Source organism: Pseudomonas cerasi (assembly GCF_900074915.1).
GTDB lineage: Bacteria > Pseudomonadota > Gammaproteobacteria > Pseudomonadales > Pseudomonadaceae > Aquipseudomonas > Aquipseudomonas cerasi.
Genome location: NZ_LT222319.1, coordinates 2,895,531 through 2,953,201 on the forward strand (window position 1 = coordinate 2,895,531; position 57,671 = coordinate 2,953,201).

Below are 57,671 nucleotides of genomic sequence, written 5' to 3' on the forward strand. Positions count from 1 at the left end.
CCGCCCTCTTCCAGATCGCTGCGCGCCTTTCGGAACAGATCAATCAGGGTGGCTTCAAGTTTGACTTTTTCCAGCCCGGCGAGCACTTCACCACGAGCAAGAGCCTGACGAGCAACTTCGTCGACCAGGTTTTCATTATTCTGCTGTTCGTACAGCGCCACATCCCGGCCACTGCTTTTCAGGTCAGGCACCGGCAGCACGCGAATTCGCTGACCACTGGAGAGAAGGTCTTCAAGCGCTGCCGGATCGGGACACAACAGGCGTACGCCTTTTGCGCTGTCCGGGAGATGCAGGAGACGGTTGCGGGTCGTCAGATCGAGGAGTTTGCGTTGCCACAGCGTCAGTTTGCCGGCAGGACCTTCGCTGTCGGTATTTATTTCGACATCGAACCCCGGGAGTGCCGGCGCCTCCTCCAGTCCTTCAATAGTGGGCGGAGCATCGGCTGTCGCATCAGATCCTTCTGTTACTGATATGAGCGCCATCGGACGAATCTTCTGCATCCGGGCACGGTGCAAATCGATGGCCATGATGAACTGCTCATCATCGAGTTGCCGCTCGGCAGCTGCAATGGCCTGGGAGAACCCCGGCGCAGGTGTCTGGGTAGAAAGGGTGGTTTCGAAGACCACCATTTCCTTCAGATCCAGGCGTTTGCGTACCGCCGACGCCTCATCGGTCAACAATTGGGAAAACTCTTGAGGCTGCAACCATACGCCTGCAAATGCATGTCCCTTGGTCATGATCAGCAGAGCATTCAAGCCCGCCTGCTCCAACGCCGCAGCAAACAGCAATGCAGTGTCCAGACAGGTCGCCACGCCGTTTTCCAGAACCACACTCGGAGGCCTGACTTTTTGGCCCTGCTGCTCAAAACTGGCCGGAGGTAATGCATAGCTCAACTGAAAGCTGCACACTCCTGACCAAATGGCAGAGGCAAGCTCCCAGGTTCGCGTACGCGACTTGCTTTCATAGCCGTCAATGCCATCTTTCTTGCCTGCGCGCCGTAATACCTGTGAAGCTGCCTTGAGTACGCGATCTACCGCGGGATCATTGGGCATGCAGAAAGCTGCAAGCAACTCCGGCATTGCGCTCAAGCCGCCCCATTCTGTTCGCGCCAGGAGTTCTACAGGGAAGCGCTGCTCAACGAGAACGTTGTCGCCCTGGGACAAGCGCATCACCACGTCTGCGCTGAGGCTTTCAGTCAGCCCGGCCAAATAACCCGCATTAAGCTTGATATCGCGCTCGGAGATGTTGAGGCGATCACCTGCATGGATGCGGTCTATATGCCAAGTCCGGCTTTCTACGAAATCGGGGTCGGTGCTTAAACTCAGGGTCAGGTTTTCAAAACCGGTTTCTTCCTGGTTCCAGATGCTTAGTTCACGTACCAGCGGTACGGCGTTCTGGTGAGAGGCGAAACCGATCTTCCGGGCGATCAGCGCCTCAATCTCGATGTTCATTCACGGGCTCCTGAAGCTGCGAGCGCTTGCCTCATAGAGGCAGCCAAAATGCGCATATACTCCATGAGTCATCGACAATAAGGAATGCTTATATGTGAATGGAACGCCTTATTCGCAGCAGCACCTCACGTTGACGCGATCGGCGCCAATCCCGATCACAGTTCCAAGAGGGTGCCGCAGCTCGCTGTACTGGCAGAAAGCCGCAGGTTTTATTGAGCGCCAAGCACTAGAGAACTCTCATCGTCTCTGGTGAATCCAAAGTTCCGCATTGAAGTTCGAGAGCGCCTGACTTGAAGCACATCCCCCTTATTTTCCAGGAACCGCCAACGCCCTGACCGGCCCTTTAGTCTCACTCATTGTCAGCAGCTCTGTTACCTGAGCCAACGGTAAGGGCCGTCCGAACAGGTAACCTTGGGCAAAGTCGCACTCATGAGTGGCCAGCCAGTCAGCCAGTCTCTCGTGCTCAATACCCTCGGCGGTGATTTTCATCCGCAGGCTTTTCCCCAGAGCGAGGATGGCCTTGACCATCTCGTTCTGGTTCTCGAGCGTCGTGTCGAAGAACGATCTGTCGATCTTGATCTTATCGATGGCAAGTTTGGTCAGGTGGTAAAGCCCTGAATAGCCGGTCCCGAAATCGTCCAGGGCGACGCTCACGCCCATCGCGCGCAGACGTTCGAGATTCAGGCGGGCACTGTCAACATTGGCGACGAGAGCGTTTTCCGTCACTTCCACTTCCAGCCGACTCAGCGGGAATTTTCCTTCGCTGGCCAACTGTTCCAGCCAGTCCGGAAAGTCGGGACTTTCGATCATCAGTGAGGTGACATTGATTGCCAGCGTGAAGTCGCTTGGCCAAGCGCGTGCCTGATCGAAGGCCTGAAGCAAAAGGGTCGCGGTGAGTGGCTTGATCAGCCCCAACTGTTCTGCCACGGGTATGAAGTCAAGCGGCAGAATGATTCCGCGCTCCGGATGCAGCCATCGCGCCAACAGTTCGAACCCGGACAGGCGCTGCTCGGGAAGGCTGACAATGGGCTGATAGAACGGTTGAATATCCTTCTCTTCGATAGCCAGGGTGAGTTCCCGCGCGAACTGCTCCTGCAGGCGCTGCTCGCGCTCGAAGCTGACTTCATAGAAATGAAATGTGGCTCGGCCACCGGTCTTGCCGCGGTACATGGCGCTATCAGCACGTTGCAGCAAGAGGTCGGGGTCTGAGCCGTCCATTGGCGCAATGGCAATGCCGAGGGTTGCACTCAGGACCACACGCGGCAGGCCAACGCTGGATGCCGCGATTTTGGCCAGAATGTTTTCAGCGAGCGGCGCCAGTTCGGCATGGCTGAAGTCACCGCTGACCGCCAGGCCAAACTCGTCGCCACCCAGTCGCGCAACGGAAGCCTGCCACCCGACAGTGGCGTCGCGCAGGCTTTCGGCAACGGCGCAGATCGCCGCGTCTCCCGCCGCATGCCCGTGGGTATCGTTGATGAGCTTGAATTTATCCAGGTCGATCAGAAAAACCGCAGTGTGTGTCGCTGGCTGCCGTAAGCGTGCAACCAGTTGCTCGTGAAACACACGCCGATTGAGCAAGCCGGACAAAGGATCGTGGCGGGCCAGAGATTCGCTGAGCGCCTGTGACTCGAGCAAATCGTTGTAGCTGCCATGGAGCCGTTGCATCAGGCGTTTCAGAAGAATGAACGGTATAGCCATCGATAACACTGCAAAGCCTGTCGAGGTCAATACAAAACGCCAACGCTCGGCGTTTTCGAAGTCCTGGTCGTAGGGTAAGCCCATTGCGACCATGGCGACGGATTCAAGTTCGAATTCCCACGCGATGGCCAACAGGAAAATAGAGAACACGTAAAACCACAACAAGGTGTAAAGGTACTTACGAACCATGTGTGGGCTGCGCAGGAAAGTCATAGTAACGATGCTCGAAATGACGGCGGGTGCAACGGTTATAAGCAGGGTATCGGTAGCCGGCTATCAGTCTTGAGGCAGTAGCACAGTGATTCCGATAGTGAGCGCCTTGCGCGAGTGCTGTCCCATCGATTTAATAAAACACACTCATTTAAAACTTTTATACGCAGGTGGCTCTGCACAGATCAGTACACTTCCTTTCCTGTTTAACTGCGCAATGAGTGACTCAGGGCAGCACACCTTTAGTGTCCCCTGAGTCGACCCGACTGTTCACACTTAACTGGAGCGCTGGTCCACAAACCGACTGACTGCCCGCACTACCGTGTTAGCGCCTTGCTGGATTTCCTGGATCACACGGTCTGCGTCGTTGGCCAATACCAGCGCCTCGGAAGCCTGTTCGGTGCTGCGCACAATGACGCCTACTGCGTCTGAAGCCAGGCTTTGGTTGGTCTTCACGACGTTTACGATTTCTTCCGCGGCTTTTGTCGTGCGGGAGGCCAGCTGGCGCACCTCATCGGCTACTACGGCGAACCCCCTGCCCTGTTCGCCAGCCCTGGCGGCTTCAATCGCTGCGTTCAGCGCGAGCAAGTTGGTTTGTTCGGCAATACCGCTGATGGTTTTAATGATTGTCCCAATCACCTGACTTTGCGAATCCAGTGCTTCGATACCTCGTGTAGCCTCTTCCATCGAAATGGTCAGCTGGCCGAGCATATGCAGCGTGTCCTTGATGACTTTTCGGCCTTGCTGCGCGCTGCTGTCAGTATCGATAGATGTTTGATAAGCCATTTCCGATGCTTCGGCGACGGCTTTCTCGCGCTCGACCTGTTCAGTGATGACCGTTGCGAACTTGGCAATTTTATAGAGTTTGCCGTTGGCGTCGGTAATCGGGTTGTAAGACGCCTCCAGCCATACATCACGACCACCTTTGTCAACTCGACGAAAACGATCGACGATAAACTCACCTCGGCGCAGTCTTTCCCAGAACTGGGTATACGCGTCAGAAGCGGATTCTTCAGGCAGGCAGAAAATCTTGTGATGTTTGCCCTTTATCTGATTTAGTTCGTAACCCATCGCCTTCAGAAAGTTGTCATTGGCGCCTATGACAATGCCATCGAGGGTGAAATCGATAACGGCGGTGGAGCGCTGCAGTGCGTTGACCAGGGCCTCGTTCTCACGCGAGGCTTCAATGGTTCGCGTCAGAACACTCGAGTACAGGGTGATCTGCTCGACGCCGCCGGTTTCATTTTTATAAGGAACGACAATGGTTCTCAGCCACACCCTCGATCCGGCCTTGCTGACCAAGCGCAACGTGCCGCTGAAATGCTTGCCGTCGCGAATCGCGGTCAACGCGCGTTTCTGGTGAACGTCACCGCTCAGTTCCGGCGGGCTCAGTTCAGACAGGTTGCGTCCGACAAGCTCTGCTTGGGCGTAGCTCATCTCCGTCTCGAACAACGCGTTGACGGTCTGTACCTTGCCCGTGCCATCCAGAACGACGGCGACTGTCTCCAGATTGAGGATTTGCCCTGCTTGCTCAAGCATGGCGAGGCGGCGCTCCAATGCCTTATTGGTATTTTTCAAATGAGAATTGAACATTGCGGCTATCCGGGACAGTTTGGGTTTGCAATCTGCATCGGTCATCGAACCGCAATCTTGAGCAGTGCCGGCGAACTTAATACGTAAATGGCCTGCCTATTGTCTGATTGTTGATATTAGGATCCAAATATTAAACATATTGTCATTGCCGACTTCTGATTTCCGGCTGCTGCCCCTTAAGTCTGTCGAGCAACTCCGCCCGTCTTTTTCTGTCCGCACTCTCCTTGCCAAGCAACTCGGGTAACAGTTCGTTCGCCTGTTGCGGACTCAGGATAAACACCCCGTCATCATCCCCGACTGCGATATCCCCCGGCTTTACATCCACGCCGCCTACATTGATCAGTCCATTGAGCTCGCCGCTTTCCCCGAGACTGCGCGTCGTCATTGCGCTGACTCCCCGGCTGAACACGGGCAGACGATGTTCGCGCAAGGCGGCGACGTCGGTAACCGTACCCGAGATGATGACGCCGGCAAGCCCCTTGATGAGCGCGGCCAGGGTGCGCAGTTCGCCCCAGCAGGCACAATGCTCGTCGCCGACGCATTCAATCACCAGCACATCCCCGGGCAGGCTGTTCAGCAAAGCGTCGCGCAGGATGCTGCCGTCCGGCAGCTGCAGTTTGATCGTGACAACGTTGCCGACCAGTCTGGCACCCTCGAACAGCGGCCTGATCCCACGCAGGTAACCCACGTCGGTCAGATGGCCAATGGTTGACGCGGCAACATCACGGTATTGCTCTATGACCGCGTCGCTGAGCTGTTGCTGGCGGTGGGCGATCTGCTTGTTCATCGACATTTTTTGGGCCTCAGTAACGGGCAGGTCGAGCAATACTCGACAGGGTTGCTGGCGTCATAATAGAAGCAGCAGGTGCGCCGAAAACGGACGCTTTTGCCTTCGCCTTCGAGCACAATCGGTGGACGGCGGAAGTGTTTGAGCGGGTTGTAGGCCAGGCCGAACAGCGCCGGATCGGCCTGATGCAGCAGCCAGTCGAAATCGGCTTCACAGCGCTGCCGGATCACCGGGTCTTCAACCGTGTCCATGCGCTTGTCGTACAGCGAATAGACACGTACTGCGGTGTTTTCCCACAAAATGCGTCGGGAAATGCCAGTGACACGGTTGAAGGTTTCCCACAGCGGCTGAAGCAGGTCGCGGAACAGGGTGGCGACGAGCACATCACGCCACGCCTCGCGAGCCCCCGGTGCGTAACCCACAGGCGTTGTATCGAGCAAGGGCATTGAAGAGGTCCAAAGGCCGTTATCGTGCGCGTATTCAACCACGCTATTGTCCAGCGACAGGGCCAGGCCCTTGTCGTAGACCGACATCGCGTACAGACAGGCACCGGTGCTGAGGAAGGAAAAGCGCTTGGCCAGCAATGACGCGGTGATTGCCGGGGTAGGAGAACCGATCACCGGCCCCAGCACGCCGAGCAATTGCTCGCAGACGGCGTCGTCCAGCAGCGCTCGGGCCGGGAGTGAGCGCGGATCGTGTTCACCTGCCGGCCTGAGCCGCAGCGCCCCGGACAGCAACGACCATTCGGACTCGCTGAACGCCTGCGCCAGACTCATTGCGGCAGTTCCCGGCCAAAGGGAATGCACAGCGGCGTACCAAAGAATGGATCGGCGATGATCCGGCAGTTGAGGCCGAAGACCTGCTTGACCAGCGCCTCGCTGAGGATGTCCGCCGGACGTCCCTGGGCAAAGGCGCTGCGTTCGTGGACAGCGACCATGTGATCGGCGTAACGGCAGGCCAGATTCAGGTCATGCAGGACCATCACGATGGTCTTGCCCTCTTGCCGATTCAGGTCGCGCAAGAGGTCCAGCACTTCGATCTGATGAGCCAGATCGAGAAAGGTCGTCGGTTCGTCCAGCAATACAATGTCGGTATCCTGCGCCAGGGTCATGGCGATCCATGCGCGCTGACGCTGACCACCTGACAGGGCATCGACAGGTCTGTCGGCCAGTTCCTGCATGCCGGTCTGCGTCAGAGCCCGTGCGACCATGGCTTCATCCTCGGCGGACCATTGCTGCATCCAGTTCTGATAGGGATAACGCCCCAACGCCACCAATTGCCGTACGCTGATGCCTTCCGGTGCGCTGGGCATCTGCGGCAGAATCGCCAGTTCACGCGCGACAGTCGCAGTGGACTTCTGGTGAATGTCTGCACCGTTGAGTACGACGGTGCCTTGCTGGGGTTTGAGCAGGCGCGCCAGGGATTTGAGCAAGGTGCTTTTGCCGCAACCGTTACTGCCGATCAGCACGGTTACCTGGCCTGCGGGTAGCTGCAGATCAAGGCTGTCGATGATCACCTGCCGCTGGTAACTCAGGGTCAGGTCGTGGGTTGCGATTGACGCCATCCGTAATTCCTTAATGCCGCTGGTTGATCAATAGGTACAGAAAAAACGGTGTGCCCAGCACCGCGACAAAAATCCCTGCGGGCAGATCCAGCGGCAGGAACAGCGTGCGTCCGGCCAGATCGGCAAGCATCACCAGATTGGCACCGATCAGCGCCGCCATCAGCGCCTGACCGACGAACCCCGGCGGCATCAGGCGTTTGGCGATATGAGGCGCTATCAGCCCGACAAAGGCAATCGCCCCGCCCCAGGCGACCGCCAGGCCGGCCAGCGCCACGCTCACCAGCAGCAAACCGGCACGCAGCCATTGCACGCGCACGCCGATGCCCTGGGCTAGCGCGTCATCCAGTTGCTGCATGCGCACCTGACGGGCGAGCAGCGCCAGCAGCGGCAACGTCAACAATAGCCAGCCGGCCAGCGCGCGGGGCTCCGGCCAACTGGCACCATACACGCTACCGGTCAGCCAGACATAAGCCGACAAGGTGGTGGTCAACGGGCTGAACACCAGAATGAACGTGGTGACCGCAGCCAGCAAAGCCGACACCCCTACCCCGATCAACACCATACGCAAGGGTGAAGCGCCCTGATTCCAGGCCAGCAGATAAATGACCAGCGCCGCGAGGCCTGCGCCGGAGATCGCCGCCAGGGGCAGAAACTGCGCACCCAGTGCAGCCGAGAAGAATGACAGGTACAACACGGCTGCGGCGCTGGCACCGCTGGTGATGCCTAACAGATCCGGTGAGGCCAGCGGGTTGCGAATGATGCTTTGCAGGATCAGCCCGGACACCGCCAGGGCCGCACCGACCAGTGCGGCCAGGGCGAGCCGGGGCATGCGCAGTTGTTCAACGATGAACACCAGGCTGGCGTCCGCCTGGCCGGTAAAAACACTCAGCAGGGTCGTGGGCGACAGGTTGATCTTGCCCACGGCCAGCGAGATCAAGGCAACCAGCAGCGTCAGCGCCAGACCCGTAAGCAAACGCGTCAACACTGTCAGGCTGAACTGCCGGGAAAAGCTCCGGTAGCGCACGGTGACATGCTTATCCATAGCGCGCCCCCCGCCGAACCAGCGCAATGAAAAACGGCGCACCAAACAGCGCAGTCATTACACCCACCGGCACTTCCTGAGGGACAATCACCACTCGTGCCAGGGTGTCGGCCAGCAACAACAGCGTCGCGCCCAGCAACGCACAGCCGGGCAGCAGCCAGCGATGGTCGATGGACAGCGTCTTGCGCACCATGTGCGGCACCAGCAGACCGATGAAGCCGATACTGCCCGCCAGCGCCACGGCGCTGCCTGCCAGGGCAATGATCACCACGCTCATCATCAGACGAATCAGCCCCGTACGCTGTCCCAAAGCCGTCGCGATGGATTCCCCGGTGTTGAGCACGTTGACCTGCCCCGCCAGCACCAGTGCGCCGACAAGCCCCATGACCACGCAGAAGAGCAGCGGCGCAGCAGTGCTCAGTTCGCGCTCCGACAAGGAGCCAGCCAACCAGAACAGCACGGTATCCAGACCGTCCTGATTGACCACCAGCAAGGCCTGACTGAACGCGGTAAACAAGGCAGTGATCGCTGCGCCAGCCAATACGATGCGCAATGGATTGAGGCTGCCCTGCCCCCGGTTGCCGATGACCCAGACGATCGTGCCCGCCACCGCAGCGCCGATGAACGCGCACCACAGCCATTGGCTCATGGACGACAGTGAAAGCAGCGACGAACAGGCGATGATGGCAAACGTCGCGCCAGCATTGATACCGAACAGGCCAGGCGACGCCAGCGGATTGCGCGTCAGCGCCTGCATCAGCGCCCCGGCAACCGCCAGACTAGAGCCTACTGCGACGGCCATCAGGGTGCGTGTCAGCCGTGTGTCGAGCAGCACGTGCTCGATAGCGCTCAGCGCATCGGGCTGCCAGGCACTTCGCACAATGGCAGCGGGCGATATCCAGGTGGCCCCGGTGGCCAGACTCAACCCCATGCACGCTACCAGTACCAACAGCCCCAGGCCCAGTTTTACCGCAGCCGTCATGAGGCGCTATCCGCCATCGCCACGCGAGCGATTTCATCAAGCATGCGGTTGGCGCCCAGAATGCCGCCGGACAGACTCCAGGCGACGGCATCCACGCGCCATACCTGACCGTCGCGTACTGCCCGCAACTGTTGCCAGAACGGGTTCTGTACCAGCTTGTCGTAAGTGTGTTGCGCGGCGGTGCTGTCCGCGCGCTGAAAGACGAAGAACAGGTCGGCATCGACCACAGGCAAACTCTCTTTACTGCTGAGTTTAAGGGACACGCCCGTGGCTTGGCGGGCCGCGGGCGTCCAGGCAAAGCCCAGTTCACTGAGCACCGAGCCAGCAAAGCTGGCCGGCAGATAGCTACGGATATGGTCTTCGCGAATGTCGAGCACCGACACGGTGATTGGCCAGCGTCCGGTGAACTTCGCCTGCAACTGGCCACGCAGCGCTGCCACACGCTGTTGCCATTGCCCGAGCAGCTCGATGGCCAGTTTTTGACGCTGCAGGGCCGCACCCATCATCGCCAGGGTGCGCTTGAATTCGAACACCTCTTCAAGCATCAGTACCGTACTGATCTGTTCCAGCAACGGCGCAATGCGCTGATGACGAAAGCGTGAGGCGACGATCAGGTCCGGCTTTAGCAGCACGATATCTTCAAGGCTCGGCTGGGTTTCCAGACCCACATGCGGTACCGCCGCCAGCGCCGGGCGCAGGTAGCGATACATCGGTTTTTCGCTCCACGAATCCACCACGCCGCAAGGCGTCACGCCCAGAGCCACGGCAGTATCGGACGCCCCCTGAAACAGGGTGACAACGCGTAGCGGCGCTGCCCGGGCAATGCCAGGCAGTGCCAGTAACCCCAGCGAAAGGCGCAACACTGTGCGCCGCGAAGGATGCAGGGTTCGGTCAGGTTGCACGGCGCAACCTGTGGAACGGGTTGACCACTTCGCCCTTGCCGAACGGCATGCTGCCCGGACCGCCCGCGCGCTCGATCATGGGTGTCAGCAGAAGTTTCTGCGGCCAGTTGGGGGCTTCGAACAGTTGTTGCCTGATCATGCCACGCGCCTCGTCGTCAAATTCGATGGTTGTGATCAGATTATCCAGAACATCACGCAATACGGTCCACAGCGCTGTGACAGGCACGTCATACACCTGCGCCAGCGTATCCATGATTGCCCGCACGTTTACCTGAATACCCAGTGTCTGCAGCCAGAACAGCAAGTCCTCGGGACGGTCATGATAAAGCGTATTGGCATGACCTTTCTTGATGCGATACTCCGGATCGTGCATGCCGTTGCGCTCCAGCCAGGGCACGAAAATACGCAACGAGTCGTGGTCACGCAACAACAGCCCTTGCGCCTGTCCGTCTTTCCAGACCATGACCGCGTTCTGGCCATGCACTTCGCCGAGCATCCCCAGGCGGAACATGCGCAGGTTGATGTCGAAGAAACTGTGGCTCAACTCGCGAAACAGTGTCAGTACCGAAGCCTGATTGCGCGGCAGGTCGCGATAGTCCATCCACTCGTCGAAGAAATGCCGATTGCTCCCCGGTAGCGGTGTGCCCAGTGCCGCCATGGGCAACAGGCGGCACTCCGGATCATCGAGCAAGGCGGCCGGATAGCCGCGCACCATCGCCGAAAGATGCCGAGGCCCTTCGTCGAACAACGTGGCTTGCGGCGGCATGAATGCCCACCATTTGCGCTCGTCGCACAAGTGCAGCGAACGGCCCAGGTTTTGATCCTTGTCGACCACCTGGCGCAGCAGTTTTTCGCTCAGCCCGCCGTTGATCATTTTGACCGCTGGCAGGTAACGCGAAGCGCCGAGCGAATAAATCGCCATGGGCAGCTTCAGGTAGTCAGCGCTGTTGAAGCACGGTGTCATCGAACGCAGCGACGAAGTGGCGTGGACCTGCGCCTGATTGAAGTCAAGCCGCTGGCAATCGCCCTTGGCGAACGCATCGCCCAGCTGGGCCTGCAGAACATGCTCGAACTGCCACGGGTGAACCGGCAGCGCAACATGGCTGCCGGCAATGCCACGCGCCTGCATCTCCTGGTCAAGCTCCGCTTGCAGGTGCTCGGGCAGCAGATAGCGGGCCGGAAACGATGCGTTCAAGTCCTTTACGCCGTCGCCGCATTGCAGCAAGGTCTTGTCGACCGCCACCCAGTTCAGCGCTACCGGCCGGGCGAACTCGGCCTGGTAGTGTAAGTATTCCTGTTCATTCAAGCCTTGTTTGGCCTTGGCCAGCGGGTGATACGGGCGATCACGCAGCGACGCCCACTGCTCCATGGTCCTGAAGAAGGTTGCGCCGTCCTGAGCCATCAGGTTTTGCTCGTCGACCTTGTGGTCCAGCGACAGCGCGGTCTGCCAGACACTGATACGCAATACCTCGAGAAACAGCGCGATACCCTTTTCGTTGTCCTGGCGCTCGCTGTCCTGAAGCAGCGTTGCCTTGCCGGCGAACACCCACTTCATGAAGTCTTCCGGCGACAACTGCGTCCAGCGCTCGTCCTGTCGCCCCAGTACCGGCGTACCGGGTACTTTTTCCCATTGCTGGGTAATACCGGCGCGCAACGCGATGCTGATAAAGCGCTGCTCCGAATCATTGCAGCACCATTCCCAGATTTGCTGCGCACTGCCCTGCTCCACCAGTTGCGGAGCCTGTGGATGGCGCAGTTGCCATTGGCTGCTGTCCTGCAAACGCAATGGCTCGCGACCAAAGAAATCTTCAGCCAGCAGGCAATCGACCAAATCCTGCATGACCAGGTCAGCGGCGAGTGAAGTGAAGTTCATGGTTTATTTTCCTTCTGCTGAATGTTGAGCCAGGCGGGCCTGAAGCGCGCGAAAGGCAATGCCGCGCTCATCCCCGAGGACAAAGGTGTTGACCCCGCGAGCCTGCCAGCGGGCAGCGTCACCGGGTTGACGAGGGATCGCGCAATAGGCGACGCCTGCCGCGCGGGTGGCTTGCCAGGTCGCAAGCAACGCGTTTTGTACGTCCGGTTGATCGATCTGCCAGGGCATGCCCAGTGACTGCGACAGGTCTGCCGCGCCTTCAAGAATCATGTCCAGCCCCGGCACGCTGGCGATCTCGGCGGCACGTCGCACGCCTTCGGCGCTTTCGATCATCGCCACCACCATGATCTGTTGATTGGCGGCCTCCACGTACTGCGCCAGGCTGTGCTTGCCGAAAGAGCCGGGACGTCCGGCATTGAGGCTGCGACGACCCAGCGGGTAGTACTTGCAGGCGGCAATCGCATCTGCCAACTGCTCAGGGCTCTCGATCATCGGCAGGACGATGCCCTGCGCGCCGCCATCGAGCAGGCGCAGCAGGGTTTTCGGGTTGAGATCGGCGACCCGCACCAATGGTGTAAGGCCGTAGCTCTCTGCCACACGGATCATGTTTTCCACGGTTTCCGGGTTGATCAGGACGTGCTCCATGTCGATGATCACGAAGTCGAACCCGGCTTCAGCGATCAACTCGATGGCGGCCGGGGCCGGGATCGAACTGATCACCCCGTGTGCCGGCTGTCCGTCCGCAACTCTGCTTTTGAGCGCATTGGTCCTCAGCATCATTGCGGCCTGTAGGTATGCAGTGGGTTAGGTACCGAGCGGAAGCGGCGCTCACCATCTCCCAACAGGCGGCGCTTGGTCAGCTCTTCGACTTCGTACGAGGGCGCAAACACGTCAAACAGCCCGAAACGGTCGCGGTGCTGCGGGTGAGCCTGCTGATAGTCAAGAATGACGTCGGCGGTCATCTGCCAGAACAGTGCTTCGTCCAGCTGGTATTGCTGGCGCAGGAAAATCGCCATTTCGGCCAGGCAGATGAAGAAGAAACAATCGCAGGAAAAGTCGCGCACCGCGTTGACGTCGTCGGTAATGATGAACGAGTTGCGGTTGAGCTTTGCGTGGCTGGCGGGCAGCGGCACCAGCTCCGGGCACAGCTCGGGACGTCCGAGGTGCGCGGGTGAATAACGCACGCCGTCATGGAAGTCCTTGAGGGCGATGCGCTGCGGCCAGCCCTGCTTGAGGATCAGCACGATGTTCTGGCCGTGGGACTCCATACCGATGCCTTCGGCATAGAGCATGTGAATGATCGGCGGCACCGTGACCTGCAGCAGTTGCCGGGTCCACTCCTTGAGCCCGTACTGGCTGACCCATGCGTCTATGAAAGGCGTCTGCTGGCCATCACCGTAACGATTTTCCACATGGCTGAGGCCGTTGAATGGCACCGCCTGCTCGTCGTCCCGGAGGTATTGATGCAGGCTTTCCCGCCAAATCGCACCTAGCGTGCCGTAGGTCTGCGCCGAACGTGATTCCGGCAGATGGCGGTAATCGAAACTCACCCCCGCCACCTCACCGAGAATCACGAAATCCAGCGCGCGAGCGGTGCTGTCGGTTGCGATCAACTGGTGCAGCCAATCGGTGATGATCGGGCCGTTCAACACCGTGTGACGCGCCAGAATCCGCATGCTGGAGGTATTGGTCATGCTCATCGCCAGCTTGACGTATGGGCGCTGTGGCTGACTGGCGTTGGCCAGCGTGCGAATCGACTGCTGAGCCTTGTAGCGATCGGTCGAGGTGCCCAGATAAATCAGCTCGCCGCTGGCCAGTTCCGGGTAGAAAGTCGACACCGTGACGTTGTCCCACTGCCACGGATGCACCGGCATCAGTTGATAGTCGTCGATGGACTTGCCCTGCGCGGCCAGTTCTCGAGTTATTTCCTGCCAGCGCTGTGTACCCAGCTCCTGACGGATGAACGCCTGAAAATCCATGCTCCGCGAGTGGCCGACCGAGGCGCTGGACTTCGCCACGGCCAGCCAGACCACCGCGAAAGGTGTGGCAAATTCTGGCCCGTAGTGGCGGTTGTCCGTCAGGGAAAAGCCGATCCGCGACTTGTAGCACGGGTGATAGCTGTGGGCGTCCATGAAGTGCTGCTCCAGCGCATCGACATCCAGCTGATGCGCTGGCCTGGCGGGCTGATACCCCTGATTACGGGCCTGCAGGTCCTTGAGCTGGGTCTGTTCGATTTCCTGGATGAAGCGCGTCAGGTGCGGGCTGTCCTTGAACGGGCTGAGCAGCTCGGTCAACGCCAGATGCAGATCCGGCACGCTGCGTTCGCCGGTACTGTCCACCCGCTCAAGCGTGGCGTGATCGAGGCGGATCAGCTCAAAGCTGGTGCTTAGCAGGCCCTCGCAGTGGTATTCCACACCGCCACTGACGGCCACGGCAAAACGATGCCGATGATCATCCAGCGGCTCACAGCGGTAAGGCAGCGCCGCCTCGTACAGCAGGGTTTGCAGCAACTGGCCGATCACGCGGCGTTGCACTTGCTGATAGCGCTCGGCGCTGACGTGGGCCAGCCAGGCACCCGTACCCGTTGTTGTATTTGTCGTTGTCGAAGCGGCGTTACGTTGCAGCGGTAAAGGGGTAGCCATGTTCATACCTCGAACGAAAAATTATCGGGGTTCGACCGCGTCGGGCTGGGCCTCGGCGCGCTCGTCGTTAAGGGGGAAACGCCAGGCACAGGGCAGTGCCAGCAGGATCAGCAGGCCGGTGGCGATGAACACTTCGCTGATGGCCGAAGGCGTGGCGGCCGGTCCCGCAGTGTTCAGGCGAAATTCCAGCCACAGCGAGGCGATGACAATTGCCAGCGACGCCACAAGACGGCGGGAAATGTTGTTCATCGCGGCGCCCTGAGTGACCATCGGCTCGGGCAAGGCATTGAGCCCAGCCGTGGTCACCGGCATGTAGGAGAGCCCGAGACCAGCGCCACGAATCATCATCAGCACGAACACCACGCCGATTGCGGCATCGGCCTTGAGCATGCCCAGCGCCAGGGTCGAAACGCCGGTCAACAGCAGGCCGACGGCGACGACGGTGCGCGGGCCATGGCGGTCCAGTGCCTTGCCGCCCCACTGCCCGAACAGGCTCGCGAAGCTGGCGGTACACAGCAGCGCCAGGCCGGTCCAAATCGGGTTGTAGCCCAGCACGCTCTGCACCAGCAGCGGCAACAGCACCAGACACTCGAACATGCCGACCGATTGCACCACGGCGATGATCACGCTCAGACGATAACCGCGCAGGTTGAACAGGCGCAGATTCAGCAGCGGTGCCTGGCGACTCAACTCGACGCGGACGAACGCCAGCAGACAAGCCACCGCGACCAGCACCATGGCCTGATTGACTGGGTCGAGCAGAGCCTGAGCATGGTGCATGCGGCTGATGGCGATCATCAGCAAGCCAATGCCCGACGCCACCAGCAGGTAGCCGATCAGGTCGAACGGCTTGCGCTCGGCAGGCTCGGAGTCCGGCAGCACGCCGACGCCCAGCAACAGTGCCAGCAGACCAATGGGCACATTCATCAGGAACAGTGAGCGCCAGCTGAACCACTCCAGCATCAGGCTGCCACACAGCGGACCAAGCGCCGGTGCGAGCATTACTGCTGCGCTCCAGAGCCCGGTTACCCTGCCCCGTTCGTGCTTTTCATACACCGAGAAGATGATCGCCAGCGACAACGGGATCATCAGCCCGCTGGCAATGCCCTGTACCACCCGTGCGGTGATCACCAGTGCGATGGAGTCGGCCAGCGCGCCCAACAGCGAACCGCCGATGAACAGCGCCACACCCCACAGATACAGGCGTTTGCGTCCGATGCGCTGACTGAGGAAGCTGGTCAGCGGCATGGTCATGCCCATGCTGGTCATGAACCCGGCGACAATCCAGGTGGCCAGCAGCGGGCCGATCCTGAACGCATCCATAAAGGTCGGCAGCGCCGGGTTAAGCGAACTGTTGCTCAGGCTGACCGTCAGCGTACCGAGCAGCACGTTGAACACCACCCAGCGGCGTGGGACGTTGAAACTCATTGGCGAACCCGTTCACCGTTGCGCACGAAGTGCTGTGACGGTCGTGGATGGCAGAGAAAGTCGGCATGGGAGATGTTGTAGCCATAGGCTCCCGCCAGCGGCAGGACCAACAGGTCACCAATGTTCACACCTTTGAGTGGCTGGCGACGGCTCAGCACATCCTTGGGCGTGCACAGCTGCCCGACAATGGTGTAAGCCTGCTCTGACGACTCAGTGCTCTGCGGTGCATTCGGCAGGTGGATCACCGGATGGTCATGGCTTTGCGCGACCGGCAGGCGAAACTGGTGAGTACCGCCTCGACAGACCAGAAAATGCTCGCCGTGGCTGGTTTTGCTGTCCAGCACCTCGATGGCGTAATAGCCGCAATAGGCACTGATGAAGCGTCCCGGCTCGAAGCGCAGGATCGGCGCGTCGTGCTGCTCGCCCAGGCGTTTTTCCAGATAACGGCACAGCCGCTGCCAGTCGAACTGCTGACTGTTGAGGTAATCGACGCCAATACCGCCGCCGACGTTGAAATGGGTGAGTTGGCTCGGATCGCGGGCCAGAGCCTTCCATTCCTGCCAGCGCTGCAGGTAGAAATCGAGCAGTTGCTCATGACGTTCAACCGACATCTGATGCGACATGGCGTGTACGTGGAAGCCCTTGAGCGTCAGGTGACTGGCGTTGTCCACGCGTCTGACCGCCTCGGCCAGATCGGCTTCGTCAATCCCGAACGGTGTCGCGGTACCGGCCATCGCCAGCCTGCTCGATTGCGCAGCGGGCAGTTGCGGGTTGATGCGCAGGAACACCGGCTGCACGCGCCCCGCTTGTTCTGCCAACTGTTGCAGACGCGCGATTTCGTTGAGGCTCTCCAGGTGGATGGCTTCAACCTTGTTCAGCAACGCCGAACGCAGATCGGAATCAAGTTTGCCCGGGCCCGAGAACACGTAGGGCTTGCGTGTCGGACAGGCAATCACCCGCTCGATCTCGCCCCCAGAGGAAATTTCAAAGCCACTGACCAGCGGGGCCAGGGTTTCCAGCATCAGCGCTTCGCTGTTGGCCTTGATCGCGTAATACAGCTCGACACCGGCGGGCAGCGCCGCCATGACTTCACTGACATGCTGCTGCAACGCGTCCAGATCGTAGACAAAGGCCGCCAGTGGGTCGGTTTCCAGCGCCCGAACCTCCTTGATGGCCGCCAGTACGGTTTCCGGCACCTTATGCATAACGTGCCTCCGTGGCCCACGGCGACGCAAGACGCACATAGTTGGCTTCGCGGTCGGCCTTGGCGGCGAGCCGGACCTTGAGGTTGGTTTTGCAGGCAATCGACTGGCCTGCGATCAGCGCGTCCAGCTCGGGCGCAGGCAGCACCAGTTCATCACGGATACGCTGCAATTGCCGCTCGACGCGCTGCCACATCAGTGGTGCCAGGTGCGGGCGCTCCCAGCTCAAGGCCAGCACGGCTTCGGACAGGTTGTTGATCAGCAGGCAATAGGTAATGCGGTTCCAGCCCTGTTCGCGGCTGTAGAGCAGCGACTGGCGAATTCTCGGGTGCAACCCCACCTGAATCGCCTTGATACCCAGCTCTTCGGTCAGCTTGACGCCTTCAAAGTCGCGCAACAGCAGCTGTTGCGGGCGTCCGTTGTCGTGAATCAGCACCGCATTCTGCAAGTGCGGCTCCATCACGATGCCGTGATTGAAGAACAACGCCATGACTGGGTTCAGCAGCAAGGCCTGGTACTCATCGAACCAGTCCAGCAGATGCTGGTCCTCAAGCTCCCCGCCATTGAAACGCTGGAGGAAGTCGTGCACCAGTGGGCGTGAACGCAGATCACGAGCGAACAGTGTGCCCGCCATCACGCTGCTGTCGGCGCCGGAGCGGCGGCAGAAGTTTTCCCGCAGAATGGCGCCGGTCTGCTCGCGGAACCAGTGACCGTCAGCCTCGCTCGCACCTTTGGGCGCCCAGCTCATCGAACCGGGTTCGGCGACTGTGGACAGCCCACCGAGGGTTTCCGGACGAGTCTGCTGCAGGCGCTGAAACAGTTCGTCGATGATCAGCGTGCTCTCCAGTTCATACCATGCGTTTTTCCTCACGCAGTTGGTGATGCGCACATTCAGCGAACCCTTGATGAAGTAGTCGTGCCCCTCGATGTACCAGGTGCGCATCGACGCCGTCGGGCTGGCCAGCAGCCCACTGGCACCCAGGTCCGAGATATCCCCCAGCTCAAGTAGCCTTTGCACGCGGCGGTCCTGCATGAACAGTTGCGCCTGTACCGGATGCATGCAGATCAGCGCATGCCCGGGCCGGGCCCGCGATTGGTCCGCGAAGCCTGACATCACCTCGGCTTCGCTCAAGCCATTGGAGGTGATTCGCAGCCCTTCCAGCGGCACTTCGAACAGATGCAGCGCGGTCTGCGCCTGAAACTCCGGGGCGTAGGTCTCCTGCGCCAGATGCTCAGGCCACAGGCGCGCCTTGGGCGCCGGATGGTTGGGGTGGCCGAACCACAAACCCTGCTCACTGGCCAGATAGCCGCTGAGCGGTGCCGGATGCTGACCGGTCATGTTGTGCGCAACGATGGCAGCAGTCAGGTGCTGGCTTTGCAGGACCTGATCCAGCAGTTCGTCATTGCTGGCACGGGTCATGTGCTCACAGGCGGTCAGCAGTTGCCGGGCGAATTCGGCGAACGCCAGACAGCGCCAGGTGCCCTGCCCCTGACGAGCGTAGACATCGGAAAGGTAGCGATGGCTGCCCAGGTGGTCGCGGCGGTCCACCAGAACAAAGAACTGCTGCTGATTGGGCAGGCTGATGGTGAGCGGAATGCCCTTCCATTGCCCGCCATCGACGAAACTGCCAGGCGCTATGCCTTGCATGCCTTCAGGCCAGGTGTAATGCAGGCACTCTTCCGGCAGTGCGAATTCCTTGATCAGGCAATTGAGTAACGCGCGAGTGGTTGCCAACTCGCTCACCATGTTTGATAAGACGGTGCGATCGGTATTAGTCATGTCTGCTCCACAGTCGCCTTTACGCTGACCGTTCAAATGACGTCGCAACAAACGTTGATTTATCGCTTGCGGCACAACAATCGAGCTGTCGAGGGGCGATAAGTTCGCCCAGCCAAACGTTGTGTGCGGTGTTGTTTCAATCGTGATATCAGTGTCACGATGATGGGCTGTTTATGCCTTGCTTATTACGAACTTTTATTTACGTAGCTGGGACAGTGCCGCCTTGAGCGCTTGTTCAAAACGCTGGATCACCAAGTGGCATTGCTCTTCGGTAATAATCAACGGCGGCAATAAGCGAATGACGTTGCCATTGCGACCACCGCGTTCAAGTAACAACCCCTGTTTGAAACAATGCTGCTGAATGGCGACAGCCAGGTCCGGGTCCATCGGCAGGCTGCCGAGGCGGTCAGCCGCTTTGCGCTCATCGACAATCTCGATGCCCAGCATCAGGCCGCGGCCGCGCACATTGCCGATCGCCCGATAGCGTTGTTGCAACAGACCGAGCTGTTCCTTGAGCCAGTCGCCACGTTTTGCGGCCTGGCCAGCGAGGTTCTGTCGCTGCAGCACTTCAAGGGTCGCCAGGCCGGTGGCCATGGCCATCTGGTTGCCACGAAAGGTGCCGGCATGATTGCCCGGAGACCAGGCGTCGAACTCGCGTTTGAAACCCAGCACTGCCAACGGCAGACCGCCGCCGACCGCCTTGGACATGACGATGACGTCGGGTTCGATCCCGGCGTGTTCGAAGGCAAACATCTTGCCGGTACGGCCAAAACCGGCCTGCACTTCATCCAGAATCAGCAGAATGCCGTGCTTGCGGGTGACTTCGCGAATCTGGCGCAGCCATGCCGCAGGTGCCGGATTGACACCGCCCTCGCCCTGCACCGCTTCCAGAATTACCGCGGCCGGGAGCGACACACCACTTTCCACGTCTTCGATGAACTGGGTGAAGTAATAACTCAGTGCTTCAGTGCCGGCCTCGCCGCCAATGCCCAGCGGGCAACGGTATTCGTGGGGATACGGCAGGAACTGCACACCGGGCATCAGGTTAGCGACAGCGTTTTTTGGCGCCGTGTTGCCGGTCAGCGCCAGGGCGCCGTGGGTCATGCCGTGGTAGGCGCCGGAAAAGCTGATGATGTTATGACGGCCGGTGGCGGTCTTGGCCAGTTTGATCGCGGCTTCGACGGCGTCGGCCCCGGACGGACCACAGAATTGCAGGCAGTAATCACGCCCCTGTCCTGGCAGCAGACTCAGCAGCGTTTCGCTGAAGGCGTCCTTGACCGCAGTGGTCAGGTCAAGGGTGTGCATCGGCATGCCCGAGGTCAGGAAGCTGTCGAGACTGGCCATGATAGCTTCGTGATTGTGTCCCAGTGCCAGTGTTCCGGCGCCGGCCAGGCAGTCCAGATACGTGGTGCCTTCGACATCCGTGACCCATACGCCATGTGCCTTGGCTATCGCCAATGGCAACTTGCGCGGGTAACTCCTTACATTCGATTCAAACTTGCTCTGCCTGTCCAGATAGTTGGCATTGGTTTTCTGCGACGTCGTAGAGTGCAATAAGCCATTATTCAACATCTGTAAGTCCTCGCTGGATTTCCGGATGCAAATTATTATCATTTACTCAAAAGTGCAACCCATTATTTCGAAAACAAAGATGAAATTTAAATGAACGCTTCTGCGCGCCTGACAATGAATAAGGCACACAGTTATACCGACAGAATTAATCGGTATCACTCAATGTGCCACTATTGAAAGTGGCCATTTGTTATTCTGGCATATGACAAAGCAGTCTATTTAAATAACAGACTGTGGTGTCGCCGTGTTGAGGTTGATTATTTAATGCTGCACACAGGTTATCCCTCGATGAGGACTGCCGGTCGTTCGCTATACACGTGAGCCCTTCCCTGGGCGTCGCGTATCCACTCAGAAACCGATGGTGGCCGACAACAGATAGGTGCGCGGTGTCGACAGGGTCAGCCCCGGCTCGCTGTCATCCGACGCGCCGGCCGAGCTCCAGTAGTACTTGTTCATCACGTTCTCGACGTTGGCCCGCAGTGTGATGTCCTTCTGATCGACCTTGAAAGCATACCGCGCACCGACGTCGAAACGCTCCGATGAGTCGATGCTTTTGCTGTTGGCCTGATCCAGATACTGCGAACCGGTGTAGATGCCCCGTCCGGTCAGGGTCAGACCGTTTACGCCCGGAACGTCCCACTCGGCCCCCAGATTGACGTTGTATTTGGGGGTAGCCGGTGCGCGATTGCCGTCGAATGTGCCATTGACGGTGTTGGTCAGTTCGCTGTCGATGTACATCACCCCGCCCAGCAGACGGAAGCCCTTCATCGGCTCACCGAACATGGTCAGCTCGACACCGTCGTTACGGCGCTTGCCGTTCGGGCCGAACACACGGGAGGTGGTATTGGTCTCGTAGGCCGGTTGTTTGATACGGAATACACTGGCGGTGAAGGCGAATGACCCCAGGTCATATTTGGCGCCGACCTCGACCTGACGACTGACGAACGGCGGGAAGATCTGGTCTTCGTTCACCGAGGTCGACGGAGCGATCTTGCCCTGGCTCAGGCCTTCCATGTAATTGGCGTACACCGAAAAGTCGTCGGTCACCTTGTACAGGATGCCGCCTGATGGTGAGACCTTTTCCTCATCGTAGGCGGTGTCGCCTTTCACGCCATCGGTCCAGTCATCAACCTTGACACGCTGCCAGCGGGCGCCGAGTGTCAGCAGCAGACGGTCCTCGAAAAAACCTAGCGTGTCAGTCAGCGCCACACCGCTGAAGCGGTTCTCGGTGTAAACCTTAGAGTCGGCCCGCGTGGGATTCGAGGGGGTCGGCGTGTCGACCGGGTTGTAAAGATTGCTCGGCGCTGCCGCGTAGCGTGCACCACCGTTTTCAAAGTCCATATAGAAATAGCTGGCAGCCAGATTGACCTCGTGGCTGACCGGCCCGGTAGTGAACCAGCTGCGCGCGCCGGCAGTGGCTGTGCGCACATTTTCGTCACGGGTGAAATCGCGTGGTTGAACGCTGAAGTCGCCTGCATCGTTGGTGACCGATACCGCATGGCGCAGGAAGTCATGGTTACTTTTGCGCGCGCCGACACCGCCGTAGAGCATCACCGAGTCGCTGAGGTCATATTCGGCATTCACTGCGCCGAACGTGTCCTTGGTGCGCGCCTTGCTCCAGGACTGCGCATAGTTGTCACGCACATCGTTGGCGTTGGGCACCTTCGCGTTGGCACCGACCTGCACGCGTTCCTGCGGAGCATCGGTGTCGCGTTCAGTGTGCCCGATGTCCGTCGACAGACGCAGGCGATCACCACGGAAATCCAGGCCCAAAACGGCCATGTCGCGATCAACGCTCTGGTGATCCCATTCAGTGTCGCCGGACTGCTTCACGCCGTTGAAACGAATCCCGAACTTGTCGTCTTCGCCAAACCGACGGGCTACATCGACTGCAGCACCCACCTGCCCCTTGGAGGCATAGCTGGTGGTGAGCTCGGTGATCGGTTTATCCGTCGCGCGCTTGGGGACCACGTTGATCCCGCCGCCGACACTGCCTCGCGGCGAAATGCCGTTGATCAACTGGCTCGGCCCCTTGAGGATATCCACCCGTTCGGCCATTTCCATGTCGATCGTGTAAGTGGGCAGAATGCCGTACAGGCCGTTGTAGGAAACGTCGCTGTTGAACAGGCTGAAGCCGCGAATCGTGAACTGCTCGTAACGCCCGCCTGCGGGGTTGGTGGCACGCACTGACGGGTCACTGGCGATCAGGTCGCCCAAGGTTCGGGCCTGCTGGTTTTTCACCGCGTCCTTGGTGTAGGTGGTCATGCTGAACGGCGTTTCCATGAAGTCGCGCGAACCCAGCATGCCTTGCGAGCCTTTGCGTGCCACTTGGCCGCCTGCGTATTCCTGGCCATCGGTAGAGCCGCTGTCACCGACAATCGAGGTGGGTGCAAGTTGCAGGCCTGCGCTGGCGCTGTCAGGTGCCGGGATCAGCGTGTAGGCCTGCTCCCCGACGGGCATCAGCTGCAGGCCGGAGCCTTGCAGCAGGCGCGCAAAGCCTTCCTCGACCGCGAACTCGCCGGACAACCCCGAACTGTTCCGCCCATTCACCAGCGCAGGGTCTACCGACAGGTTGACCCCGGCCTGCCCGGCGAAACGGGTGAGCGCAGCGCTCAGGCTGCCGGCCGGCACCTCATAGGCGCGTCTGCCCGATGTGTCGGCCCAACTGGTCGAGACGAATAACGGACTGGAACTCAACGTCAGCAACAGGCTGAAATGCAAAAGTGGACGCAAACGGTAGGAAGACACTGCGGACATAGAGGGAAGCTCTCGTATTTTTTGTGCACTTACCTGGAATGACCAGCGAGACAAAAAAAAGGGACAGCATTACGCACTATTTTTTGTCGAAATGTTTTTTCGAGGCACCAGGGTCACCCAATAACGCGTGCGCATCTGCACGTCCACCGGCAGACTGGCCGCCAGCAAGGACAGCACGCGGTCGGTATTGTCGAGCCTGAAACTGCCGGTCACTCGCAGGCTTTCCAGCTCAGGTTCCCAGCGCAGCAGGCCCGGACGGTAACGACTCAGCTCGCGAAGGAAATCGCCCAGTGACTGGTTCTGCGCGCTCAGCACATCGTCGCGCCAGCCAGGCAGCAAGGCGTCGAAGGCACTGACAGGACCTATGCCGCTCTGCTTCAGCGTGACCTGCTGCTGCGCATTCAAGGCCAGCACCGGCCCGCGCAGGGGATAAAGCTGCACCGTGCCGCTGACGACCGAGACCCTGCAATCGCTGGCGTTGAGACGCACACAGACTTCACTCCGGCCAACCGCGATGCGCCCGTAAGGACCGTTGATGGTCAGCGGCGCGCTGCCAGGCACCTTGAGGGCTATTTCGCCCCGTACAAGGGTGATTGCCCGGGCGCCCATATCCACGTTCACCGCACTGTCGGTATTCAGTTGCAACATGCTGCCATCGGCCAGCGACAGGCGCTTGTGCTCGCCGACTGCGGTTTGCAGGTCGGCACGCCAGACATCCAGCGGCAATTGACGCCCCAGCAGCCAGACTGCAGGGACCAGTGTCACGGCGCCCAACGCTCTTTTTAGCGTCGCACGCCTGGCCTTGTCAGGACGATCCAGCGTCGCCATGGCGAGGTTGGCAGGCAGACCGAAAAAACGCTGACGCAGCTGTTGGGCCTTTTGCCAGGCGCGTTCGTGACTGGCGGAGCTGTCACACCAGTGTTGCAGCATGGCGTGATCTTCATCGCTGGCACCACCGGATTCCAGAAGCGCCAGCCACTGCGCCGCTTTGCGTACTACCTCGCGTTCTTCGGTAGAAGGTGCCGGGCGAATCACCAGTCCACCAGCAAACAGTGCTCGTAGGCTTGTGCCATATAGCGTTTGACGGTGCGTTCGGAAACACTCAGGCGTTCAGCGATTTCCCGATAGCCCAGCCCCTCGAGCTGACTCCAGAGAAACGCCCGCCGCACCACTGCCGACAGGCCATCGAGCAGCTCGTCCAGCGCCTGCAGGGTTTCCAGAAGCAACCAGCGCTGCTCCGGCGACGGCACGCTTTCTTCTGGCAACTGCGCCAGCGCTTCCAGATACGCCTGTTCAAGGCTGCGACGCGTGTAGAAATTACTCAGCAGCCGCTTGCCCACGGTCAGCAGGTAGGCACGCGGCTCCTGCATATCGGCGATCTGCTGGGAGCTGGAGAGCACGCGCAGGAACGTATCCTGACTCAGGTCAGCCGCATCCCAGGCATTGCCCATGCGTCTGCGCAGCCAGCTTTCCAGCCAGCCATGATGATCGCGGTACAGGGAATGCAAGGTCTGCTGTGATAGCGTCGCTGCTTGAGTCATGTCAAACGCCTTGAGCGATGGGATGCGCCAAATGAGACTGATTCTAATTAGTGTTATATCCCGAGTCCACGCTCTTTTTTTCAAAAAGCCCATCGCCACTGCGTGAAATCGGGGCTGTCAGCCCGCAACACGTTGATCCGCGCTGCATCCGGGCGATTCACCTGCACGACAAATGAGCGCTGAAAAAGCGCCCTTCGTGTCCTGTTTGTATCCTTTTCGACGTAAAGTCGGACTGTGGCCGATGACCAGGCAGCTTGCCGCGGCTCATTCAACAGAGCGTGACCAGGATGTGGTTCCGCATGTTGGTAGCAGAGGACCTCTTAGGACCTTGGCCAAACAATGCGATCGAGCGCAACTCGCTCATGAATGAGCGCCGCAATCACAGCAACGAGCCCCCTGGCTCTTTTCATGCTGCTTCGAATTTGATGTAAGGTGTGATGGGTAATGAATATTGAGAAGGCCAGTCATTTGGAAGTTTGAGGTTAGGCGTAATCATTGCGCATAAACAGGACGACTATTAAAAACGGACGAACGCTGTGCACACCCTTCCCTGCTCAAACAAAAAGATACTGTACATATTTGCTTCGGTGGGCGTGCTGATTGCGCTCTCCGAAGCGGTATACGACTTGGCATTTGCCAACTTGACGTACACGTTGACGGGCTCAACCCTGTCCGTCATGACGACGTATGCAATAGGTTACAGCGCTGAAATACTGGTCACCCTGCTAGGGGCGGGGTTTATTGATCGATTTGATAAATGGAAGCTGTTCATCGCCACGCAGATCATAAATATCATTGTTTTTACGGTGGCTGTTACGACCCTTTCGACGCCAGGCAGTTCTGTCGAACAGGTATGGTTATTTGCTTTCCTGGTTGACCTCGTGCATCAGTACGTCCGGCTTATCATGTTTTCCTTTATTCCTTTCCTCTTTTCAAGAGAGGAGATAATACGGGGCAATGGCTTTCTTGCAATTATCAACGGCGTCGCCAGAGCGGTAGGGCCTGCCATTGGTGCGCTGGTGATTTTCCAGGTCGGCTTGTCCATGGCTCTTACTGCCTCAATCGTCTTCATGATGGGCGCTTTGTTTCTTGCGCTCAGTCTGTGGTCAGTGGCCGCAGGCACGAGTGTTACCCGCCCCGATGTCGAGTCTTCATCATTCAAAGCGCGTTTCCAGGAAAGCGTGACCGGCGCTTCGATGGCAACCGTGAACCTTCTAAGGTCCTCGCAGTGGCGTAATTTCCTTGTCTCTTACTCTACCTGCGTTCTGGTGATAAGCGTGCTGGCGCTCTTATGGATTCCTTTTCTCCGAGATTTCCATGCGTTTTCTCCCGAGCAAACAGGTTATCTTTATGCGCTCGGAACCACTGGCGCAGTGCTGGGAGGATTTACGATGTCGTCTTTCCAGGACAAAAGCCTAATCACCACTATACTGTCCGCCCACGCGTTAATGTTCGCCGGTATCGCAATGACCCTGTGGTTCCGAGGAAGTTTCTTATGGGTGGCTGTCGGTATGTTTCTATTCCAGTTTGGCACTACTGTGTATTTTCGCAGTACAGCTAGCGCCATTCAGCTTACGTTACCCAAGGAAATCATTGGAAGCTGGTACGGCGCCATTGATTTCATGAGTCGTTTTGCAGGGCTGGTGGGCGTTATTCTGGCCGGTTGGTCATACGATTGGATCGGCGCGTACTGGGTGTATTCCGTGTTGTTGGGGCTCCTTGTCCTAAGCGGACTGGCATGGAAGGCAGGAAATCAGGTCGCCTGGTTGAGCCCTTCCTGAATGAGGCTCCCGGGTTGTTCGCTCTGTAATCGCACCCAAGCGACCAATCAAATTTCGCCCACAACCCCGACCCTTCTATTAACTGCACACCGGTGCAGCAGCGCTATCAGGCACAAAGCCGATACCGACAGCCAGACGCTGACCAGCAGCACCGGTTGAGCGTTGTCGCCAGACACCCATTGCGACGCCAGCAGCGGTCCGAATGCGCAGCCCAGCAGTTGCATGCCGGGAATGAGCCCGGCGATGCGTCCAGAGGGGTCTATCTGCAGCGCAATGCGCACCTGAAACGGGGTCAGCATCAGGTAGATCAGGGCAAACAGCGCGCACAGGCCCAGAAATACGTTTACCCCCTGATCGGCTGTGATGTACATGCCCAATGCAATGCCGGCCAGAAGAAACGCGGCGGTAGCCAACATCGAGTAATCAGGCACCCTGCGTACCAGCAGAATGCCCAGGCAGCCGCCCAGCACCTGCATGAATAACATCGCGGACACCAGCAATTGGGCCGCATGAGCGCCCAGCCCTGCGTGGATGCCCAGCGGCTCCAGATACGCCCACAACCCGCCAACGGCCGAGAGCTGCATGAACACCAGCATCAGCAGCAGCACTTGCTTCAAATTCCATCTGAAACCTGATGTATCCAGCTGTCTGTCAGGCTGCTGCGGCAAGCGTCCTGGTAACCAGACAACGAACAGCACTGAGCTTGCGGTCAGCATTCCCAGAAACACGAACCCTGCATGCACGCTACGATCAGGCAGTATCAGGTACGCAAGCGCTGCGGCCATCAGTGCCTGAGCCAGGGTCTGGACGACCATGAACACGCCTGCCACCCGGTCCGGCGCAGGCCCCTGAACGATAAGGCTGACGGCGCCCCAGAGCAGTAGGCCCTCGGCCAGCCCCGCCAGCCCCGCCAGCGCGCGTGCAGCGGTCAACGGCCCGTCGCCGGTGACAGTGGCCGTGACCAGATCCATTCCGGCAGCGCACAGGATGGCGGTGACCGTCAGCAGACGCAGGTTGAGCATCGAGCGCAGCAGGTCGCCCAGCACCACACCGAGCCCCAGCGCGACGATTTCACCCATCGCGACCAGCCCGACACCTTCCAGTGAGACGTGGTCTTGCGCCAGTAACTCGCCAAGAAGCAATGGTTGCAGCCCTACCATCAGCACCGCGACAGAGCCCAGTGCCAAGGCGGCACTCAGGTGCCTGCGAGTTACAGCGGACGACGTTTGCATGGCATGCGCCTCTTCGGAAGTTTCAGTAACCGCGGGTTTCAGGTGGAATACGGCCTTCGGCAAAACACTGCGCCGCCCGCTTCTCGTCTTTCATCAGCCTTCCGTTGGCCACCAGCACCACCCACCAGGGCAGTAACGTAAGGTGCGTGCCACATGCCTTGGCCAGCGTATAGGCCTTGGCGCATTTTTCGAACAACTCTGCATTGAGGACCATTCGCGCCCCTGTAGTGCCCATCACCACCGGCGTGCTGTCGATCACGGCAGCATTTCCCCCACGCTTCAACAGTCGCGCCAGTGGTTGCTCGGAACTGGCAGGCGTAGCCATATGGCCTATATGGCGTGCCTGCTCATCAAATAGAATCGGCAGGACTCCGCCAAAATCCACCAAGCTTTTGGCAAAGGCACCGCCGCCGAGCAGAACGGCGCCGACGTCAGCTCGGGCGCGGTAGATCGCCGCGTGCGTCTGGCCGTCGCCCGCTGCCGAGTCGTCGCAATCAACCACCTGCGGCGCCAGGTCGTCGAGCTTGCCCAGCCACATGCTCTGTTCGCCCGGCAATCGCAACGACACACTGCTGTGTGAGTCCACCTGCCCCATCAGGCGTTCACGCAGATCAAACCACTGTTTTCGAAGTGAATCGCGCATGCTGCTCACCTCACACCAGCTGAAAGACAGCGTCGAAGCGTTCGAGCGCGTCGTCGATGACATCGTCGGTGTCAGCCAGGCTGGTGTACAAGCGGCTCCCGGCCAGCGTGATCAGGCCGTGAGCGGTATACGCGGCCCCCATCTCTTCCATCATGTGCTTGCGAGTCTTGGCTTCATTGCGCGCCCTCAGCAGCTTGAGCGGGTTGCCGGTATCGAGCAGCAGGACGCCGGACGTCTGCAGGTGAACGATGGAGCCCATGTTGTACGCCACGTAGGGCAAGCCGCGCCGATTGATGATCTCTTCCAGTCCTGCGCGCATACGGTCGCCCGCCCTTCCCGCCAGCGCCGGCGCGTTCAGGCGGCGGGCTTCGACCAGCGCGTAATAACCAGCGACGCATGACAACGGATTGGCCGACAGCGTGCCGCCGACGAACGCCCGTCGCGAGGATGTGCCGATGCCACCGGCAAGCAGTTGCATCACGTCCCGGCGCCCGCCAATGGCACCCGCCATCGGATAGCCCCCGGTCAGGCATTTGCCCAGTACCGTGATGTCCGGCATGACATTGAAATAAGCCTGTGCGCCGCCCAGACCGGCACGGAATCCGGTGACCACTTCGTCGAAGATCAGCAGGGCATCGAATTCGTTGCACAGCGCACGCAGCTGTCGGTTGAAGTCGGCGTGCACCGGACGCGTGCCGCTTTCCGGGCCAAAAGGTTCGACCATAATGGCTGCGGTGCCACCACGCAGACGATTGATTTGCAGCCTGCGACGCAACGCATCGAGATTGTTGGGTGGGCTCTCCTGAGTGTTTGCGGTGGCGCCTCGCGGGATTCCCACTGCCTCCATGCGCCCGGTGCCCGGCAAGCGCATGCCATAGACCAACTGGTCGCTCCAGCCGTGGTAGGCGCCGCCGATCTTGATCACCCATTTCTTGCGGGTATAGGCACGGGCCAGGCGAACCGCGGCCATGACCGCCTCGGTGCCCGAGCCCAGCAAGCGCAGCATGTCGACGCCCGGCATCGATTGGCAGACCAGTTCCGCCAGTTTGACTTCATATTCATGCAGCAAGCCGGTCACCGGCCCGCACTCATCGAGAATCCGGTCAACCTGTTCGCGAATGGCCGGATGGTTGGAGCCCAGCAACGTCGGGCCGCCTGCCTGCAGGAAGTCGGTGTAGCGATTGCCATCGACATCGGTCAGGTGCGCACCGTTAGCCTGGGCGAAGGCCAGCGGAAACGGATAGTTGAACGCCAGGTTATGTTGCACGCCTCCCGGTATGACCTTTTTCGCCGCCTCGGAAAGCCGCTTCGAGCCTTGGCAGCGCTCGTCGAAATAGCCCATGATCTTGTTCATCGCGTCGCGCTTGATCGGGCGAATCGGCTGTTTCACCAGCTCATCGAAGCGGCGATACAGTGAATCGACATCGGGCCATTGCGACACGGCCGATGCGGGAATGTCAGGGATGTTGGCAGGATCGAGAGGTCTGTTCATGATTGAGTCTCTGAAAAAGTCTGAGGGCTGAGGGCGTGCGAGCCGGCACTGGTCAGGGCGTCGATCAGGCGTGCTATTGCAACGCGTGATTCGGGTTTGCCACGGCTGTTTGCTTTGATCTGGTTGAGAAGATGGGCACGGCAGAATGTTTCCAGGTCCTCCAGGCGCTTCAGGGTGGCTTCTATGTCCGGGCCACAGCACAGAACGCCGTGATTGCGCATCAGGTAGGCGTTTTGGTCAGGCCGGATGGTCTTTTCCAGCTTGCCCGCCAGCCAACCGGAACCGGACGGCGCATAACCCACCAGCTGAATTCGCCGCCCGAGCGATTGCCACAGCGGCGGGTATGGCACTTCCAGCGATTTGCCGAACAATGTGCAGGCGCTGGCCAATGGTTGATGGGTATGAATGCTGCAGTTGACGTCCGGGCGACTGCGCAGGACTTTCGCGTGCAGCTCGCTTTCAACCGAGGGCGAACGTTCGCCCGACAACTGCTTGAGATCCTTGAGTCGCAATACGCAGACGTCCTCTGGCCGCATGCTGAAGTAGTCGGTGGCCGACGGAGTGACCGCGATGTGCAATGCGTCGATACGCAGCGCAAGGTTGCCGCCGGTTGCGGCAAAGAAGCCGCGGCGTGACAGATGCCGCGACAGGTCGACGATCTGCTGTTGAACATTGTTCATGGTGCCGTCTCCTGCGATGGGTTCAACCTGCGATAGAGCGGCGCCAGACGTTTGCGGACTTCCTTGAACGTGGCGAAGCGGTCGTCATACAGGTTTCGGGTTGATTCGGAGGGTTCGTACAGCCGATGCGGCCGTTGCAGGGCCGGCAAATCGTTGAACTGCAGTTTTTCGAGCGCTACTGCAGCAATGAAGGCCGCACCGCGTGCGTTGGTCTGAATCGGGTTATGCGGTTGCTGAATGACTCGCCCGCAGACATCGGCCATGATCTGGCACCACACATCCGATTGCGCTCCGCCTCCGGTGGCGACGACGACTCCGCGCGACTGGCCGATAAATTGCGAGAACGGTTCCAGCATCCAGCGCGTGTTGTGCGCGACGCCCTCCATGAAGGCCCGGATGATGTCTTCCCGCGAGTGCTCGAGTTTCAGGTTGATCAGGCCGGCACGCAGGCTCGGATCACCTACTGGAGAGCGCTCGCCACACAACCATGGCGTGTAGATCAGCCCCCTCGAACCCGGTGGCACTCGGGCGGCGATACGGTCCAGCAAGGCGTACACGTCCGGTTGCTGCTCATCGCTCAGCAACTCGTCCGGGTGATACAGCACCTTGTCGCGCAGAAACGACAGATTGGCGCCCGCCGCCGATTGCATGGCCATTGCCAGATACCGGCCCTTGACCGCACTGGGTACCGCAGCAATGTGGTGGCGAACACTGGATTTCTTGAACGGCACGTGAGCGCCGACCCACGACGAGGTGCCCAGATAAAGATGCGGAGCGAAGTCGCGCACGGTGGCGCCAACGGCCACCGCCGAGGTGTCCACAGCACCCGCCACCACAGGTGTGGATCGAAGCAGCCCCAACGCATCGGCGAGCTCGGGCTTCAAGGTGCCGATGACTTCCGTCGAGCCCACCAGCTCAGGCAGTTTGCCTGCGTCGATACCCAGAGCCCTGATCAGGCTGGCGTCGTAACGGATGTGATGAGGATCGCGATTGTCGGTTACCCAGGCGGTCAGCATCGAGTCACCTGTGGCGCAGAAGCGCCCCGACAAGCGCATATTCATGTAGTCGAGCACATTCAGAAACTTGTGCGTCTGGTCATACCTTGCCGGATCGTGGTCAAGGATATAGGCCATGTGCCCGGCCGAATCCATGCCCGACAGCGACGCTACCCCGCCGGTCAGTCGAAGCGATTTCCAGAGTTTGAGCGGCCCGTAGCCGCCCAGATTGCACCAGCCTCCGCCCATGCGTTTTTTGATCGAGTCGGCGCCGCGTTTGTCCAGCCACAGCAGCGCCCGGCCAATCGCGGTCCCGTCGCGATCGACACAGACCGTGCCTTCGCTTTGCGTCGAGCAACACACGGCCACCACCTGACGACGCCTGAGCGGGTCGGCTGCCAGCAATTCGTGGGCACCAAGCAGAAACGCGTTCCACCAGTCCTCGGGTTCCTGCTCGGCACTCAGACCACTGACGTGCAGCGGTACACCGTGAAACGCCCAGGCGCGGATGTCTCCCTCCATGGAGACCAGCGCGCACTTGCAGCCGGACGTTCCCAGGTCGATCGCGAGGACGAGTTGCTCCAGGCCGGTAGCCGCCTCAGGCGTCCGGGAAATGAAAAGCGAAGTCATAAAGGTCTACTCAGAATGTGCGGGAAATCGACGCTACCCAGCGACTGCCGTCCGTGGTGCGCACATGTCCGTCGTCCTCGGCCATATACAGCTCGCGCGCCCTGGTCTTGGTCGTCACCCAGTCAAGCCCCCAGTCGAAGCCCCACCAGTGGTGGACCAGACCTGCGCCATAATCGGCAAAGTCGGCTTCCGAGAAGTTTTCGATCTGTTGATAGCCGGCGTGCAGCTTCAGGTTGGTGTTGATGCCCAGCGCGTATTTGTAATCAAGGTCATAGAGCATGCTGCCCCGGGAGTTGCGGTCACCCTTGGCATAGCAATCGAGGCCTTTGGTCGGGTCATCGCGGAACTGCAATTGCGCGCCGCATACCCCGCCACTGTTGGCACCCCGGTAGTTTTTCGAGAGCACCCGGGCGATTCGCCCTTCGAGCGCGCCGTAACCGATTTCAAGCACGGCGAACTGGCTGTTGTAATTGGTCGAGTGCTCTTCACCTGGCGTGAACGTTTCGAAATCGAACCGGTTCGGTGCCTTGAACTGAGCCCCTGGAAACATCTCGGCCGCAAGCCCGACGCCATAGTGCCAGGCATCCGGATCGCCGAAGCGATAACCGCCCGCCAGCAATACACCTGCACCGTCGCCGTCGAGGAACTGTTTCTTGCTGACCGTGGTAAATTCGGCAAGCGCCACCAGGCCTGTTTCATGGGCGACCTGGAGGGTCACCTTGGCCCCGGGCCGATTCAGAGAATCGGAAATCCCACGGGTACGAATGTCCGAGCTGACCTTGGCGGTAACATCCACTGCGTAGCTCGACATTTCATCGGCGATGGCAAGAGTCGGGCCTGCTGCGCAGCACAGGGCTGCAGCCATTACATAACGGGTTGTATACGTGCGCATGATTCTCTCCCACGCTAAAGGGCCGGATTTACGATTTGCAAACCGGGGCAGGAGGCAGTGTTGCGATTCGCTCGAATTGCTCTGTATTGCCGAGAACTTCGGTGCCGACAAAAGCCCTTACATTGAGGCGTCCATCCTTGACTCGAACGGCGCCCTTATATTTTTTCTGATCACGGGGGTCATACACCCAGCCATCGCGCCAGGCGTCCTGGTCGTAGCGGGTCAGCTGCAGAATCTGTACGCCGCAGTCACTCGACGTCGAAGCAGCATCCTTGACCCAGACAATCTGGCCGCAGATAGCGCCGGTCTTGTCTGCGCAGTCGTCAAGCCTGACTACCGCGTCCTTTTCCGCCGTCAGCCAAAGGCCCTTGGCCTCAAGCGGACCGGCAGCAGCATGAATGCCGGTGGAGCACATCAGAACCGAAGAGAGGAAAAGCCACTGCCGTACGTTCATAGCGTCACCTTTTTTATTTTTTGTTTTGACAGACCGTCACAATAACGACGCTTCAGTTATGATAGTCATCGCTACACGATAGTTATAACTATCATTTTATCGTGCAGCAACTGTTTTTTTGATCGTCATGCTGGCGCCCCATTCTTCTTGACAGGTACTTATGGCCAGGCTGAAAACCGAAACCCTTCCCGAGCAGATCGCCGGGAAAAGCGTTGAACGCAAGAAGTTGCCCGCGCAGCAGCGTGCTACCGAAACCTACGAACGCATTCTGGTCGCCACGGCAAACACCCTGTGCGAGGTCGGCATAGAACGCTTGTCGACCAACCTGGTATGCGAACGGGCCGGCCTTACGCCGCCCGCGTTGTATCGCTATTTCCCCAATAAGTACGCGCTGTTGACGGTGCTGGGCGAACGTCTGCTCGAGAAACAGAACGAGCGGATCGATCACTGGATCACCCCCGAGCTGATCGCAGGTCCGCCTCAGGCGCTTGAGCAGGCGCTCGCCGAGCTGATTCTGGATACGTACCGGGTCACCGATGCCACGCTGGGCGGCATGTGGACGCTCAAGGCACTGAGGGCGGTTCCCGCGCTGGAGCATGTGCGGCTCGACTCCCACCGCAGGGTTTCCAAGGCTCAGGCCGCCATCATCGGCAGTGCTTTTCCAGACGCGGCGTCCGAGGACATCGCCATGGTTGCCCGCGTTGCGGTGGAAATGATTCACGCGACCATTGAGTTGTTGTTCGATGAACCGCTGGAGCCCGCGAAAACCTGCGCGATGGTGGCAGCGATGATTGTCAGTCATCTGGATCGCCTGGCGCCCGAACCCGTGCATGGCGAGCAATGATTGCAATACAGGTTGGACGTTCCAGCCACTTTAACCGGCCGGATCGCCCCTCCATTGGCTTTGCAGTGTCCTATACGGTTAGGTGAGCCAGGACATCGACACATTACCGCTGACACGCCTGCACTTGCGGCAGGTTCGGTCGCAGTGACTATAAAAAACACGCAGCCACAGGAGCAGCGTCATGAATCAACCCGCCAGGGTTCCGCCAGGTACTACGTTCCACGCTGCCGGGCTAACCGAGCTGTTCGAGGCACAGCAGGCTGCATTCCGTGCTCAGGGCGCACCTTCCTACGATCAACGAATCGCAGACCTCAACGCCGTCCTGCGTATGGTCAGCGATAATCAGGATAGGTTGCTCGAGGCGGTCAGCGCAGACTTCGGCAACCGTTCGTTCGACGAAACCCGGCTCGGTGAATTGATGCCGGTGGTCAACGGCATCAAGCACATCCGCTCGCACCTCAAAGCGTGGATGCGTCCGTCCCGGCGCAAGGCGGGTATTGTCTTCAGGCCCGCCGCAGCACGGGTGGTTTATCAGCCGCTGGGCGTCGTCGGCATTCTCGCTCCGTGGAACTACCCGCTGACGCTGACGCTGGTGCCCTTGATAGAGGCGCTGGCTGCAGGTAACCGGGCGATGATCAAACCTTCGGAACTGACACCCCGAACCTCCGAGCTGCTCAGGCAGTTGCTCGGCGAAACGTTTCCCGCCGAGCAGGTTGTCGTGGTCACTGGTGACGCCACGCTGGCGGGCCAGTTCAGTGAGCTGCCTTTTGACCATCTGCTGTTTACCGGCTCGACCCACGTGGGCCGCCAGGTCATGGCGGCGGCGGCACGCCATCTGACACCGGTCACACTGGAGCTGGGCGGCAAGTCGCCAGTCGTGGTCTGTGACGACTTTTCGATCACGAAAGCCGCCCGGATGATCGCTATCGGCAAACTGTTCAACGCCGGCCAGACCTGCGTAGCACCTGACTATGTCCTCGTCCCGCGCGAACAGGTGGACAGCTTTGCCAGCGAGTGGCTGGCTGCGGCAAAAAAACTTTACCCGACCCTCGATGGCAATCCGGACTACACCTCGATCATCTCCCAGCGCCACTACGACCGGCTTATGGCGATGGCCAGTCAGGCCGTCGCGACGGGGGCCAAGGCGTGGCAACACAACGCGCTTGCAACGGCGGGCGAACGCAAGATTGCACCAATGGCACTCACTCAGGTGTCCCTGAACGCAGATGTCATGGGCGAAGAGATTTTCGGCCCGCTGCTGCCGGTGCTCGCGTATGACTCTCTGGATGAAGCCATCGCCTTTATCAATGCTCGTCCGGCACCGCTGGCCCTTTATTGCTTTTCCAACGTTCAAACGTCTGTGGACAGGGTGCTGAACCGCACGCAGTCCGGCGGCGTGACCATCAATGGCACCATGCTGCACGCAACCCAGGATGACCTGCCCTTTGGCGGTGTCGGCGACAGTGGCACCGGGGCCTATCACGGCTACGAAGGCTTCGTTCGCCTGTCCCATGCCCGCGGCGTTCTCAAGCTCGGTCGTTTCAACATGTCCGACAAGGTCTCGGCACCTTACGGACGGCTTACGCGTCTGGTCACCCGACTCATGATCGGAAAGTAGGCGCCTGCCGAACGATGTTACCCCGCCATATCACGACGTTTACATGCATATGCGCGGGGGTTTTATTCACTTTCTACTTCCCGTCACAACATCAGGCAGCATGAGCTAACGCCGGCCAGCCCGCCCCACTTCTGCGACGCCATTGTCCGCCGTCCGACCGATGACCATCACTCTTTCTGATAGTGAAGTATTTAGGTAACCTCAGGACGATACTCTTTGCTGTACTCCACTAGGGATGCTCTAGCGGGCATCTAACGCTGATCTCGCGCCGAAAACGCCAGCGACTAAGTTGATGTGACTGCGCCATGCTTACAGCGTCTATAACATTGTCAGCAGTTCTAAACTCATGGATGACTAAATGCCTCACACACTACTTCCGCAGATTGGCAGGGCCATCGCCAGCATCGGTAGCGGGAATTTTTCCAGCATGTTCCACAAGCTGATCGATACTCAGCTTGCCGTAGATGCCACGCACCTCTCATCACTGCCGCAGCCCTGGCAAACGCCGCCTGCCTCTGCACCAACGGTCTTTAACGAGACCGTCACGTCATCGCGGGGCACGCTGTTGCTCAGTGACTCCATTCATCTTTACCCTGATCAGGCCTCGGAAAGCTTTAGTTGTAAAATAACGGTATTTCGGGCGCTTCCCGCGCACGAATTCTCAGAAAAGGAACGCCGGCAGCTGGGCGACATTTCCCCTCTGCTGTTTTCGATACTTGAAAAACATGTCAATGCCCTGCAATCGGCAATGCCCGGCATCGAGCATAAAAAGCCCGAAAGCATTGAGAAGCGCTTCCAGGAACGACTGCGCGAAACGGGTCTGACGTTGTCCGAACGCGAAACCCAGGTGTGCCTTGGGCTGCTCGCCGGTCATACCGCGCTTGAGCAGGCCGAGCGGCTCGCACTCAAGGTCAATACCGTGGGCAGTTACCAGCGCCGTGCGGCGATCAAACTGGGCATCAGCGGTCGTAATTCACTGATGCGCTGGATGTATGGCTCATCAGCGGGCGTTTTTTCAACCTGCTGACCGCCAGTCGATGCAACGGACGGGGCGATACCGATCGCCCCTCCCGGATCCACCCTCACCGCCTCCGATGCAAGACCTCCCTGCGCCTGCAATCACGCTTTATCAATACCCACCAAGTCATTGCGTTTCCCCCACACCGACTGTCAATCCGTCATACCACCAGGCCGCCAGGCTGTAGACGTCCGGAGCTTTCAGGACGCTGAAGTGGTTACCCGGCCCCTCCCAGAGCGAAAGTTGCGGCAGCAAATGCTGCCATTGGCTTGCGCAAGCGGCATGTTCGAGTTGATTGTCCAGCGCATCCAGATGCGGGTCATTCACCAATACCAGACTTGCCCTGCCGCTGTAGCCTCCTGGCTCAGGTCGATAGACCGTGCGCAAGGCGCTGGCAAACGTGCGGACGATCCCTTGCAGGGCCTGTGCCGCCAGACGTGGCGGCAATAACCCGACGCGCACCATGGCCTGCTGAAGCAGGTGCATTTGCGCGACCGTGTCGCTGTCGGCAAACGCCATTGGGTCGAGCTCCAGGCTTCTTCCACTGGACAGCTGCAGCGCCTCGATCAGGCGTTCCAGCACGGCGGTGGCGGTATAAGGCTTGCTGCTCAGACCCTCGCCGCCAGGCGCCTCGCTGTCGATCAAGGTCAACGAGACAACCTCGCGGCCTTGGGCCTGAAGCTTGACCGCCATGGCGTGCGCCGCCCAGCCTCCGAACGAATGCCCAACCAGATGCAGCGGGCCTTTCGGATACAGCGCTTCGATGGCTTGCACATGGCTCTGCGCTGCCGCTTCCACCCTGCTGTGCGGAACACTGCGACCGTCCAGGCCGCGCGGTTGCAGGCCGTGGATCGGCCAGTCCGGCCCCAGCGCCTCTGCCAGACCAATGAAGCTGGTGACGCTGTCACCGGCGCCCGGTACACAAAACACTGGCGCATGCCCGTCACGCCCGCTCTGGATCGCCAGCAGCGACTGATGAGCCGGTGCCGGCGGTGGCGTGGCGGGCACGCTGTGCAACGCCTGAACGATGCTCAGACCGAGCACGGCCACGTGCGGTGCCTGCATCATCGTCATGTGGTCCCCCGGGACATCGACGCACTGCAGTTGATTTCTGGAGAGAATCTCACCCCAGCCCAGGGTCGAACTGCTTCCGATCGGCGCCATTGGACGCTGTTCGGCGCGGAACAAATGGATCGGCAGGCTGAGCGGTTCCAGCTGGTAATGCGCCAAGGCCTGACCATGCGCCACTTCCCGGTCCAGGTAATGGTGCAACTGCTGATCACTTGCCAGCGCCAGCTCCTCGTACAACAGACCTTCGTCGCGGCACAGTTGCAACAGCGTCGCGAAGTCCGGCAGCGGTGCTTGCTCGCTCAATGAGGTGAGGCGCGCCAACCTGGCGGCACCCTCACCCGCCTGGGCTTGCCAGTGCGCAGTGCAGTGCGAGAGCAATTGCCGCTCAAGCAAGTCAGGTCCCTGCCAGCGTGCCTTGCCCTGATCGGTCAGGCGTGGCACATAGCTGTCGATCAGGCCGAGGAATGTGACGGCCTCGTCCATGCCCAGCAGTTGAGTAGCCACTTCATAGGCCAGAACCCCACCAAACGACCAGCCGGCCAACCGATACGGACCGCGCGGCTGGACCTGACGAATGCGCTCCACCATCCGCGCAGCCAGGCACTCCATGGTGCGTAATTGCTGCTGCCCAAGGCCAATGCCCGGCAAGCCGTAAATCGGAAAGTCACCCTGAAGATGTTGCCCAAGCACAGGGAAATAAGCATCCAGCCCTGTGAAATCGTGGAGCAGAAACAACGGTGACTCGCTGCCACCGGCACGCACTGTGATCACCTCGCGAGCTTCGTCCGGTGATCCTGGACGCTGGTCGAGCAACCCTGCCAGCGCTGCGACGCTAGGGTGCTGAAACAGCTCGGCCAGCGTCAGTGACACGCCTGCTTTTTGCAGCAGGCTGACCAGACGGATGGCCGATAGCGAATGGCCGCCCAATTCGAAGAAACTGTCGTGCCTGCCTATTTTTCCGACTTCAAGAACCTCGGCCCACACCTCCGCCAGACGCTCTTCCAGCGCTGTCGAAGGCGCTTGGTAGGCGAGGTTCGCAAGAGCGGCCAGGTCCGGCGCAGGCAACGCCTTGCGGTCGACCTTGCCGTTCTGGGTCAATGGCAGCGTATCAAGACCTACAAATACCGCAGGCACCATGTATTCCGGGAGCTGCCCCAACAGATGCGCACGCAAGGCGGCACTGTCGAGCGATGCATCGCGACGGGTGAAGTAGCCCACCAGACGCAACGAACCATCGTCCAGACGCTGGGTGGTCACCACCGCTTCGCCGACGCCCGGGCATTGCGCCAGGTGCTGTTCGATCTCGCCCGGCTCGATACGCACGCCACGGATCTTCACCTGATCATCGTTGCGGCCCAGGTATTCAAGCGTCCCGTCGGACAGCCAGCGCACCAGATCGCCGGAGCGATACATTCGGGCGCCGGGGCTGTCGCTGAACGGATCGTCGAGGAAGCGTTCTGCGGTCAGGTCCGCACGGTTCAGATAGCCGCGAGCCACGCCTGTGCCGCCGATGTACAACTCGCCGGGCACCCCGAGTGGCACTGGCTGTCCACGCGAATCCAGTACGTACAGTCGGGCATGGGAAACCGGCTTGCCGATGTGAAGCACCTTGCCCGGCTGCATCCGGCCAGAGCTGGCCACCACCGTGGTCTCTGTCGGGCCATAGTTGTTGACTACGGCGAAACCCGGATCACGGTTGAAATGGCGTAAACGATCACCGCCAATCAACAAAGTCTGCAGCGTCGGATGGTGTAATTCACGGCTGAAGGCGTATTCGGCCACCGGGGTCGGCAGAAACGCCACCTGCAGCGGCTGAGCCAGCCACCAGTCGAGCAGCACATCGAGCTGTTCGTTGCCAATCTCAGCTGGCGGCAGGTGCAGCACCGCACCGGCACACAGCGCAGGCCAGACTTCCCAGGCCATGGCGTCGAAACCAAACCCGGCAACGCTGGCGGTATGACTGCCGGCACGCAGGTTGAACGCTTCACAGTGCCAATCCACCAGATTGTTCAGCGTGCGGTGCTCGACCATCACGCCCTTGGGCAGCCCGGTGGACCCCGAGGTGTAAATCACGTAAGCCAGATGGTGCGTGGTCATTTCCGGCACGGACGGGTTGTCGGTGCGCTGTGACCAGTCCGGGCGATCAAGCGCGATCACCGGCACCTGCAGTTCGGGCAGACGCGTCAGCAGGTCGAATTGAGCCAACGCCACCACGGGCGCGCTGTTCTCCAGCAGATAGCTGATGCGTTCATCCGGGTGGGCCGGATCGACCGGTACGTAGCTCGCCCCGGCTTTCAGCACTGCCAGCAGCCCCGTCAGCGTCTCCAGACCGCGCCGCGCGACCACCGCCACCCGGTCGTCAGGACGTACGCCCAGTCCGATCAGATGATGGGCCAATGCGTTGGCACGGGCATTCAACTCGCCGTAGCTCAAATGCTGGTCGCCCGCCTGAGCAGCCAGTGCGTTCGGCTGGTCAAGCGCCTGCTGTTCGATACGTAGGTGAACGGGCAGCGGGTACTCCGCTGTAAGGCGATCGGCATTGAAGCCATCGAGCAGTTCGGCTCGCTCGGTGCCGGGCAGAATATTCAGTGTTTGAATCGGTTCCGCCGGTGACTGCTCGAGGGCATCGACCAGCCCGTTCACGGCACTGGAAAGGTACGCACAAATACGTCGGGCATCGATACCTGTCGAGGTCAGCGCAGTCAGGTCGAACGCTTCGCCCAGATCATCGACGCTGAGCGTCAACGGATAGCTGCTGCGCTCGCCGGACTGCAACAGCTCGATACCCTGCCAGGCCTCGCCGGCAGCCTCGTTTACCTCACTGGGCACCGCGCTGTGGCGGTAATTCAACAGCGCACTGAACAGCGGTACGCCCGCAGGCAACGCGCTGCAACGCTGAGCGATTGCCAGAGAAGCCTGTTCGTGGGCAAGCAATCCGGTCAGGCGGCGGTGAGTCTGGGACAGAGCATCGCGTGCACTCTGATCGGCCAGGTCGATGCGCAGCGGCAAGGTGTTGATGAACACCCCGAGTGTACGTTCTGCACCCTCGCTGCCATTCAAACGACCCAGCAGTACGGTGCCGAACACCACGCTGTCACGCCCGGACAATCGGCCCAGTACCTGCGCCCACGCCAGGTGCATCAGGCTGGCAGGACTGACACCCAGCTGCCGCACCTGATGGCGTAGCCGCCTGCTCAGGTCCGCATCCAGACGCACTCGGGCCTCGCCTGCAACCTCCGGCCCTGGCAACCAGGTCTGAGCGTACGCCAGGGTCGGCTCATCCAGATCGCCCAATTGCTCGCGGAAGAACGCTTCGTGCGTGTCGTCCCCCGCCCCCAGCAAGGTCTGCGCGATGTAGTTGCGGTAAGGCACTGGCGCAGGCAGTTGCGCTGCCTGATCGAGCAGTACCGCCTGCAATTCCTGGCTCAGCAGGTCCAGGGCAACGTGGTCCATGATCAGGTGATGGAACAGCAGGACCGCGACGATACGCCCGTTTTCCGGGTCATCGGCATGAACCAGACGCAACAGCGGTGCACGCACGAGCTCCAGCGGCTCGGGCGTATCCAGCGCCGCCAGCGGCACCTCGATCACCGGCAGATCGGCATGCCGCCAGACCACTTGCACAGGCGTTTCCAGACCTTCCCAGCACAGTGAAGTCCGCAACACGTCGTTGCGGGCGATGACCTGTTGCAGCGCCTGGCTGAAGGCATCCAGTCGCGAGCGGTCGGCAAAGGCGAAGCGTGCCTGCAAGCGATAGGGGTCATCCTCAGCGGCGGACAGGTAGTGATAGAAAATGCCCGCCTGCAGAGGCCCCAGCGGGTAGATGTCCTGAATATTGCTCGCCCCCCCGGTAACGCTTGCGACAATGCGATCAATCCCTGCCTGATCCAGTTTCACCAGCGGCAACAGGTCCGGGGTGATTGATGTGCAATCCACACCGATCAGGTTGGCCGGAATCTTCACCTGAGCGCCGCTGCCGACGGCACGCGCCAGGGCGGCCAGGGTCGGCTGGGCAAACAACACGCGGATATCGGCATCCATGCCACGGCGACGCATACGCGCGATCAGTGTAACGGCGAGCAGTGAATGGCCGCCGAGTTCGAAGAAATGATCGTTGCGCCCTATTTGCTCGACTTGCAGCAGCTCGCTCCAGATGTCGGCCAGGGCCATTTCCAGCTCGCCTTGCGGCGGCTCGTATTCGCGCCCTGGCATGGCGTCGCGATCCGGCACCGGCAAAGCACGTCGATCGACCTTGCCGTTGGCGGTCAGTGGCCAGGCATCAAGGCGCACGAATGCACTCGGCACCATGTAGCCCGGCAGGCGGTCCAGCATGTCGGCACGCAGCCTGGCGATATCAAGCGCCGGGCGCGGGCCTTGTTCAATGAAATACGCCACCAGACGTGACTGTCCAGGTTCGTCCTCGCGCGCGACCACCAGCGATTCCTCGATACCCGGCAACGATGTCAGTTGCGCCTCGATTTCGCCCAGTTCGATGCGCATACCGCGGATTTTCACCTGATCGTCGTTACGCCCCAGATAGTCCAGCGTGCCGTCGGCATTCCAGCGTGCCAGATCACCGGTGCGGTACATGCGCGCCTGCGGGTGCTCACAGAACGGATCGCTGAGGAAGCGCTCGGCAGTGAGTTGCGGCTGATTCAGATAACCGCGCGCTACGCCTTCTCCGCCGATGTACAACTCGCCAGCAACACCGGTCGGCACCAGTTGCTGGTGCTCATCCAGCAGGTACACGCGGGTGTTGGCGATCGGCTTGCCGATGTCGAGGCTGCCGTCAGGCAACAGACGACCGGAAGTGGCGACCACCGTGGTTTCGGTCGGGCCATAGTTGTTGATCACTGCGAAACCTGGCTCGCGGTGGAACTGCCGCAGGCGGTCGCCACCGATCAGCAGCGTGCGCAGCGTTGGGTGATAGAGCTCGCGGCTGAACGCATATTCAGCCACCGGTGTCGGCAGAAACGCCACGTGCAGCGGCTGCGTGAGCCACCAGTCGAGCAGCAGATCGAGCTGTTCATTGCTGATCTCGGCGGGCGGGATATGCAGCGTTGCCCCTGCGCACAGCGCCGGCCAGACTTCCCAGGCCATGGCATCAAAGCCGAAACCGGCCACCGTGGCCGTGTGACTGCCGGCGTGCAAAGCGAACGCCTGGCAATGCCAGTGGACGAGATCGGCCAGCGTGCGGTGTTCGACCATCACGCCTTTCGGTTGCCCGGTCGAGCCGGAGGTGTAAATCACATACGCCAGATCGCCGGGCGTCAGCCCCGACACCAGCGGATTTGCCGGTTGCTCAGGCCATTGAGGTCGATCAAGCGCGAGCAGCGGCACTGTCAGTGCAGGCAAGCGCGCCATGAAAGCCTGTTCCGCGAGCACCACTGCTGGCGCGCTGTCGGTCAGCAGGTAGCTTATGCGCTCATCGGGGTGCGCCGGATCCACCGGCACATAGCAGGCACCGGACTTGAGCACGGCCAGCAGGCTCACCAGCGTGTCCAGCCCACGGCGCGCCACCACCGCGACTCGATCATCCGGGCGCACGCCCAGGCGGATCAGATGATGGGCAAGGCTGTTGGCCTGACGGTTCATCTGCGCGTAGCTCAGTGACTGCTCGCCGAACCTGGCGGCAACGGTTTCGGGCGTGCCTTCGGCGCGTGCTTCTATCAGGGCATGAATGGTCTGACCTTGCGGCAGATTCACCGCGCTGGCGTTGAGGCTTTCGAGCAGATACTCGCGTTCCTGCTGGCCCACCAGCGGGATATCAGCAAGCACCACCTGCTGGTTATTCACCAGCGTGCGCAGCAACTGTTCGAAATAACCGCAATAACGCTGCACTGTTGCCTCGTCGAACAGCGCAGTGGCGTAGTCCAGCGTGCCGAACAAGGCATCACCCTGCTCGCCGAGGTTAAGCGACAGATCGAACTTGGAGACCTGACTCTGCTGCTCGACCGTTGCCAGCAAAAGCCCGTCCATCTCCGGTAACGTCGTTTCCCCGGCCAGCCAGTTCAGCGTCGTCTGGAACAATGGACCGTGGGCCAGACTGCGTGTCGGGCGGACGATTTCCACGACCTGCTCGAACGGCAGGTCCTGATGATCCTGAGCCTCCAGTACTCGCGTCCTGACCTGTGCCAGCAGCGCCTCACCGGTGGGTGCCGATGCCGTGTCGATGCGTATGGCCAGCGTATTGACGAACAGACCGATCAGCCCTTCCAGCTCGGCCCGGCCACGGCCCGCGATCGGGCTGCCGATCACCACCTCGGCCTGACCGGAAAGACGCGACAGCAGTGCGCCCCACGCAGTCAGCAAGGTCATGTAAAGCGTGACACCTTGCCGCTGTGCCAGCGCACGCAGACCTGCGGTCAGTTGCCCATCCAGCCGCACGTTGAGGCTGGCACCGGCGAAATCCTGCTGCGCCGGACGCGGCCGGTCTGCAGGCAGGGTCAGCAGTGTCGGTGCGCCTTCCAGCGCCTGCCGCCAATAGGCAGCCTGATGTTGCAGACGTTCGCCGCTCATCCAGCCCTGCTGCCAGACCGCATAGTCGGCGTACTGGATGCTCAGCGCTGGCAGTGGATCGGCCTCGCCGCGACGCAGCGCCGGGTACAACGCCAGTAATTCGCGGGTCAGAACTCCCATCGACCAACCATCGGAGACGATGTGGTGCACGGTCAGCAACAACACGTGCCGCTCGTCCTCCACCTGTAGCAGGCAGCCACGGATCAGCGGCCCACGCGTCAGATCGAACGCTGCGGTGGCCTCTGTTACGACGCGTTCGGTCAGGGTGTGCGGGTGTTGACGCAGGTCTTCGATAGGCAGGAACGACATGGCCGTCGGAGATGTAAACACCACTTCGGCACCCTCCTCGCGGGCGATGAAGCGGCTGCGCAGGGTTTCGTGGCGCTCGACGATCCGCCCAAGCGCGGCCGTCAACGCTGCCACATCCAGCGATCCTTGCAGACTGAGGGCCAGCGGGATGTTGTAGGCCTGATTGCCGCCCTCCATTTGTGCCAGAAACCACAAACGCTGCTGGGCAAACGACAGCGGTAGCGACTGATCACGCGGCGCAGGCAGGATCAGTGACAGTTCACTGCGTCCCGTACCAGCCAGCGCACTGGCCACGGCTGCCAGCTCGCCCAGCGCGAAGAGTTCGCCCAAAGGCAATTCCATCCCCATCTGCTGACGCACCTGCGACACCATGCGCATGGCCAGCAGGGAGTGCCCGCCCAGATCGAAAAAGTGATCGTGGCGACCGACCCGCTCGAGCTGCAGAACTTCAGCCCAGATCTGCGCCAGAGCGATTTCAATCTCGCCCTGCGGTGGCTCGTAGGCCAGCCCCAATAGCGACGAATGATCCGGTTTGGGCAGTGCACGGCTGTCCAGCTTACCGTTGGCCGTCAGCGGCAGAGCGGTCAGCTCGACAAAGGCTCCAGGCACCATGTATTCCGGCAGGTTGGCCTGCAAGTGAGCCCGCATTTGCTCTGGTGCAGGCGCTTCGGTGTCCAGTCGGCTGGTGAAATAGGCAACCAGACGCACATTGCCCGGCTCATCCTCGCGCGCCAGAACGACAGCCTCCCTGATGCCCGGCAACTGGTGCAGGCAGTTGACGATCTCGCCCAGCTCGATACGGAAACCGCGGATTTTCACTTGATCGTCGTTGCGTCCCAGACATTCCAGCTGGCCGCCCTCCAGCCAGCGGCCCAGATCGCCGGTGCGGTACATCACCGCGCCGGGCTGATCACTGAACGGGTCGGCGATAAACTTCTCTGCGGTCAGGTCCGGGCGATTCAGATAGCCCAGCGCTACACCGTCACCACCAATGTAAAGCTCGCCAATCGCGCCCAACGGCGTCAGGTGCTGATGAGCATCGAGTACGTAGACCGTCGTGTTACCGATAGGCCTGCCGATCGGTATTGATTCGGCATTATCGTCCAGCGTTCGTACATCGCTGGCGGTCGCGAAGGTAGTCGTTTCTGTGGGGCCATACACATTCAACAAGTGCAGGCCCGGGGCCTGGGCAAGCAGCGTGCGGAAGCTCGCCGTGTCGGCACGCTCACCGCCGGAAAGCAACAGCCGAAGGCCGGCGAGTGCCTCGGGGATCAGTTGCACGTACTGGTTGAACAGCGCGCTGGTCAAAAACAGCACGCTGACATTGCCCTGACGCAGGGCTGCACTGAAACGCGTCGGGTCGATCAGCGTGGTGTGTTCGATCACCAACAGTTGCCCGCCGTTGAGCAAGGCACCCCAGACTTCCATGGTGCTGGCATCGAATGCCGGGTTGGAGGCAAAGGCGATGCTGTCCTGCTCGTTGAAGTCGGCATAACCGTTGTTCAATACCAGCCTGGCAATGCCGCGATGGGCCACGCGGACGCCTTTCGGGGCGCCCGTCGAACCGGAGGTATACATGACGTAAGCCGCTGTGTCGGAAGCCTGTGGCAGGCCCGGGTCATGCGCAGGCTGGTCATCAAGGTTCAACCGGTCCAGATCGATGCGCTGCACCGTCGAGCCCATCGAGGTGGCGCTCTGTGTCAGCACACATTTCGCCTGGCAATCATCGAGCATGTAATGCTGGCGCTCGGCAGGCGCGTTGACGTCCAGCGGCACGTAGGTCGCTGCGCACTTGCAGATCGCCAACTGGCTGATGAGCAGCTCCAGCGAGCGCGGCAGCAGGATTGCCACGTGTTCGTTCGGCCGCACACCTTGTCCCAGCAGGTAGTGAGCCAAGTGGTTGGCGCGTTCGTTCAACTCACCGTAAGTGAGTGAACGACGGCCGTGTACGGCAGCCACTGCATGCGGGTGAAGTGCAGCGCGGCGTTCTAACAGAAGGTGCACGGGCTGTTCGCGGGGGTAGTCACGCCGGGTATCGTTGAACGTTACCGACAGACGCTCGCGTTCTGCCTCCGGCACCACTGACGATTCGATCAGGGCTGCTGCCGATTGCTGCTCCAGGGCCTGCACCAGGTGGACAAGGGCTTGTTGTACGTAGGCGCAAATCCGTTGCGGATCAATGCCCGGCGCAGCCTGGGCTGTCAGGCTGAAACCATCGCCGAAGTCATCGATACTCAAGGTCAGCGGGTAGTTGCTGCGCTCCTCTGCATGCACGACCTCAATCCCCTGCCATGCCGTGTTGTTCGCCTGGTCATCGACCTCAGGCACAGCACTGTGGCGGTAATTGAGCAGCGTATTGAACAGTGGCGCGCCAGCCGGCAAGGCACTGCAGCGCTGGGTCAGAGCCAACTGAGCGTGCTCATGGGCAAGCATCCCGACCAGACGACCATGAAGGTCGAGCACCGCACTGCGCGCGCAATGCCCGCCCAGATCCATGCGCAATGGCAAGGTATTGATGAACACACCCAGGGCGCGCTCACCGCCTTCACCGCCTTCACCGCCGCGTAACCGTCCAAGCAGCACGGTGCCGAATACCACGCTGTCACGCCCGGACAACTGGCCCAGTACCTTCGCCCAGGCAAGGTGCATCAACGTGGCAGCGCTGACCCCCAACTGCCTTGCCTGATCGCGAACCTGACGGCACAGGCCGCCGTCCAGCGTGAGACGGGCTTCGCCAGGAATCTGCTCTGCGGATGCCGTTACCAGGCCGTAAGGCAAGGTCGGCTCATCGATATCGCCTAACTGCTCGCGGAAGAACGCTTCATGAGCGTCGTCGCCAGGCCCTTGCACAACATGGGCGATGTAGTTCCGGTAAGGCACGGGCGCTGCGAGCTGCGCTTCGTTGTCCAGCAGTATGGCCTGCAACTCATGGCTCAATATATCGAGGCCGATATGGTCCATGATCACATGGTGGTAGCGCAGCACCGCTGCGATCCTTTTGTTGGCTGGATCATGGGCATAAACCAGCTGCAACAGCGGCGCCTGCGTCAGGTCCACGCGTGGTGCATTGAAAAGGTCCTGCAAGGCGGTCTCTTCAACCCGCAATGGCGCCTGACGCCAGACCACCTGCACCGGCGCTTGCAAACCCTCCCAGAACAACCCAGTGCGCAGAATATCGTTGCGCTCGATCACGCGCTGCAAGGCATGGCAAAAAGCGTCGAGACGCGAGGCGTCGGCAAAGGCGAACTGCGGCTGCAGCAGATAAGGATCGCGGTCCACGGCTGTCAGGTGGTGATAAAGAATACCGGTCTGCAACGGGCCCAGCGGGTAGATATCCTGCACATTCGCAGCACCGCCCGGCACCCGCGCCACGATACGGTCGATGGCGGGCTGATCCAGCGCCACCAGCGGCAGCAGTTCAGGAGTGATGCGCTGACAGTGCGCATCGATCAGGTTGGCTGGCACATTGATTTCAGTGTCGCAACCTACGGCCGCAGCCAGCGCCGCCAGCGTAGGCTGGACAAACAGAACGCGAATGTCCGCACGCATGTCCAGACGACGCATGCGCGCAATCAGGGTCACGGCCAGCAACGAGTGGCCGCCCAGTTCAAAGAAATTATCCTGACGACCGACCTGCTCCACATGCAGCAGCTCGGCCCAGAGGCTCGCCAGGGCGATTTCGATCGCCCCTTGCGGCGCTTCATAGGCGCGGCTGGCAATGCTGTCGCAATCCGGTGCCGGCAGGCTCTTGCGGTCCAGTTTGCCGTTCGCCGTCACCGGCAGGCTGGCCAGCCGTACATAGGCCGCAGGCACCATGTAATCGGGGAGCAGGCCCGACAGCCAGGCACGCAACTGTTCGATATCCAGCCCGGGTTTACCTTCACCCGAGGTGTAATAGCCAACCAGTCGTTTGTCACCCGGCACATCCTCGCGCGCCACCACCACAGCGTCGAGAACATCTGGATGATCGTTCAGGCGAGCGGCGATCTCACCCAGTTCGATACGGAAACCACGAATCTTGACCTGTTCGTCATTACGGCCCATGTATTCCAGGCTGCCATCGGCCAGCCAGCGGGCCAGGTCACCGGTACGGTACATACGCGCATCAGGGGCGTGGCTGAACGGGTTGTCGAGGAAACGTTCGGTCGTCAGTGCTTCACGGTTCAGGTAGCCGCGTGCCACACCGGCGCCACCGACATACAGTTCGCCAACCACGCCCATCGGCACCGGCTCGCCGCGGGCATCGAGGACATACAGCTGCAAGTCGGGAATGCGCCTGCCAATCGGGCTGGCGCCAAGGCGCTGGGCGTCTTCGGGCTGCAACGGGTAATAGGTCACATGCACGGTGGTTTCAGTGATGCCGTACATGTTCACCAGTTGCGTGCCGGCATTCACGTTGCGGGCATACCACGGCTTGAGTATGACTGTGTCCAGCGCTTCACCGCCAAAGATCACCTTGCGCAACGCATGCGCCTGGCCGTTCTCGCCCTGTGCAGCAATCAGCTGACGGAACGCACTCGGCGTCTGGTTGAGCACCGTCACCCCGGCGCGGCACAGCAACGTATAGAAGTCTTCGGGCGAGCGGCTGACCAGTTGCGGCACGATCACCAAATGCCCGCCATGCAGCAACGCGCCCCAGATTTCCCAGACCGAAAAGTCGAAGGCGAACGAATGGAACAGCGCCCAGACATCCTGCTGGTTGAAACCGAACCAAGCTTCGGTGGCCGAGAACAGCCGCGCAACGTTGCGGTGTTCGATCATCACGCCTTTGGGCTTACCGGTAGAGCCGGAGGTGTAGATCACATAAGCCAGGTTGCCGGGCTTTACCAGCACCTGCGGATTGCAGACGGATTCGTCCTGCAAGTCGTCGTCGAGACTGATTACCGGCACTTCATTCACCGGCGCTGCCTGTACCCAGGCATTGTCGTCTTCCTGGCTGAAGCGGCTGCGCAGGCTATCGTGGCGGGCCACAATACGTTCCAGCGCACGCGTCAATGCTCGACTGTCCAGCGGACCGCTCAGTTTCAGGCCCAGCGAGATGTTGTAGGCGCTGTTGGCATCTTCCATTTGCGCCATGAACCAGATGCGCTGTTGAGCAGAAGACAAAGGTACAGGACCATTGCGCGGCTGCACTTCGATGGCCGGCAACTGACTGCGCGCGGCAGCGGTCAGGCAGTGTGCGACCGCGATCAGCGAACTGTCGGCAAACAGGTCGCCAAGGGCCAGTTCCAGTGACAGGCGCTGACGTACCTGAGAAACCATGCGCATGGCCAGCAGCGAATGACCGCCCAGCTCGAAGAAACGGTCATGACGCCCTATTCGCTCGACCTGCAGCAATTCGCTCCAGATCAGGGCCAGTGCGCTCTCCAGATCGCCTTGCGGGGCCTGGTATTCGCCGGTCGACAGCGCGGCGCGGTCGGGTACCGGCAAGGCACGGCGGTCAACCTTGCCATTGGCCGTCAACGGCCAGCTGTCCAGGCGCACCAATGCGCCGGGCACCATATAACCCGGCAGACGGGCCAGCAGCGCGGTACGCAATTGTTCTACGCTGCTGGCGACAGCGCCTGCACGCTCGGTGAAGTAGCCCACCAGCCGTGGTTGCCCCGGTTCGTCTTCACGAGCCAGTAGCAGTGCTTCCTCGATACCCGGCAATTGGCTGAACTGGTTTTCGATTTCTCCCAGCTCGATGCGCACCCCGCGAATTTTCACCTGATCGTCATTACGACCCAGATATTCCAGGGTGCCATCAGCATTCCAGCGCGCCAGATCCCCGGTGCGGTACATGCGCGCCTGTGGTTGCCCGGCGAACGGGTCATGCATAAAGCGTTCTGCCGTCAGTTGCGGTTGATTCAGATAACCGCGGGCGACACTGTCGCCGCCGATATACAGCTCGCCCGGTACTCCGAGCGGGACCAACTGTTGGCGTTCATCAAGCAGGTAAATCGAGGTGTTGGCGACCGGTTTGCCGATGTCCAGGCTGCCGTCGGGTAGCAAGCGACCGGAGGTGGCGACCACCGTGGTTTCGGTGGGGCCATAATTGTTGATCACCGCAAAACCGGGATCGCGATGGAACTGGCGTAGCCGGTCACCGCCGATCAGCAGCGTGCGCAGGGTTGGATGACGCAGATTGCGACTGAAAGCGTATTCGGCCACCGGAGTGGGCAGAAAAGCGACCTGCAGTGGCTGGGCGATCCACCAGTCAAGCAGCGCATCGAGCTGCTCATTGCCGATTTCGGCCGGTGGCAGGTGCAGCGTCGTCCCGGCGCACAAGGCCGGCCAGATTTCCCAGGCCATTGCGTCGAAACCGAAGCCCGCCACACTGGCGGTATGACTGCCCGCGTGCAGATCGAAGGCCTCACGGTGCCAGTCGATCAGATTGTTCAGCGTGCGGTGTTCGACCATCACGCCCTTGGGTTGGCCGGTCGAGCCCGAGGTGTAGATCACATAGGCGAGATGGGTCGCATCGAGCGTGGCGATATGAGGATTGTCTTGCTGCTCCGGCCAGTTTGCCAGGTCCAGCTCGATCAGCGGGGTGTTCAATCCCGCCAGGCCCATCCCTTGCAGGCGTTCGACAAACGCCGGTTGAGCCAATACCGCAAACGGCGCGCTGTCGCCGAGCAGATAGGCAATGCGTTCGTCCGGGTGCGCCGGATCGACCGGCACATAGCCCGCACCGGCCTTGAGCACTGCCAGCAAGCCGACCAGCGTCTCCAGGCTGCGCCGCGCTACCACCGCCACACGGTCATCGGGTTGTACGCCAAGACTAAGCAAATGATCGGCGAGCGCATTGGCCCGCGCGTTCAGCTCGCGGTAGCTCAGGTGTTGTGCACCTACCTGTGCGGCAATGGCGTCAGGCTGCTGCTCTGCCAGCTGTTCGATACGCTGATGAATCGTCAGCCTGCGTTCGTAGTCGGCACGTCGGTCATTGAAGTCCAGCAACAACCGCGCACGCTCGCTGGCAGGCACGATATCAAGCTGTTCGACCGGCATCTGCGGCGTCTGCTCCAGCGCATCGACCACGCTTTCCATGGTCCATTGCATATAGGCGCAAATGCTTTGCGGGTCGATGCCTGCGGTGGCTTGTGCCGTCAAGCCAAAGGCTTCACCCAGATCATCGACGCTCAGTACCAGCGGATAATTGCTGCGCTCCTGAGCCTGTAGCACTTCAATGCCTTGCCATGTTTCACCGGACGCCTGCGCCGGCGCACTGTGGCGGTAGTTGAGCAACGCGTTGAACAACGGCGTCGGCGCCTTTACCCCACTGCAGCGCTGCGCCAGTGCCAGCGGTGCGTGTTCGTGGCGCATCAGCGCGGTCAGGCGCTGATGGGTGGCGCGCACTGCGGCTTGCACGCCCTGCTCAGCCAGATCGAGGCGCAGCGGCAATGTGTTGATGAAGATGCCCAGAGCCCGTTCTGTGGCTTCGGCACCCAGCAGGCGTCCCATCAGCACGGTGCCGAATACCACCCGCGACTGTCCGGCGAGGCCCGCCAGCACCCGTGCCCAGCCCAGATGGAACAGGCTGGCGACACTGATGCCCAAGGTACGCGACTGAGCGCGCAGGCGCTGACACAACTGCTGATCGAGCGTGACGCTGTGCTCTTCGATGGCATCGCCCTCACCGCTCAAATCCTGCAGGCCGTAGGCCAGTGTCGGTTCGTCGAGATCACCCAGCATTTCGCGAAAAAACGCTTCATGCTGAGCTTCGCTGACGCCCAGCAGCGCCTGTCCGACATAGTTGCGAAACGGTACCGGTACGCCCAGCATTTCGGCTTGCCCTGACAGGCAGGCCTGTATTTCATGGCGCACCACCTCAAGGGCACTGTGGTCCATGGCAATGTGGTGGAACAGCAGCGTAGCTTCGACCCTTTGCCCTGCCGCAGGGGCATGGCAGACTAGGCGCATCAGCGGCGCCTGGCCCAGGTCCATCGTCAGGTCTGCCGCGAGCGGTGAGCGGTCGACTTTCAGTTCAGCGTGGCGCCAGACCACCTGCACCGGGGTTTCTAGCCCCTTCCAGTGCACCGACGTACGCAGAATGTCATGCCGGGTAATGACGGTTTGCAACGCCTCGGCGAACGCGTTCAGACGTGCCTGATCGGAAAAGGCGAATTGCACCTGCATGACATAGGGATCGCCCTGGGTGGCGGTGACGTGGTGGTAAAGAATGCCCTGCTGCAGCGGCGCCAGCGGGTAGATGTCCTGGACATTCGCGGCATCTCCCGGTATCGCGTCCATCAACAGGTCGATAGCCGCCTGATCAAGGTCCACCAGCGTCACCATCGCGGGAGTGATTAACTCGCAACCCTGTTCGATGCCGTTGGCTGGCAATGCCGGTGCGCCGCGCTTGCCGTTCTGATAATCGCCCTGTTCGATGAGCTCGATCAGCGCCGGCTTATGCTCACGCAGATGTTCAAGTAGCCCGTTCTCGGTCAAGGCACGGCGATTGCCCTGTACCACCAATTGACCGTCCTTGACCGTCAGGTGGATTTCGTGAGCTTTGAGTGTCGCCAAGAGTTCGTTGATGCTCACAGGGTAATCTCCATGTTCTCTGTGATGGCTGCGTAGCCCGCCAGCGTAGGTTGTTCGAAAAGCGCCCGTACATCGGCCTCGATGCCTTCCTGTCGCAGGCGCGCAGTCAGACTCACCGCCAGCAGCGAATGACCGCCCAGCTCGAAAAAGTTGTCATGACGGCCGACCTGCCCGACCCCGAGCAGTTCGCTCCAGAGCCTGGCCAGCAAAGCTTCGGTTTCGCCTTGCGGTGCTTCATAAGGGCGGGTCAGGAGCGCATCCTGCCCGGGCGCAGGCAGCGCCTTGCGGTCCAGCTTGCAGTTGGGGCTAAGGGGCATGGCATCCATATGCACGAACAGTGCTGGCACCATGTAATCCGGCAACTGCGCGCGCAGCACCTCACGCAAGGTCTCGACCGGCAGCTGTGTGCCGGTGTAATAGGCCACCAGCCGCTGCCCGCCCGGTTGCTCGTCGCGCACCAGAACGATTGCCTGTTCGATACTCGGATGGTTGATCAGGCAGGCCTGAATGTCGCCCGGTTCGATACGCAATCCGTGGATCTTCACCTGATCGTCGTTGCGGCCAAGGAACTCGAGGTTACCGTCTGCCCGCTGGCGTACCAGATCGCCACTGCGGTACAGGCGATCACCCGTCACGAAGGGGCTGTCGATAAAACGCTCGGCGTCGGTCTTTGGCAGGTTCAGGTAGCCACGCGTCACCCCGGCACCGCCGATATGCAGCTGGCCGATAACCCCCTGCGGTACGGGCTGGTCATGGGCATCGAGCACGTAAAGCCGCGTGTTGCTGATCGGACGCCCGATAGGCAAGGCGCTGTCCGGCACGGCTTCGTTGGGTCGCAGCGTCCAGACACTGCAATCGACGGTGGTTTCGGTCGGGCCATACACGTTGTGCAGGCGCACCCCTGGCAAACGTTTGCGTAGCTGCGCGGCCATCTCCACGGTCAGCTCACCGCCCCCGCAGACCACGTCGGTCAGGCTGCTGCACGCGCTGCTCTGCGGCAGATCGAGAAACTGCTGCAACAGCGCAGGAACGAACTGCACCACGCTGACCTGGCGTTCCTGAATCACTTGCGCCAGGTAGGCAGGATCGCGCTGGCCGTCAGGACGCGCGAGCACCAGCGCAATACCACTGCTCAGTGGCCAGAAGATCTCCCAGACCGAGGCGTCGAAGCTGATCGGGGTCTTTTGCAGCAAGACGGTGTCCGAGCTGGGTGGGCACAATACCGAGCTCCACTGCACCAGGTTGCTGACGTTACGGTGCTCGACCATCACCCCTTTCGGCGTGCCGGTGGAGCCCGAGGTGTAGATCACATACGCCAGATGCTCCGCGGTCAGGCCGGTAACGCGCGGATTCTGATTACGCTGTGCGTCCCAGGTCACGCTGTCCAGATCGATCCGCAGGGCGTGCTCGTCGTCGAGCAGATCGCGGGTGCCGGCCTGTACCAGCAAGGCGACCGGCGTGCTGTCCTTGACCATGTACTGCAAACGCTCGCGCGGGTAGCTGGGGTCCAGTGGTACGTAAGCGCCACCGGCCTTGAGGATCGCCAGCAGACCGATCACCATCGACAGGCCGCGCTCGACGCAGATCGCGACCCGTTGATCGGGCCGCACGCCCAGATCGATCAGGTGATGAGCCAGGCTGTTGGCCTGTTCATTGAGCTGGCGATAGCTCAATTGTGCACTTCCGGCGCGCAGGGCTATCGCCTGCGGCGTACGCACCGCCTGGGCTTCGAACAGCCCGTGCAGGGTTTGCTGAAGATCGTGGTGGATCGCCGTGGCGTTGAAGTCGACCAGCGAACGCTGCCGCTCTTCAGCGCCGAGTACCGACAGGTGCTGCACCGGCAGATCCGGCTGGCCTTCAAGGGCGTCAAGCATGGTCACCAGCGTCTGCTGCACATAAGCACAGATACGTTGCGCCCCTACCCGGGGTGGCACGGTAACGCTCAGACGCAGGCTGTCGCCCAGATCGTCGACGTTGAGGCTCAACGGGTAGTTGGTGTGCTTCTCGCTGATCAGAATCTCCAGGCCTTGCCATGCATCGAGCTGCGCATCCTGGCGCGCCTGGCCAGCTGCGTGTCGATAGTTGAGGATTGCACTGAACAACGGTAATGGCGCTGCCACCCCGCTCCAGCGCTGTGCCTGAGCCAGGGATGCGTGCTCATGGCCAAGCAGTGCCGCCAGTCGGGCATGTGTGGCACGTGCGCCGTCGCGCACACTGAGGTTGCCCAGATCGACCCGCAACGGCAGCGTATTGATGAACATGCCCATACCACGGTCGGCACCCGCACCGCCCTGCAAACGACCCAGCAGCACAGTGCCGAATACCACGCGGTCATTGCCGGTGGCCGCGCCCAGAACCCGCGCCCAGGCCAGATGCAACAGGCTGGCGACGCTGACACCCAGCTGTCGCGCCTGACTGCGCAGGCGCTGTAGCAACGCATCGGGCAGCACCTGCTGGGCTTCCTCGATGCAACGGCCGTCACCCTGCACATCGCGCAGATCGAATGGCAACGTCGGCTCGTCTATATCGCCCAGTTGTTCGCGGAAATATGCCTCATGCTCCGCTTCGCTGACACCCAGGCGTGCCTGAGCCACATAGTTGCGATATGGCACAGCGGGCTGAGTCGGGCCCGGCTCGCCGCGCAGATGGGCGAGTATTTCTTCGCGCATGACTTCGAGTGCAGTGGCGTCCACCACAATGTGATGGAAGCGCAGCGTTGCCGACAGGCCTGGGCCTTCCGCATCCGGGCAGTAGGCCAGGCGGATCAGCGGCGCACAGCTCAAGTCCAGACGCGCCGCGCCCGCCGGGGTGTCGATTTGCGCCATTGTCACACGCTCGACAAGCAGATCCGCCTGGCGCCAGACCACCTGTTGCGGCGTTTCCAGGCCTTCCCAGACGATCGCCGTGCGCAGACTGTCGTGCCGCGCGATGACCTTGCGCAAGGCGGCGGCCACTGCCTCCAGACGCTCCGGGCTGTCGACGTTCATGCGCAATTGCAGCAAGTACGGGTCGCCCTGCTCGGCAGTCAGGTGGTGATAGAGGATGCCTTCCTGCAGGGGCGCCAGAGGGTAGATTTCCTGAACATTGGCCGCACCGCCAGGCACCGTGGCGACAATGCGCTCGATGGTCGTCTGGTCGAGCTGTGACAGGCTCAGCAGCTCTGGCGTGATGTGGGTGCAACCGGCCGGAACGCGATTGAGCGGCGTCGGGACTTCACGCCCTTTACCCACGGATGCGGCCAGCGCGGCGACGGTCGGCTGGCCGAGCAGGACACGTACATCGACGCTGAGTCCGGCGTTGCGCAAGCGCTCGACCAGACTGACTGCCAGCAGTGAGTGGCCGCCCAGTTCAAAGAAGTTGTCATGCCTGCCGACTTTTTCCAGGCCAAGCACGTGCGCCCAGAGATCAGCCATAAGGGTCTCCGTTGCACCCACGGGTGCCTCGTAGGCCTGACTGGTCAGCGCTTCCAGCTCCGGGTCCGGCAAGGCACGGCGGTCAAGCTTGCCATGGCTGGTCAGCGGCAGCGCGTCCAGGCGTGTGAAGGCCAGCGGCACCATGTGCGCGGGAAGACGGGCACGCAACGCCTCGCGCAGCGCTTCGGGTTCGACGGGAGCATTTTCGGTGAACCAGGCCAGCAAACGGTCACCGCGCACCAGCACCACGGCGTCCTGCACTTCGGCCTGACTGGCCAGCGCCGACTCGATTTCGCCCAGCTCGATGCGCATGCCGCGAATTTTCACCTGATCGTCGTTGCGCCCCAGATAGTCCAGGCTGCCATCGGCATTCCAGCGCACCAGATCGCCGCTGCGATACAGGCGCGCCTGCATTGCGGCACTGAACGGGTCGGCGATAAAACGCTCTTCGGTCATTTGCGGACGATTCAGATAGCCACGGGCAACCCCCGCGCCACCGATATACAGCTCGCCGACGACACCCACCGGCA

32 protein-coding genes and 1 pseudogene (2 of these 33 cut by a window edge) are annotated in these 57,671 nt (G+C 60.7%); 4 read left to right on the plus strand and 29 right to left on the minus strand.

Translation table 11 applies throughout. The features are described from left to right. The 20 genes and pseudogenes from PCPL58_RS15510 to PCPL58_RS15600 all read right to left on the minus strand — a co-directional run. Positions 1–1,451, minus strand: the beginning of a protein-coding gene (locus PCPL58_RS15510; protein WP_065349831.1) for a DUF4011 domain-containing protein. 3,751 nt of this gene lie to the left of the window's left edge; the window shows 1,451 of its 5,202 coding nt (coding positions 1–1,451); the start codon lies at positions 1,449–1,451; the stop codon falls past the left edge of the window. 306 nt (positions 1,452–1,757) lie between these two features. Continuing rightward, positions 1,758–3,362, minus strand: a complete 1,605-nt coding sequence (locus PCPL58_RS15515; RefSeq protein WP_065349832.1) for a putative bifunctional diguanylate cyclase/phosphodiesterase — start codon at positions 3,360–3,362, stop codon at positions 1,758–1,760. A gap of 273 nt (positions 3,363–3,635) precedes the next feature. Continuing rightward, positions 3,636–4,145, minus strand: a complete 510-nt coding sequence (locus tag PCPL58_RS32680) for a methyl-accepting chemotaxis protein (RefSeq protein ID WP_404944151.1) — start codon at positions 4,143–4,145, stop codon at positions 3,636–3,638. A gap of 30 nt (positions 4,146–4,175) precedes the next feature. Then, positions 4,176–4,997, minus strand: a pseudogene (locus tag PCPL58_RS32685) (PAS domain-containing protein); the annotation flags it as partial. A 97-nt stretch (positions 4,998–5,094) separates the two neighbouring features. Beyond that, complete coding sequence (locus PCPL58_RS15525; RefSeq protein ID WP_060707766.1) at positions 5,095–5,745, minus strand: RraA family protein; 651 nt, start codon at positions 5,743–5,745, stop codon at positions 5,095–5,097. Next, positions 5,736–6,515: an IucA/IucC family C-terminal-domain containing protein gene (locus PCPL58_RS15530; protein ID WP_065349833.1), complete on the minus strand. Its 780-nt coding sequence runs from the start codon at positions 6,513–6,515 to the stop codon at positions 5,736–5,738. Before PCPL58_RS15530 ends, PCPL58_RS15525 begins: the two co-directional genes overlap by 10 nt. Continuing rightward, on the minus strand, positions 6,512–7,303 hold the full coding sequence (locus PCPL58_RS15535; protein ID WP_065349834.1) for an ABC transporter ATP-binding protein: 792 nt from the start codon (positions 7,301–7,303) through the stop codon (positions 6,512–6,514). Before PCPL58_RS15535 ends, PCPL58_RS15530 begins: the two co-directional genes overlap by 4 nt. Positions 7,304–7,313: 10 nt before the next feature. Beyond that, positions 7,314–8,345: a FecCD family ABC transporter permease gene (locus PCPL58_RS15540; protein ID WP_003433965.1), complete on the minus strand. Its 1,032-nt coding sequence runs from the start codon at positions 8,343–8,345 to the stop codon at positions 7,314–7,316. After that, positions 8,338–9,327, minus strand: a complete 990-nt coding sequence (locus tag PCPL58_RS15545; protein ID WP_054081417.1) for a FecCD family ABC transporter permease — start codon at positions 9,325–9,327, stop codon at positions 8,338–8,340. The genes PCPL58_RS15540 and PCPL58_RS15545 overlap by 8 nt, the downstream gene beginning before the upstream one ends. Continuing rightward, the gene (locus tag PCPL58_RS15550; protein ID WP_065349835.1) at positions 9,324–10,229 is read right to left on the minus strand and encodes an ABC transporter substrate-binding protein; all 906 of its coding nucleotides are present in this window, start codon (positions 10,227–10,229) and stop codon (positions 9,324–9,326) included. The genes PCPL58_RS15545 and PCPL58_RS15550 overlap by 4 nt, the downstream gene beginning before the upstream one ends. Further along, positions 10,219–12,102, minus strand: coding sequence for an IucA/IucC family protein (locus PCPL58_RS15555; RefSeq protein ID WP_065349836.1), 1,884 nt, complete (start codon positions 12,100–12,102; stop codon positions 10,219–10,221). The genes PCPL58_RS15550 and PCPL58_RS15555 overlap by 11 nt, the downstream gene beginning before the upstream one ends. Positions 12,103–12,105: 3 nt before the next feature. Next, the gene (locus tag PCPL58_RS15560) at positions 12,106–12,879 is read right to left on the minus strand and encodes an HpcH/HpaI aldolase family protein (protein WP_065349837.1); all 774 of its coding nucleotides are present in this window, start codon (positions 12,877–12,879) and stop codon (positions 12,106–12,108) included. Further along, on the minus strand, positions 12,879–14,744 hold the full coding sequence (locus tag PCPL58_RS15565) for an IucA/IucC family protein (RefSeq protein WP_065349838.1): 1,866 nt from the start codon (positions 14,742–14,744) through the stop codon (positions 12,879–12,881). Before PCPL58_RS15565 ends, PCPL58_RS15560 begins: the two co-directional genes overlap by 1 nt. Before the next feature lie 21 nt (positions 14,745–14,765). Beyond that, complete coding sequence (locus PCPL58_RS15570; RefSeq protein WP_065349839.1) at positions 14,766–16,172, minus strand: DHA2 family efflux MFS transporter permease subunit; 1,407 nt, start codon at positions 16,170–16,172, stop codon at positions 14,766–14,768. Continuing rightward, on the minus strand, positions 16,169–17,377 hold the full coding sequence (locus tag PCPL58_RS15575) for a type III PLP-dependent enzyme (RefSeq protein ID WP_065349840.1): 1,209 nt from the start codon (positions 17,375–17,377) through the stop codon (positions 16,169–16,171). The genes PCPL58_RS15570 and PCPL58_RS15575 overlap by 4 nt, the downstream gene beginning before the upstream one ends. Next, complete coding sequence (locus PCPL58_RS15580) at positions 17,370–19,154, minus strand: IucA/IucC family protein (RefSeq protein ID WP_044308133.1); 1,785 nt, start codon at positions 19,152–19,154, stop codon at positions 17,370–17,372. The genes PCPL58_RS15575 and PCPL58_RS15580 overlap by 8 nt, the downstream gene beginning before the upstream one ends. A gap of 195 nt (positions 19,155–19,349) precedes the next feature. Next, positions 19,350–20,726, minus strand: coding sequence for a diaminobutyrate--2-oxoglutarate transaminase (locus tag PCPL58_RS15585; protein WP_065349841.1), 1,377 nt, complete (start codon positions 20,724–20,726; stop codon positions 19,350–19,352). A gap of 348 nt (positions 20,727–21,074) precedes the next feature. Continuing rightward, a complete protein-coding gene (locus PCPL58_RS15590) occupies positions 21,075–23,483 on the minus strand; it encodes a TonB-dependent receptor (RefSeq protein ID WP_065349842.1) in 2,409 nt (802 codons plus the stop codon). Between the two features lie 69 nt (positions 23,484–23,552). Next, positions 23,553–24,518, minus strand: coding sequence for a FecR domain-containing protein (locus tag PCPL58_RS15595; RefSeq protein WP_065349843.1), 966 nt, complete (start codon positions 24,516–24,518; stop codon positions 23,553–23,555). Next, a complete protein-coding gene (locus PCPL58_RS15600; protein ID WP_003318943.1) occupies positions 24,515–25,024 on the minus strand; it encodes a sigma-70 family RNA polymerase sigma factor in 510 nt (169 codons plus the stop codon). Before PCPL58_RS15600 ends, PCPL58_RS15595 begins: the two co-directional genes overlap by 4 nt. A gap of 536 nt (positions 25,025–25,560) precedes the next feature. On the opposite strand from PCPL58_RS15600, the gene PCPL58_RS15605 reads away from it, so the two are divergent. Continuing rightward, positions 25,561–26,805 (plus strand): MFS transporter, encoded by a 1,245-nt coding sequence (locus tag PCPL58_RS15605; RefSeq protein WP_065349844.1) that lies wholly within the window; start codon positions 25,561–25,563, stop codon positions 26,803–26,805. Positions 26,806–26,852: 47 nt separating this feature from the next. Here PCPL58_RS15605 and PCPL58_RS15610 read toward each other — a convergent pair whose 3' ends face one another. The 7 genes from PCPL58_RS15610 to PCPL58_RS15640 are packed head-to-tail and all read right to left on the minus strand — an operon-like array spanning position 26,853 to position 33,823. Continuing rightward, a complete protein-coding gene (locus PCPL58_RS15610; RefSeq protein ID WP_065349845.1) occupies positions 26,853–28,037 on the minus strand; it encodes an MFS transporter in 1,185 nt (394 codons plus the stop codon). A gap of 22 nt (positions 28,038–28,059) precedes the next feature. After that, the gene (locus tag PCPL58_RS15615; protein WP_065351064.1) at positions 28,060–28,680 is read right to left on the minus strand and encodes a hypothetical protein; all 621 of its coding nucleotides are present in this window, start codon (positions 28,678–28,680) and stop codon (positions 28,060–28,062) included. Between the two features lie 10 nt (positions 28,681–28,690). After that, on the minus strand, positions 28,691–30,172 hold the full coding sequence (locus PCPL58_RS15620; protein WP_003433991.1) for an aspartate aminotransferase family protein: 1,482 nt from the start codon (positions 30,170–30,172) through the stop codon (positions 28,691–28,693). Continuing rightward, positions 30,169–30,852, minus strand: a complete 684-nt coding sequence (locus tag PCPL58_RS15625) for a class II aldolase/adducin family protein (RefSeq protein WP_065349846.1) — start codon at positions 30,850–30,852, stop codon at positions 30,169–30,171. Before PCPL58_RS15625 ends, PCPL58_RS15620 begins: the two co-directional genes overlap by 4 nt. Then, positions 30,849–32,477 (minus strand): xylulokinase, encoded by a 1,629-nt coding sequence (locus PCPL58_RS15630; RefSeq protein WP_065349847.1) that lies wholly within the window; start codon positions 32,475–32,477, stop codon positions 30,849–30,851. The genes PCPL58_RS15625 and PCPL58_RS15630 overlap by 4 nt, the downstream gene beginning before the upstream one ends. Before the next feature lie 10 nt (positions 32,478–32,487). Continuing rightward, positions 32,488–33,369, minus strand: a complete 882-nt coding sequence (locus PCPL58_RS15635; protein WP_003433995.1) for a TorF family putative porin — start codon at positions 33,367–33,369, stop codon at positions 32,488–32,490. A 28-nt stretch (positions 33,370–33,397) separates the two neighbouring features. After that, on the minus strand, positions 33,398–33,823 hold the full coding sequence (locus PCPL58_RS15640; RefSeq protein WP_065349848.1) for a DUF2147 domain-containing protein: 426 nt from the start codon (positions 33,821–33,823) through the stop codon (positions 33,398–33,400). Between the two features lie 160 nt (positions 33,824–33,983). Between PCPL58_RS15640 and PCPL58_RS15645 the strand changes: the two genes are divergently transcribed. The 3 genes from PCPL58_RS15645 to PCPL58_RS15655 all read left to right on the plus strand — a co-directional run bounded on the left by PCPL58_RS15645 (position 33,984) and on the right by PCPL58_RS15655 (position 37,312). After that, positions 33,984–34,667 carry a TetR/AcrR family transcriptional regulator gene (locus PCPL58_RS15645; protein ID WP_003433998.1) on the plus strand — a complete coding sequence of 228 codons (684 nt, stop codon included), beginning with the start codon at positions 33,984–33,986 and terminating at the stop codon, positions 34,665–34,667. A gap of 181 nt (positions 34,668–34,848) precedes the next feature. Then, positions 34,849–36,285, plus strand: a complete 1,437-nt coding sequence (locus tag PCPL58_RS15650; RefSeq protein ID WP_065349849.1) for a coniferyl aldehyde dehydrogenase — start codon at positions 34,849–34,851, stop codon at positions 36,283–36,285. Between the two features lie 358 nt (positions 36,286–36,643). After that, a complete protein-coding gene (locus PCPL58_RS15655; RefSeq protein ID WP_003434001.1) occupies positions 36,644–37,312 on the plus strand; it encodes a helix-turn-helix transcriptional regulator in 669 nt (222 codons plus the stop codon). A gap of 117 nt (positions 37,313–37,429) precedes the next feature. Here the strand turns inward: PCPL58_RS15655 and PCPL58_RS15660 are convergent, their stop codons facing one another. Beyond that, complete coding sequence (locus PCPL58_RS15660; RefSeq protein ID WP_065349850.1) at positions 37,430–53,728, minus strand: non-ribosomal peptide synthetase; 16,299 nt, start codon at positions 53,726–53,728, stop codon at positions 37,430–37,432. Then, positions 53,725–57,671, minus strand: the 3' portion of a protein-coding gene (locus PCPL58_RS32690; protein WP_414860603.1) for an amino acid adenylation domain-containing protein. 1,666 nt of this gene lie beyond the right edge of the window; 3,947 of the gene's 5,613 nt are visible here — the last part of the coding sequence; its start codon lies off the right edge, out of view — the gene reads right to left on this strand; its stop codon occupies positions 53,725–53,727. The genes PCPL58_RS15660 and PCPL58_RS32690 overlap by 4 nt, the downstream gene beginning before the upstream one ends.

Bases quoted from the DNA above. Each gene is read 5' to 3' on its own strand.
- PCPL58_RS15515 (WP_065349832.1), bottom strand. From the start codon at position 3,362: ATGACTTTCCTGCGCAGCCCACACATGGTTCGTAAGTACCTTTACACC.
- PCPL58_RS32680 (WP_404944151.1), bottom strand. From the start codon at position 4,145: ATGGCTTATCAAACATCTATCGATACTGACAGCAGCGCGCAGCAAGGC.
- PCPL58_RS15525 (WP_060707766.1), bottom strand. From the start codon at position 5,745: ATGTCGATGAACAAGCAGATCGCCCACCGCCAGCAACAGCTCAGCGAC.
- PCPL58_RS15530 (WP_065349833.1), bottom strand. From the start codon at position 6,515: ATGAGTCTGGCGCAGGCGTTCAGCGAGTCCGAATGGTCGTTGCTGTCC.
- PCPL58_RS15535 (WP_065349834.1), bottom strand. From the start codon at position 7,303: ATGGCGTCAATCGCAACCCACGACCTGACCCTGAGTTACCAGCGGCAG.
- PCPL58_RS15540 (WP_003433965.1), bottom strand. From the start codon at position 8,345: ATGGATAAGCATGTCACCGTGCGCTACCGGAGCTTTTCCCGGCAGTTC.
- PCPL58_RS15545 (WP_054081417.1), bottom strand. From the start codon at position 9,327: ATGACGGCTGCGGTAAAACTGGGCCTGGGGCTGTTGGTACTGGTAGCG.
- PCPL58_RS15555 (WP_065349836.1), bottom strand. From the start codon at position 12,102: ATGAACTTCACTTCACTCGCCGCTGACCTGGTCATGCAGGATTTGGTC.
- PCPL58_RS15560 (WP_065349837.1), bottom strand. From the start codon at position 12,879: ATGCTGAGGACCAATGCGCTCAAAAGCAGAGTTGCGGACGGACAGCCG.
- PCPL58_RS15565 (WP_065349838.1), bottom strand. From the start codon at position 14,744: ATGGCTACCCCTTTACCGCTGCAACGTAACGCCGCTTCGACAACGACA.
- PCPL58_RS15570 (WP_065349839.1), bottom strand. From the start codon at position 16,172: ATGAGTTTCAACGTCCCACGCCGCTGGGTGGTGTTCAACGTGCTGCTC.
- PCPL58_RS15575 (WP_065349840.1), bottom strand. From the start codon at position 17,377: ATGCATAAGGTGCCGGAAACCGTACTGGCGGCCATCAAGGAGGTTCGG.
- PCPL58_RS15580 (WP_044308133.1), bottom strand. From the start codon at position 19,154: ATGACTAATACCGATCGCACCGTCTTATCAAACATGGTGAGCGAGTTG.
- PCPL58_RS15585 (WP_065349841.1), bottom strand. From the start codon at position 20,726: ATGTTGAATAATGGCTTATTGCACTCTACGACGTCGCAGAAAACCAAT.
- PCPL58_RS15590 (WP_065349842.1), bottom strand. From the start codon at position 23,483: ATGTCCGCAGTGTCTTCCTACCGTTTGCGTCCACTTTTGCATTTCAGC.
- PCPL58_RS15600 (WP_003318943.1), bottom strand. From the start codon at position 25,024: ATGACTCAAGCAGCGACGCTATCACAGCAGACCTTGCATTCCCTGTAC.
- PCPL58_RS15610 (WP_065349845.1), bottom strand. From the start codon at position 28,037: ATGCAAACGTCGTCCGCTGTAACTCGCAGGCACCTGAGTGCCGCCTTG.
- PCPL58_RS15615 (WP_065351064.1), bottom strand. From the start codon at position 28,680: ATGCGCGATTCACTTCGAAAACAGTGGTTTGATCTGCGTGAACGCCTG.
- PCPL58_RS15620 (WP_003433991.1), bottom strand. From the start codon at position 30,172: ATGAACAGACCTCTCGATCCTGCCAACATCCCTGACATTCCCGCATCG.
- PCPL58_RS15625 (WP_065349846.1), bottom strand. From the start codon at position 30,852: ATGAACAATGTTCAACAGCAGATCGTCGACCTGTCGCGGCATCTGTCA.
- PCPL58_RS15630 (WP_065349847.1), bottom strand. From the start codon at position 32,477: ATGACTTCGCTTTTCATTTCCCGGACGCCTGAGGCGGCTACCGGCCTG.
- PCPL58_RS15635 (WP_003433995.1), bottom strand. From the start codon at position 33,369: ATGCGCACGTATACAACCCGTTATGTAATGGCTGCAGCCCTGTGCTGC.
- PCPL58_RS15640 (WP_065349848.1), bottom strand. From the start codon at position 33,823: ATGAACGTACGGCAGTGGCTTTTCCTCTCTTCGGTTCTGATGTGCTCC.
- PCPL58_RS15645 (WP_003433998.1), top strand. From the start codon at position 33,984: ATGGCCAGGCTGAAAACCGAAACCCTTCCCGAGCAGATCGCCGGGAAA.
- PCPL58_RS15650 (WP_065349849.1), top strand. From the start codon at position 34,849: ATGAATCAACCCGCCAGGGTTCCGCCAGGTACTACGTTCCACGCTGCC.
- PCPL58_RS15655 (WP_003434001.1), top strand. From the start codon at position 36,644: ATGCCTCACACACTACTTCCGCAGATTGGCAGGGCCATCGCCAGCATC.